This is a genomic window from Serratia sp. PL7 (assembly GCF_945957435.1).
In genome coordinates this window covers 172,639-230,309 of the sequence record NZ_CAMFLB010000010.1, presented here as the reverse complement: position 1 = coordinate 230,309, position 57,671 = coordinate 172,639, and the positions used below count along the sequence as shown (strand labels likewise).

Here is a 57,671-nt window from a genome sequence, read left to right as displayed (position 1 = left end):
AGCGGCGGATGATCGGCAATTGGCAGAGTTTAAATGTGGAAAAGGCCGCGAAAGCGGCCTTTGAGTCTTTCAAGCTGTTGCAAAAAAATGCGGTGCGAATCCCCGTCGTCTTTCAAGCTGCAGCGTTGTTACCTGCACTTGCTCACCCCAGTCACTGACGAAAAGTAAGTTTCTGGGGATAAACAAGCTTGTCGCCTAGCTGCAACTTGAAATCCATAGGGGACAAGTTACGGCTGTTGTTGCTCAGCGGCACCCATTTTGATCTTGGCTTCTTTGCGCAGGTTAGTCAGCAAGGCATCGAAGGTCACGCTAGCGCTTCCTTTCTCCATGTTGCTGACGAAGGTTTTCATTTCGTCTGCTGGCAACGTACCTGGCTTAACGCTATCCAGGGCGATCAACACCACGTTCCCTTGAGCATCCTGTGACATACCGTAAACCACTTTACCGGCTTGCGGGTGCGGCAGTGCGAATACGGCTTCCACCAGTTGGCTGTCTTCCGGGGCGCGTGCCATTTTCTGTACGCTGCCGAAGCTCAGACCTGCGGCTTTCATCGCCTCATCGCCTTTGCCCTGCTTCAACTCAACCAGCAGTTTTTCACCCTGCAGTTTGGCTTCTTGCAGTGCCTTGTTGTGTTTGACCATCGCGGTTACGCGATCTTTCACCTTGTCGAAAGGTTCAATCCCTTCCGGCTGATGGGCCACAACGCGGATCACGAACGCGCGGTCACCGTCAACGGTGATGACGTCAGAGTTGCTGCCTGGTGCGCCGTTCTCGCCAATCAGCGAACCATCGAAGATGGCCTGCACAACCGGCTTGAAGTTCAACTCAGCAGGAACAGAGTCACGGGTAAACCATTCGGTGTTAGCCGCCTTGATACCCGCAGCTTCTTCCGCCGAGGCCAGGGACTCGTTATCGCTGGTCGCCGCTTCGCTGACTTTCTGCTGCAGCGCATAGTAGGCATCTACCGCTTTTTCCTGCTTGATCTGCTTGGCGATAGCATCATGCACTTCGCTCAATGGCTTCACCAGCGCAGGCTTGATATCGTCCAGGCGCACGATCAGATAACCCACTGAAGACTTCACTACGCCAGAAAGTTGGCCTTTCTCGGTCAGGTTAGCCTGTTTCAGTTCGTCTGCCGTGGTATCTGGCTCCATCCAGTCCATTTCGCCACCGGTACGGCGCGAGATGATGTCGGTAGATTTCTCTTTCGCCAACGCAGCGAAATCAGCACCGTTTTTCAGCTCTTCCAATACTGCCTTGGCATCCGCTTCGGTTTTCAGCTGGATCACGCTGAATTTTTTGCGTTCCGGCTGGCCAAAGCTGCTTTGATGCCCATCGTAATAGGCGCTGATATCCGCTTCGGTAACGGTCACTTTATCCTGCAATGCCGCAGCATCCAGCGGGATAAAGCTCACTTTCACCTTCTCGGGTGCGATGAAGCTGTTTTTGTTCTGCTCGAAGAAGGCCTTCAGCTCTTCGTCGGTGACGGTTTGCTTGGCCATCATGGCATTGAGATCGATCGTCGCCAGGCGCACATCGCGCTCTTGCAGAACCAGGGCAACCATAGACTCTGCTTCGCTTGGTGGGACGATGTCGGAACCGCCGAAGCCCTGGATCATCTGCTGGTTGATTAACCGCTGGCGCGTGTATTGCGCATATTGATCTGCGCTAAAGCCCGAACGGGTAATCAGGTCGAGATATTTGGCGTTGTCGAACTTACCGTCCGTCTGGAAATAGGCTTCTTGACGGATAGCCTCTTTCACCTGATCGTCACTGGCGCTCAGGCCCAGCGTCTTCGCGTACTGGTCCAGCAGCGACTTGTCGATCAGTTGAGACAGCACCTGCTGGCGCATCTGCTGCATGTAACCTTCGTTGCCAGCCATGGCAGAGAAACGGTCACCCAGTTCCTGCTGCATACGGCTACGTTCACTCTGGAAAGCCTGTTCCAGCTGGGCGCGTTCGATCACCTGGCCATTTACTTTCGCAGCGTAATCGCCGGCACTTCCCTGATAGCTGACTACTCCAGTCAAAAGAAATGACAAGATAATCAGCCCCAGGATGATTTTTAGCACGACGTGGTTAGCAGCCGCGCGTAAATTGTCCATCATAGTGTGACAACACTCCGCTGTGATGTGGATTAACAACCCTTGTGCAGGCGCGTTCCCTGCGACAAAAATAAAAAAAGCGCATCAACCTGATGCGCCTTATATCTTACCTTACCAATACCGCTGCGTCAGGTGATTGTTTACCGGCGACGCGATGCGATGAAACGCCGTAATCAGTTTACTGCGTCTTTCAGGGCTTTCCCTGCACGGAAAGCCGGAACTTTGGCTGCCGCGATTTTGATCTCTTTACCCGTTTGCGGGTTACGGCCGGTACGAGCTGAACGCTCACGCACGGTGAAAGAACCGAAACCAACCAGAGCCACGTCATCCCCTTCTTTCAAGGAATCGGTAACGGAAGCAATAATTGCGTCCAAAGCACGCCCTGCTGCCGCTTTAGAAATATCAGCACCCGCGGCAATTTTGTCGATCAGTTGTGACTTATTCACTCTATCATCCCCTCTAGAATTCAAAACGTCGCACCGAAAAAATCCCTACGGTTACGACAGCGCTGCTGTTATATCAATCCCGTCGTGCCTTGGCAAGCCACCAAACGGCGACGAAACGCGAGCCGACAGGGATCTAACTTAGCGGCACAAAAAAATACTGGCAAGTCCGAATTGGCTTGCCAGCATGAGTTTTATCAATGGTTTTTGCTATACGTCACTATTTTACCGCTACCGGCTGTGCGCCGAAGGCCGGATTGACCAGTGCGATGTTCAAAACTTCATCGATTCGCTGTACCGGGTGGATCTCCAGATCGGCAATGACGTTGTCCGGGATCTCTTCCAAATCGCGCTTGTTCTCGTAAGGGATCAGCACGGTTTTGATACCGCCACGGTGTGCCGCCAGCAGCTTCTCTTTCAGGCCACCAATCGGCAACACATGACCACGCAAGGTGATCTCACCGGTCATTGCCACATCGGCACGCACCGGGTTGCCTGTCAGGCAGGAAACCAGCGCGGTACACATGGCGATACCGGCACTTGGGCCGTCTTTCGGCGTCGCCCCTTCCGGCACATGGACGTGGATATCACGTTTTTCATAGAAGTCGGCGTTGATGCCCAACTTCTCTGCACGTGCACGTACCACGGTCAATGCAGCCTGGATAGACTCCTGCATCACTTCACCCAAAGAACCGGTGTAGGTCAGCTTGCCTTTGCCCGGTACGCAGGCGGTTTCAATGGTCAGCAGATCGCCGCCCACTTCCGTCCACGCCAGCCCGGTTACCTGGCCTACGCGGTTTTCGGTGTCCGCACGGCCGTAGTCAACACGCTGAACGCCCAGATAGTCCTTGAGGTTTTCGCCGTTGATCTCGATGTGCTTGAGCTTCTTGTCCATCAGCAGCGACTTGACCGCTTTACGGCACAGCTTGGAAATTTCACGCTCCAGGCTACGCACCCCGGCTTCACGGGTGTAATAACGGATAATGCCGATAATGGCACTGTCATCCACTGTCAACTCACCTTTCTTCAACGCGTTGCGTTCAAGCTGCTTTGGCAACAGGTGCTGTTTGGCAATGTTCAGCTTTTCGTCTTCGGTATAGCCGGAAAGACGGATCACTTCCATACGGTCCAGCAACGGTGCCGGAATGTTCATCGAGTTCGAGGTCGCCACGAACATCACGTCGGACAGATCGTAATCCACTTCCAGATAGTGATCGTTAAACGCCACGTTCTGTTCCGGATCCAACACTTCCAGCAGGGCTGAAGCCGGATCGCCACGCATGTCGGATGACATCTTGTCGATCTCATCGAGCAGGAACAGCGGGTTTTTCACCCCAACCTTGGCCATTTTCTGGATCAGTTTACCCGGCATGGAGCCGATGTAAGTCCGGCGGTGACCGCGAATCTCCGCTTCGTCACGTACGCCGCCCAGCGCCATACGGACATATTGGCGGCCGGTCGCACGAGCGATCGACTGCCCCAGCGAGGTCTTACCCACGCCAGGAGGCCCTACCAGGCACAGGATTGGGCCCTTGATTTTGCTGACGCGGCTCTGCACTGCAAGATACTCAAGGATGCGGTCTTTGACGCGTTCCAGGCCGTAGTGATCGGTATCGAGCACTTCCTGCGCCTTGAGCAGGTCTTTTTTCACCTTGCTGCGCGCATTCCACGGCACCTGGATCATCCAATCGATATAGCCACGCACTACGGTCGCTTCCGCAGACATCGGCGACATCATTTTCAGCTTTTGCAGTTCCGCTTCGGTTTTCTCACGCGCTTCTTTCGGCATTTTGGCTGCTTCAATCTTGCGCTTCAACGCCTCGTGTTCATCCGGCGTGTCGTCCATCTCGCCCAGTTCTTTCTGAATCGCCTTCATCTGCTCATTCAGATAGTACTCGCGCTGGCTCTTTTCCATCTGTTTCTTGACGCGGTTACGGATGCGCTTCTCAACCTGCAGCAGGTCGATTTCCGACTCCATCATCGCCATCAGGTACTCAAGACGCTCGGTGATATCGAACATCTCCAGCACCGACTGCTTGTCGCTGAGTTTCAGCGGCATATGCGCGGCGATGGTATCCGCCAGGCGTGCAGCGTCGTCGATGCTGTTCAATGAAGTCAGCACCTCCGGTGGAATTTTTTTGTTCAGTTTGATGTAACCTTCAAACTGATTGATCGCCGTGCGCACCAGGACTTCCTGCTCACGCTCGTCGATAGCCGGTGATTCAAGATATTCAGCCTGGGCAGCGAAGTGTTCACCGCTGTCGGAAAGCGTGGTAATACGCGCACGCTGTAAACCTTCGACCAGCACCTTGACCGTGCCGTCCGGCAGTTTCAGCATCTGTAAAATCGATGCAACGGTACCTACCGAGAACAGATCGTTAATGCCAGGTTCATCCGTCGAGGCCTCTTTCTGCGCCACCAGCATGATCTTTTTATCGTGATCCATTGCGGCTTCGAGGCACCGAATCGATTTTTCCCGGCCAACAAACAACGGGATCACCATGTGCGGATAAACCACCACGTCGCGCAATGGCAACACGGGGATTTCAATGCGTTCGGAACGCTCAGGGTTCATAGAGCTCTCTCTTAGTTTAATTTCCGCCAGGATTAGGGGGATCTCATGAGACGCAAGCATCAAACGTTTCACAAAATCTGGATTATGAGTATATGGGGATGAATCTCTGACATTCAACGGTAACAATGTCGAGAAAAAGAAAAGGGGGATAAAATCCCCCTTTTACGATTAACTTTCTGGTTTGACTGGCTAATTATTCGCCAGAAGCCTGCGCTTCCGGTTTGCCGTAAATCAATAACGGCTTGGATTGGCCAGCGATCACCGATTCGTCGATCACCACTTTATCTACGCTTTCAAGCGACGGCAGATCGTACATGGTGTCCAGCAGCGCGCCTTCTACAATCGAACGCAGGCCACGGGCACCGGTCTTACGCGTCATGGCCTTCTTGGCGATGGCGTTCAGCGCTTCCTCACGGAATTCCAGATCTACCCCTTCCAGATTGAACAACGCCTGATACTGCTTGGTCAGGGCGTTTTTCGGCTCTTTCAGGATCTGGATCAGTGCTTCTTCACTCAGTTCGCTGAGGGTGGCAACCACCGGCAGACGACCGATGAACTCCGGGATCAGACCAAATTTGATCAAGTCTTCCGGCTCTGCCTGCAACAGCAGTTCGCCTTCGGTGGCTTTTTCAGATTCACCCTTCACCGTGGCACCAAAACCGATACCGGAACCGGTGTTAACGCGCTGGCCAATCACCTTATCCAGGCCGGCAAACGCACCGCCACAGATAAACAGGATCTTGGAGGTGTCCACCTGCAGGAATTCCTGCTGCGGATGTTTACGCCCACCCTGTGGTGGAACCGCCGCAATCGTGCCTTCGATCAGCTTCAGCAACGCCTGCTGCACGCCTTCGCCCGAAACGTCACGGGTGATGGACGGGTTGTCTGACTTACGTGAAATTTTATCAATTTCATCGATATAGACGATGCCGCGCTGGGCTTTTTGCACATCGTAGTCGCATTTCTGCAACAGTTTCTGGATGATGTTTTCCACGTCCTCACCCACGTAACCGGCTTCGGTCAACGTTGTGGCATCGGCCATGGTGAAAGGCACATCCAGGAAACGTGCCAGCGTTTCTGCCAGCAAGGTCTTGCCGCTACCGGTTGGGCCGATCAGCAAAATATTGCTTTTACCCAGTTCGATGCCATTGCTGGTATCGCCATTACGCAGGCGTTTGTAGTGGTTATAGACCGCCACCGCCAGCACTTTTTTCGCCTGTTCCTGACCGATAACATAATCGTCCAGGTGGTGACGAATTTCGTGCGGTGTCGGCAATGAATTACGCTCGCGATGCGGCGCAACTTCTTTAATCTCTTCGCGAATAATGTCGTTACACAGATCAACACATTCATCGCAGATATACACTGACGGACCGGCAATCAGCTTACGCACTTCATGCTGGCTTTTGCCGCAGAAAGAGCAGTACAGCAGCTTTCCTGAACCGTCTTTGCGCTTATCTGTCATGAGTCAAACCTCTTCTTTTGTCTTTGTCCCGCACCATTACGCGGCGACAATGCGCCCAAACTTTATACCGGGAACGCCGATAACGCTTTTTAAAGCGAGCCAGGCCCGCTCTGAATACTATAGCCTATCGGCCCGCAAGCCGCGCGCTACCCATAACCTTTCAGGCAACAGGTATGCACTACAGCTTGCGACCCTTCGGGTATAGTTTTAGCTGCGGTGCGTCAGAATGCTGTCGACCAGACCGTATTCTACCGATTCTTCCGCCGTCATGAAGCGGTCACGTTCGGTATCACGTTCGATCTGTTCCAGCGATTGGCCGGTATGTTGTGCCATCAACTCATTCATGCGAGCCTTCACCTTCAGGATCTCACGCGCATGGATTTCAATATCCGTTGCCTGGCCCTGGTAGCCGCCCAGCGGCTGGTGGATCATCACTCTGGAGTTTGGCAGGCAGAAACGCTTGCCCTTGGTGCCTGCCGTCAGCAGGAACGACCCCATGGAACACGCCTGCCCCATACAGATGGTGCTGACGTCCGGCTTGATAAACTGCATGGTGTCATAGATTGACATACCAGCCGTGATCACGCCGCCCGGAGAGTTGATATACAGGAAAATGTCTTTTTCTGGGCTTTCTGCCTCGAGGAACAACATCTGTGCCACGATCAGATTAGCCATATGATCTTCAACCTGGCCGGTCAGGAAGATAATGCGCTCTTTCAGCAGGCGGGAATAAATATCGTAAGAACGCTCCCCGCGCGAAGTCTGCTCTACCACCATCGGCACCAGTGCCATGTTAGGTGCAAATTGGTCTCGTTCGCCACTGTATGACATTACCGTCTCCTAATAGAAATTGCCTTGGCGCCATTGTCTGTCGATTCTACTTGAGAACGGCCATCATGACTACGTTCAAGCCATCGACAGGCTCCACACTGATTTGACGGCGCTATCATTCCGCCAGGCGGATAAAGCGGCCCATACTGTTGTAGGAATTGGGGGGTCACAGAGCGCATTTCAAGCCCGGTGAACAATTTCACCAACATCCCTGTGTGGCAGGCAAGGTCACAACCACTGGCCTTCCACCGCCGCCATTCGTCCTCGACCCAATAAATATAGTGCATATTGCCACAGTTAAGCCGAGATTAATCAGTCACGTGGCAAAAGAAAAGCCCGTAACCAAAGTTACGGGCCTTGTAAGGAACTCCCAGCTACGGCAAAGGACCTGCCATCAGGTCGCTCCTGGCATCAACCAGCATTACGCTTGTTGAGTCTGGTTCATCAGCTCGCTGAAGGTAGTGGCTTTTTCAGTCACTTTCGCTTTAGCCAGCAGGGCTTCTACCGCTTGTTCTTCCAGAGCAACGTTACGCATGTTGTTCATCAGCTCTTTGTTTTTGCTGTAGAACTCAACAACTTCGCTCGGATCTTCGTAGGCGGAAGCCATTTCTTCGATCAGGGTCTTAACGCGATCTTCATCGGCTTTCAGATCGTTGGTGCTGATCACTTCGCCCAACAGCAGACCGACTACAACGCGACGTTTGGCTTGCTCTTCGAACAGTTCGCGTGGCAGTTCCAACGCTTGCTTCTCGTTGCCACCAAAACGCTGTGCAGCCTGACGACGCAGAACGTCGACTTCGCCGTCGATCAGTGCCGCTGGCACGTCGATTTCGTTAGCGTTGACCAGACCGTCGATAGCCTGAGTCTTGATGCGGTTACGCACGGCGCCTTTCAGTTCGCGCTCCATGTTTTTACGCACTTCGGTACGCAGACCGGCGAGAGAACCATCAGCCACGCCGAAACGCTTGATGAACTCTTCGGTCAGTTCTGGCAGCTCGCGCTGTTCAACTTTCTTCAGCACGATAGCGAACTTGGCCGCTTTCCCTTTCAGGTTTTCTGCGTGGTAATCTTCTGGGAAGTTGACGTCGATGGTGAACTCTTCACCGGCTTTATGACCCACCAGACCTTCTTCGAAGCCTGGGATCATGCGGCCCTGGCCCATAGCCAGAACGAAATCAGCGGCTTTACCGCCTTCAAACTCTTCACCGTCGATAGAGCCGGTGAAGTCAACGGTCACGCGGTCTTCAGCAGTGGCTGCGCCGTCGGTGTCTTTCCAGGTCGCCTGCTGCTTACGCAGGGTTTCCAGCATGGTATCAACATCGGCGTCGTTAACTTCAACCACAGGTTTTTCAACCTCGATGCTTTCCAGGCCTTTCAGCTCAACTTCTGGATAGACTTCGAATTCCACGGTGAAAGCGAAATCTTCGCCTTCTTTATACTCGCCCGGTACGTAGTTTGGTGCACCGGCCGGGTTGATTTTCTCTTTGATGATCGCGTCAACAAAGTTGCGCTGCATCAAATCGCCCAGCACGTCCTGACGGACGGAGGCGCCATAACGCTGTTCGACGATGTTCATCGGCACTTTGCCTTTACGGAAACCGTCGATACGTACGCTTTTAGCTGCGTTGATCAGCTCTTTCTTTACTGCCTGATTGATAACATCAGCGGGTACAGTAATAGAGAGACGGCGCCCAAGGCCTTGAGTGGTTTCTACTGAAACTTGCATCTTGTTACCTCAAAAAAATCACAGTGCTCGGTCAACTCCGTTCCAAGAACCAGGACGGCTACATTAAAAACCGAGTTCCCTGATGTCGAGAGCGTTCCGAAACCATTCCGGAAAAAATAGACGCGACATTATAGCGGCGCAAGCGTAGCTAGTCGAGGATGGCAAGGCAGCACTGGCGCGTTAAAAATCACACTTTTGCCGATTTTTCGCCCAAATACCTTGATGCCATGGCCATCAGAGCTGCAAACACCTTCGGCTTTGTCGTCGTCAAAAACAGCAACGGCCCGCAGGCCGTTGCAAAATTCGTCAGTAGTAATACCTTAAATACGGGTAAAAGTTCCACTGATACCGTAAATTTTAGGTATTAAGCTAATGTGCCCGCCCCACGGCAAGGTGGCGAAGCCGGCACCGTATCCTGCAGCCCTTCCCACTCTTTCAGGGTATAGGTATGCAGTGCCAGCGCGTGTACGCCGTTTTCCAGTTCTTCCGCCAACACGCCATAAATGGAGCGATGCCGGGTCAGGAACCGTTCGCCGACAAAGCGGTCGCTCACCAACACCACCTTGAAATGACTTTCGGATCCAGCAGGAACGTTATGCCGATAGCTCTCATCAGTCACTTCCAGATACGCGGGTTCAAACGCCGCCCTTAACTTTGCTTCTATTTGCTCGCGGATCATAGGATCTCCTTACAACACCGGCAGGCTACCAGGTTCTACTTTAATATTAGTCGGTTTTGCCCTCGCCAGAACATGGCTATCGTAAATCCCACGACACAATGCCGAAAAATTCATCAATAAAAGTGGCTCAGTTGAGGTTTATCCGATTGAGCCACTCGAAAAAGCCTGTTTTTATCCTGGTTGAGGAAAAATTTACGCTACGGCCACCTTCAACACTTCCACCCGTTGTTGGCAATGCTATGATGGCGGCAATTTATCGTTGACTCTAGCGCTTTGATTATCAAGCACCCACAACCCTGCCCGCGGGCTTGAACAGCACCGGGTATAAAACCACGATTGATGAGACAGTCATAATGTTAAAAAAACTTTGTCTTCCTCTGCTGGCTGCACTGCTGTTAGCTGGCTGTGCGACCAGCACCAATACGCTGAACGTAACCCCGAAGATCGTGTTGCCACAGCAGGACCCAACCCTGCAAGGGATCACTATCAGCATTAACGGTGCAGACCAACGCCCCGATCAGGCGCTAGCCAAAGTGAACCGTGACGGCCAACTGATCACCCTGACCCCATCGCGCGATCTGCGCTTCCTGCTACAAGAAGTGCTGGAAAAGCAAATGGGCGCGCGTGGTTATATGATTGGGCCATCAGGTGCGGTTGATTTGCAGATCGTAGTGAATACGCTGTTTGCCGACGTTTCCCAAGGCAACCTGCGCTACAACATCACCACCAAAGCGGATATTTCAATCATCGCGCAGGCCAAAAACGGCAACAAGCAGGTGAAGAACTACCGTTCTACCTATAACGTGCAGGGTGCCTTCACCGCCAGCAATGAAAAAATCACCGATGCGGTCAACACCGTGCTGGGTGACGTCATCGCCGATATGGCTCAAGACACCAGCGTCAACGACTTTATCAAGCAAAACGCACGTTAATCAGGCAATGCCTCGCGCTGCTCGGTTTACAGGGCAGCGCAGATCGGGATCTCATGTCGAAACAGTATCTGAATATTTTTACCCAGCGTAATTCCGTCATCCTGTTGGTGTTGGGCTTTGCCTCGGGGCTGCCGTTGGCATTAACCTCCGGCACGCTGCAAGCCTGGATGACCGTCGAAGGCCTCGATCTGAAAACCATTGGTATCTTTTCGCTGGTAGGTCAGGCCTACGTGTTCAAGTTCCTCTGGTCTCCGTTTATGGATCGCTACACTCCCCCGTTCCTCGGGCGGCGGCGTGGCTGGCTGTTGATCAGCCAGTTGCTGCTGGTAGTGGCCATCGTGGCGATGGGGTTTATGAATCCGTCACAGCATCTATGGTGGCTGGCCACGCTGGCGGTGGTGGTGGCATTCTGTTCTGCCTCACAGGATATTGTTTTTGACGCCTACAAAACCGATCTGCTGGCGGCCGAAGAACGCGGGGCCGGGGCCGCAGTGTCGGTACTGGGTTATCGCCTGGCAATGCTGGTCTCCGGCGGGCTGGCCCTGTGGCTGGCCGATCGCTATTTCGGTTGGCAGGCGACTTACTGGCTAATGGCCGGGCTGATGCTAATTGGCGTAGCCGCTACGCTGATGGCACCGGAACCGGACGACAGCATTCCTGCGCCGCGCACCCTCGAGATGGCGGTAGTCGCTCCACTGCGTGACTTCTTCGCCCGTAACAATGCCTGGCTGATCCTGTTGCTGATCGTGATGTATAAGATGGGTGACGCTTTTGCCGGGAGTTTAAGCACCACCTTTCTGATCCGCGGCGTCGGCTTCGATGCCGGCGAGGTCGGCCTGGTGAATAAAACCCTCGGTCTGTTTGCCACCATCGTCGGGGCCCTGTTCGGCGGCGTCTTGATGCAGCGCCTCAGCCTGTTCCGGGCGCTGATGCTGTTCGGTATTTTGCAGGCAGTATCCAACATCGGTTACTGGCTGTTGGCAATCACCGCTAAAAACATCCTGACGATGGGCAGCGCCATTTTCCTGGAAAACCTGTGTGGCGGCATGGGCACCGCAGCCTTTGTCGCCCTGCTGATGACCCTGTGCAACAAATCCTTCTCCGCCACCCAGTTTGCCCTCCTCTCGGCGCTCTCCGCCGTTGGCCGTGTTTACGTCGGGCCGATTGCCGGTTGGTTCGTGACCGCCCATGGCTGGCCACTGTTTTACCTGTTCTCCATCGCGGCGGCGGTTCCAGGCCTGCTGCTGCTGTTAATCTGCCGCCAGACGTTGGAGTACACGCAACGTACCGACAACTTTATGCCACGCACTGAGTTTCGTGCCGCCTATCGCTGGGCACTACGCCTGCTGGGCGCCGGTTGCTCACTGCTAGGCGTATGGTTGCTGCTGCTGATCGCCAACGCGCTGGATTGGACCGATTGGCCCAACCTCGCCGTGCAACTGCTGCAAACCGGTGCCATGCTGAGCCTGGTGGGGATTATCATGGGTAGCCTGTTGGACTACCTGGCGTTGCGCCGAACGCAATTAGCGTGATTTTTTTGTTGGCCGATAAAATTCGGCCAACAAAAAAGCATCAGAAAAACGAATTTATTTCGTTAAAAATTTAATATTTTTACCAAAGCTATTTTTTTACCCGAGTAAAACGCTCGGAAATAGATTTTAATTCACCTCAACAAAACAAAAATTTTACATTAAATAAACCTTTTTGCGCCTATTCAAACATCGCCACCGCTGACGCGATATCCTGACATACCCTTGGTTTTCCATGACATAGCATCCCCCCGGAACGATTCAGCTCGCCAACACATTGTTGCCATTAGTAAATTGTCACCTAACGTTACATGTGTGACCCCCTTAACAGAAAGTGTCAACAAGCCGCTGACACTCTCTTAAGTATGTTTACAGTACTGCAACCTTCCCGTAAAATGCCCGCACACATGAAACGACAATATAGAGCCTTGGTAATTGGGGTCGTTAGATGAGACTTAAGAAATACAATAAAAGTATTGGGATGTTATCCTTAATTGTCGCCACCGTTATGCTAAGCGGTTGCGATATGGTGTTGATGGATCCCAAAGGAGCAATAGGTGTTGAGCAACGAAGACTGATCCTCACGGCAATCGGCTTGATGCTGATCGTTGTGGTGCCAGTGATCTTCATGGCATTTGCCTTTGCCTGGAAGTATCGTGCTTCCAACAAGAGCGCCAAGTACAGTCCGAATTGGTCACACTCCAACAAGATTGAAGCGGTCGTCTGGACCATTCCAATCATTATCATCGCCATCCTTGGCACCATAACCTGGAAAACAACCCACGCGCTGGATCCATTCAAGCCGATTGTCGCCGACAAAAAGCCAATGACCATCGAAGTGGTGTCGTTAGACTGGAAATGGCTGTTCATCTACCCAGAGCAGGGTATCGCGACCGTTAATGAGTTGGCTTTCCCGAAAGATGTTCCAGTCGAATTCAAAGTCACCTCTAACTCGGTAATGAACTCGTTCTTTATTCCTCAGTTAGGTGGGCAGATTTATGCGATGGCCGGGATGCAGACCAAACTGCACCTGATCGGCAACGAAGCGGGCAAATACGATGGTATTTCCAGCAGCTTCAGTGGCCGCGGGTTCTCCGGCATGAAATTCACCGCCATTGTCACCCCGACCGAAGGCGACTTCGATCAGTGGGTAGCCAAGGTGAAAGAATCGTCTAATACCCTTAACGCCACCAGCGATTTTAACAAACTGGCAGAGCCGAGTGAAAACAACCCGGTTGAGTACTTCTCCAGTGTCAAACCGAATTTGTTCAAAGAGACTATTGGCAAATTCATGGGTGATATGCACATGCACAAAGGCGCAGAAGCTTCCGCGCACCAGGGCATGGACATGAGCCAGGGTATGGACATGAGTGAACATGCTCACGCCGGAGCCGAGGAATAATCTGATGTTGGGAAAATTAACACTTGATGCGGTTCCGTTGCATGAACCGATCATCATGGTCACCGTTGCTGCAATCATCGTTGGCGGGCTGGCCCTGCTGGCGCTGATCACGTATTTCGGCAAATGGAAGTGGCTGTGGAGCGAATGGCTGACCTCGGTCGACCATAAAAAAATCGGTATCATGTACATCATCGTGGCCATGGTCATGCTGCTGCGTGGTTTTGCTGATGCCATCATGATGCGTAGCCAGCAGGCGCTCGCGTCTGCCGGTGAGGCCGGATTCCTGCCGCCGCACCACTACGACCAGATCTTTACCGCGCACGGCGTCATCATGATCTTCTTCATGGCAATGCCTTTCGTGGTGGGCCTGATGAACGTGGTGGTTCCGTTGCAAATCGGTGCGCGCGACGTTGCCTTCCCGTTCCTGAACTCCCTGAGCTTCTGGTTCTTCGTGGTCGGCGTGGTCTTGATCAACATCTCGCTGGGTGTCGGTGAATTCGCACAGACCGGCTGGTTGGCCTATCCACCGTTGTCGGGTAAGGAATACAGCCCTGGCGTCGGGGTCGATTACTGGATCTGGAGTCTGCAGATTTCCGGTCTGGGTACCCTGTTGACCGGTGTGAACTTCTTCGCCACCATCCTGAAGATGCGTGCCCCTGGCATGCCGATGATGAAGATGCCGGTATTCACCTGGGCAGCACTGTGTACCAACGTGCTGATCATCGTCTCCTTCCCAATTCTGACCGTCACCGTCGCGTTGCTGACCCTGGATCGCTATCTGGGCACCCATTTCTTTACCAATGATATGGGCGGCAACATGATGATGTACATCAACCTGATTTGGGCCTGGGGTCACCCAGAGGTGTATATCCTGGTTCTGCCAGTGTTCGGTGTCTTCTCTGAAGTTACCGCCACCTTCTCGAAGAAACGTCTTTTCGGCTATACCTCACTGGTATGGGCAACCATCGCGATCACCGTCCTGTCGTTTATCGTTTGGCTGCACCACTTCTTTACCATGGGGTCAGGCGCCAACGTTAACGCCTTCTTCGGGATTGCCACGATGATCATTTCCATCCCGACCGGGGTGAAAATCTTCAACTGGCTGTTCACCATGTACCAAGGCCGTATTCAGCTTAACTCCGCGATGCTGTGGACCGTGGGCTTCATCATCACCTTCTCCATCGGTGGGATGACCGGCGTGCTGCTGGCGGTACCGGGTGCCAACTTCGTGCTGCACAACAGCCTGTTCCTGATTGCCCACTTCCATAACGTGATTATCGGTGGTGTGGTGTTCGGTTGCTTCGCTGGCCTGACCTACTGGTTCCCTAAATCCTTCGGCTTCCGTCTGAATGAGACCTGGGGTATCCGCGCATTCTGGTTCTGGATCATCGGTTTCTTCGTTGCCTTTATGCCGCTGTACGCACTGGGCTTCATGGGGATGACCCGCCGTATCAGCCAGAATATCAATCCTGAGTTCCACCCTCTGCTGATGGTTGCGGCTGGCGGTGCAGCGCTGATTGCCTGCGGTATCCTGTGCCAAGTGATCCAGGTTTACGTCAGTATCCGTGACCGCGAGCAGAACCGCGATCTGACCGGTGACCCGTGGGGTGCACGTACGCTGGAGTGGTCAACATCTTCACCACCTCCGTTCTATAACTTCGCCGTAGTGCCAGAAATTCACGATCGTGATGCGTTCTGGGACATGAAAGAAAAAGGCGAAGCCTATAAGAAACCCGCGAAGTACGAGCCGATTCATATGCCGAAGAATACCGGCGCCGGTGTGATTATTGCTGGCTTCAGCCTGGTATTTGGTTTCGCGATGATCTGGGATATCTGGTGGATGGCGATTGCTGGCTTCGTCGGCATGATCGTGACCTGGATCGTCAAGAGCTTCGATGAAGATGTTGATTACTATGTGCCGGTTGATGAGATCGAGCGCATTGAGAACCAACACTATGAACAAATCAGCAAAGCAGGCGTGAAACATGTCAACTGATACTCTGACCAACCATAGCGCAGCCCATGCCGAGCATGGGCACCACGACGCAGGAGAAACCAAGGTCTTCGGATTCTGGATCTACCTGATGAGCGACTGTATTTTGTTTGCGAGCTTGTTCGCAACCTATGCAGTACTGGTGAACGGGACCGCGGGCGGTCCCACTGGGAAAGATATCTTCGACCTGAATTTTGTACTGGTTGAAACTTTCCTCCTGCTGTTCAGCTCCATCACCTACGGTATGGCGATGATCGGCATGAACAAGGGCAAGGTAAGCAGCGTTAACACCTGGCTGTTCTTGACCTTCCTGTTTGGCGTCGGCTTCGTGGCGATGGAGATCTATGAATTCCATCACCTGATCGCCGAAGGTTACGGCCCAGATCGCAGTGCGTTCCTCTCCAGCTTCTTTGCGCTGGTGGGTACTCACGGTCTGCACGTGACCACCGGCCTGATCTGGATCATCATCATGATGATTCAGGTGAGCAAGCGTGGCCTGAACCCAACCAATAAAACCCGTCTGATGTGCCTGAGCCTGTTCTGGCACTTCCTGGACGTGGTCTGGATCTGCGTATTTACCGTTGTCTACCTGCTGGGGGTAATGTAAATGAGCCATTCATCCCATGATACCTCTCACGGCGGCGCAAGCCACGGTAGCGTGAAGTCATATCTGACCGGCTTTATACTGTCGGTCATTCTGACGGTAATTCCATTTGCGATGGTGATGAGCGGCAGCGCCTCTCACTCCACCATCCTGGCGGTTGTGGTCGGCATGGCGGTTATCCAGGTGATCGTTCACCTGGTTTACTTCCTGCATATGAACACCTCATCGGAAGAGCGCTGGAACCTGGTGGCATTGCTGTTCACCGCTATGATCATCGGTATCGTTGTTGTGGGTTCACTCTGGATTATGTACAACCTCAACATCAACATGATGGTCGATTAAGAGCAGAGCTGGACGTGATGATTAAGCAATACCTGCAAGTAACTAAACCAGGAATTATTTTCGGTAATTTAATTTCTGTCGTCGGGGGATTCCTGCTCGCTTCCAAAGGGAGCATCGACTATCCCCTGTTTCTCGCCACCCTGTTAGGGGTCTCGTTGGTGGTTGCCTCGGGCTGTGTATTTAACAACTACATTGACCGCGACATCGACAAGAAAATGGAGAGAACGAAGAACCGGGTGCTGGTAAAAGGCCTGATCACGCCGAGTGTGAGCCTGGTTTACGCTACCTTGCTGGGTATTGCTGGTTTTGCACTGCTGTATATCGCAGCCAACCCGTTGGCCATGTGGCTGGCGGTGATGGGCTTTGTGGTTTATGTCGGCGTTTACAGCCTGTACATGAAACGCCACTCGGTATACGGCACGCTGATCGGCAGCCTGTCTGGAGCCGCGCCGCCGGTGATTGGCTACTGCGCGGTCACCAACGAGTTTGACGCTGGTGCATTGATCCTGCTGGCCATCTTCAGCCTGTGGCAGATGCCGCATTCCTATGCGATTGCCATCTTCCGCTTTAAAGATTACCAGGCAGCCAACATCCCGGTACTGCCGGTGGTGAAAGGCATCTCCGTTGCCAAAAACCACATCACGCTCTACATCCTGGCGTTTATGATCGCCACGCTGATGCTGACCCTTGGCGGTTATGCTGGCTACAAATACCTGATCGTCGCAGCGGCGGTGAGCGTATGGTGGCTAGGCATGGCGTTACGCGGCTACAAAGCGGAAAATGACAGCGTCTGGGCGCGCAAACTGTTTGTGTTCTCAATCGTGGCCATTACCTCACTCAGCGTAATGATGTCGATCGATTTCAGTGCCAGTGCGACACCGGAAACCCTGTTGACCTACGCTTGGTAAAACAGCGGTTATCTGCGAATGGGCCGCTTAGCGGCCCATTTTATTTGTTTCGGAGAAAAGCACACCAACTGTAATATCTGTTAAACAACATTCGATTTACCCCCCCTGCCCTACGCACTAGAATGACGCAACTTTGCCGAGGCTATTCCAACTGGCTAAGTCCCCCGCTTAACCTGTTGGAATAGGTTCGATACCCTATGAATTTCAAGTTGCAGCTAGGCGACAAGCTTGCTCATCCCCAGGAGCTTACTTTTGTAAGTGACTGGGGTGAGCAAGTGCAGGTAACAACGCTGCAACTTGAAAGGCGATGGGTTAACTGAGGTTTACATGAACGACAATATTATGACGCCCCAAGAACGCCGCGCAACCTGGGGCTTGGGTACCGTATTTTCCCTACGCATGCTCGGCATGTTTATGGTGTTACCGGTCCTGACCACCTATGGGATGGCGCTGCACGGTGCCAGCGAGGCACTGATCGGCCTGGCTATCGGTATTTATGGCCTGGCGCAGGCGGTATTTCAGATCCCCTTCGGCCTGATTTCCGACCGCGTTGGCCGTAAGCCGCTGATCGTCGGCGGGCTGTTGATCTTCGCCCTTGGCAGCGTGATCGCAGCCTTAAGCGACTCTATCTGGGGGATCATTCTTGGCCGTGCATTGCAGGGTTCCGGGGCAATAGCTGCTGCGGTGATGGCGCTGCTGTCGGATTTAACCCGCGAACAGAATCGTACCAAGGCGATGGCGTTTATCGGCATCAGCTTCGGTATCACCTTTGCTATCGCCATGGTGGTGGGCCCGATAGTGACCCATGCTTTCGGTTTGCATGCGCTGTTCTGGATGATAGCCGTGCTGTCATTAGCCGGTATCGCGATTACCTTGCTGGTCGTCCCTTCTGCCGATGAACACGTGCTGAACCGGGAATCGAGCATCGTACGGGGCAGTTTCAGTAAGGTGCTGAACAATTCGCGGCTGTTGAAACTCAATTTTGGCATCCTGTGCCTGCATATCCTGCTGATGTCCAGCTTCGTCGCCCTGCCGCTGGCAATGGAAAAAGCCGGGCTGGCCGCGGCGGACCACTGGAAAGTCTATCTGGTCACCATGTTGGTTTCTTTCATTGCCGTAGTGCCATTTATCATCTATGCAGAAAAATATCGCCGCATGAAGCAGGTCTTTATGGGGTGCGTAGCGGTTCTGTTTTGCGCCGAGGTGGTGCTGTGGTTTTCTGGCCAGCATCTATGGGGCATCATTGCTGGAGTGCAGTTATTCTTTATGGCGTTTAACGTCATGGAAGCCATCCTGCCTTCGTTGATTAGCAAAGAGTCCCCTGCGGGTTATAAAGGCACGGCGATGGGCGTTTACTCCACCAGCCAGTTTATTGGCGTGGCCATCGGCGGCAGCGTGGGCGGCTGGTTATATGGTTTTCAGGGAGCAGGATTGGTCTTTATCGCCGGTGCGGTACTTGCCGCCGTCTGGTTTGTGGTCAGCAGCACCATGAAAGAGCCACCTTACGTCAGCAGCCTGCGTATCACGTTGTCTGAACTGGCGGTAAAAGATTCGGCGTTACAAAGCCGCTTGCTGGCTCAGCCGGGCGTAGCGGAAGCAGTTGTGGTTCCCGAGGAGCGCAGCGCTTACGTGAAGGTAGATACCAAACAGACCAATCGCGGCCAGTTGGAAGCCCTGATCGCAGCGCTTTAAGGATACCCATCTACTTTGGCTTGATCGTCTGTTGTTCCCCCTCACCCCAACCCTCTCCCCAAAAAGGAGAGGGAGCGGGTACGGCATTATAGTCAGGCACAACACTCTGTCTGTGACATGTTCAGTTGAATATTTGACGTGGGGTTGCAGACTGGAACAGACGTAACGTTGTGGCACGATCGGTCCCTTCCCCAAAAAGGATAAGGGGCTGGTACAGCATTATAGTCAGGCACAACACTCTGTCTGTGGCATGTCCAGTTGAATATTTAACGCGGGGTTACAGACTGGAACAGACGTAAAGTTGTGGCACGATCGGTCCCCTCTCCCTGTGGGAGAGGGTTAGGGTGAGGGGCTACCCCCAGATCGGCACTACTTAATCGCGGAAGTTTTTAAACTGGAACGGCTGCCCCAGATCGGCACCACGGATCAGCGCCATCACGCTTTGCAGATCGTCACGCGCCTTACCGGTAACGCGGATTTCATCACCCTGGATCTGCGCCTGTACCTTCAGCTTGCTGTCTTTGATCAGCTTGACGATCTTCTTCGCCATTGAGCTTTCGATCCCCTGCTTGAGCTTGGCATCCACGCTGTAGGTTTTGCCACTGTGGGTCAACTCTTCCGGGATCTCCAGCGCGCCGCCTTCAATGCTGCGTTTCATCAGTTTTTCGCGCAGGATATCCAGCAGTTGCTGCACCTGGAAGTCAGACTCGCTGGCGACCTTAATGCTTTCGTCTTTCTCGTTCAGCTCAAAGCTGGCCGGTACGTTACGGAAATCCCAACGGGTGCTGAGATCGCGGGTAGCGTTATCAACGGCGTTGCGAACTTCCTGCATATCAATTTCGGAAACGATGTCGAAAGATGGCATACTTCTCTTCCTCCTGAATGGGTGCTCTATGATTTCGTTGCCGTGCATGATACCCGCTTTGCGGTTTCAGGCAAAATTCGGATATGCGCTTGAACAAGACGTTCAATAACAGATAAGCCTATAATCAAAAGGATCCACCAGTGGTCTTACCGGACACCAAGGAGATTTAATGAAAATAACCATTCTTGGTTGCGGTGCACTCGGACAACTGTGGCTTGCCAAGCTATATCAGCAGGGCCACGATGTACAGGGATGGTTACGGGTGCCCCAGCCATTTTGTGCGGTCAACGTCATTGACCCCGACGGCACATCGTTTAACCGTAATTTGCCCACCAACGATCCCGAACACCTGCGGCAAAGTGAGTTACTGCTGGTTACACTGAAAGCCTGGCAGGTTTCCAGCGCGGTGACGGCATTGCTGCCCAAACTAAACCCTCGCTGTGCCATTTTGCTACTGCATAACGGCATAGGAACTCAAGAGGAGTTGCCACCGCACAGCCAGCCGGTGTTACAGGGCATCACCACGCATGCCGCACGCCATGATGGTAACACTATTGTGCACGTCGCCAACGGCACCACCCATATCGGCCCAACGACACGGCAAGCCACCCATCTCAGCCATCTGGCAGAGATACTGCATCAAGCCCTGCCAGACGTTGCCTGGCATAACAATATTACTTCGGCCAGTTGGCGCAAGCTGGCGGTCAACTGCGTCATCAACCCGCTAACCGTACTGTATGACTGCCGTAATGGCGATCTGCAACGCTATCCTGAGCAGATAGAGCTTATCTGCCGTGAAGTGGCTAGCGTGATGGAGATGGAAGGCCACCACACCTCGTGCGAAAGCCTGGTGTTCTATGTGATGCAGGTGATCCAGTCAACGGCGGACAACATCTCCTCGATGCTGCAGGATATCCGTTCTCAGCGGCACACAGAGATCGACTACATTACCGGTTATTTGCTGCGTCGCGGACGCAGCCACGGCATTCCCCTGCCAGAAAATACCCGCCTGTTTGAAATCATTAAACGCAAGGAAAATAGCTATGAGCGCATCGGTATTGGTCTGCCTGGCACCTGGTAGTGAAGAAACCGAAGCCGTAACCACCATCGACCTGCTGGTTCGTGCCGGAGTCAAAGTAACGACCGCCAGCGTTGCCAGTGACGGTGGCCTGACCATCGTCTGCTCACGCGGCGTGAAGCTGCTGGCAGACGCTCCCTTGGTGGCGATTGTTGATGACCACTTTGACGCCATCGTCTTACCTGGCGGCATCAAGGGTGCGGAATGTTTTCGCGATAGCCCGTTGCTGGTGGAAAAAGTCCGCCAGATGCATCTGCAAGGCAATATTGTCGCCGCCATCTGTGCGGCACCGGCCTTGGTATTGCAGCATCACCAACTGTTCCCGATCGGCAATATGACCGGCTTCCCCGGCCTGAAAGAGCAGATCCCAGAAGGGCAGTGGATGGAAAGACGCGTTGTGTTCGACCCGCGCGTCAACCTGCTCACCAGTCAAGGGCCAGGCACCTCGATGGAGTTTGCCCTGAAACTGATCGATTTGCTGTTGGGTAAGGCCAAAGCGGCAGAGATAGCGGCACAGCTGGTACTGATCCCTGGCATGTACGACTTCCGCGATTGAATCAATATCGGCAGGCCGGGTGGCCTGCCAAGCCAATGACTTATTCGCTGATGGTAAAGGTCAGCGTTGAAAGCAACACGGATTCATCACATTTCGCCTTATCCACATAAGGCAGTTTATGTTCGGTTTCGACTACCCAATATCCTGCCTTCAGCGGGTAAACATTGACTTTGCCCTTGCCGTCGGTCTGATTCAAAAAGGCTTTGGCATGACTATGAGTATGCCCGTGGTGCTCATGTTGGTCGCCAAAACCGGCAAACGTCGCCGTCACATCGGCATTCTTTAGCGGTTTCCCGTCATACAATACCTGTATTGGCAACGGCTGCCCTGGCTTGATAGTAGCCGGGTTGGCTAACGGGATAATTTCCAACTGCAATCCCTGCGGCTGGCTGATGACGGCGGTCTCTGTCGCACCATCGATGTTCACAATGGTCTTACCGAACATGGAGGCCCGCTCGCAGTACAGCGCATCCGGCATTTCCGTCCTGCTCTGCTGTTGCCATCCCGCTTTATTTTTCGACCAATAGGTGGGTTTATAGAGAGCGATAGCGGCATAGCTGCCCTTGGCTAACGGTTTTTCCGTCACGAACTGGTAATTCTCTTTACCAGGCTTCAGCATCAGATCCCCATTTTTTCCGATCAGCTGTGCCGGTGCGAAAATGTGCAGGCGATCTTCAGGGATCGCTTCTGCGGTAGGGAACTCATCTCCATAACCGAGCTCTATCGTGCTCTGCCCACCCGCAGCGGGTAGCGCATTAACCCATAAAGAATGGGCCTGAGAATGGCTGACAAACCAAAAAGGCAGTATCACCACCAACTGTTTTAACTGCATTAACCTGCTCCTTTCCCAATCAATAAAAAGATATGTTATAACGTAACAATAAATAAACCAAAGTAAGCCACTCTGTCAAAGTTATTCGAGGGGAAAGAGAAAAAAGGAGGATCAAACAGGGGAAGTGGTTATGGGTAGCAACACCAAAGAAACGGCATTGCTACCCTGCAACGCAGATTACGGGCGGTAGACTTTAACGTTAGCGTAGCCCTGCTCCAGCAGGTACAGCGCTTGCAAACGGCTCATCACGCCGCGCTCACAGTACAGCAGATAGGTTTTGCTCTGATCGAGATCGGCAAACTGCGTGCCTAACTTGTAGAACGGCAGCAGTTTGACTTCCACCTGCGCCAGTTGCAGCGGTTTCTCTTCCTGCTCGTCCGCCGAGCGGATATCCAGGATCACTTCGTCAGCGCTGAATTCAGCCACGGTTTCTACTTCGGCGACCTGCTGACTGGTTTCTTCTGCGATAGTGCGGATATCGACGTTACGCGCTTCGCGCACCACGCGATCGAGGATCTCGAAGTCAAAGTGCCCTTCTTCCTCTTCAATCCTGGTTTTGATTGCCTTGACCGTCGGGCTTTTTGAGATCACACCACAATACTCCGGCATGGTCTTGGCGAAGTCTTCAGTGCCGATTTCACGCGCCACGTTGATGATGTGCTCTTTATCATGCGAGATCAGCGGGCGCAGGATCAGGGTATCGGAGGCGTTATCGATCAGGCGCAGGTTGGTCAGGGTCTGGCTGGAAACCTGGCCCAGCGCTTCGCCGGTCACCAAAGCCTGCACGCCATAACGTTCAGCAACCTGGGAAGCGGCACGCACCATCATACGCTTGAGCACCACGCCCATCTGGCCGTCATCGACCTTTTCCAGGATCTCACCGACCACCGGTTCGAAATCGATCGCCACAAAGCGCACCTTGTGTGAGCTGCCGAAGCGGTTCCACAGATAGTAGGCAACCTGCTTGACGCCAATTTCATGCGCCGCGCCACCCAGATTAAAGAAGCAATAATGTACGCGACAGCCACGGCGCATCAGCATATAGCTGGAAACACCGGAGTCAAAACCGCCGGAAATCAGTGACAGCACATCTTCCTGGGTGCCGATCGGGTAGCCGCCAATGCCTTCGCGGCGCGCCTTGACCAACATCAGCTTGTCGTCATCGATCTCCAGGTTCACCGTGACCTGAGGGCGAGAAAGTTTGACGCGTGCGCTTTCAATATGTTGGTTCAAACCGCCACCGACGTAACGCTCAACATCCTGCGAGCTGAACTCATGCTTGCCACGGCGTTTCACCCGTACGCAGAAGGTCTTGCCTTCCAGTTGCTCGCGGTAGGTTTCCAGCGTCTGCTCAAAGATGTGGTGGACATCGGTATAGGCGCGATCTTCCACCTCCAGGATATGGTGAATGCCGGGAATACGCGTCAGGGCATCGGCAATCACCGGGCGCTGATCTTCATCTTTGGCACGCACCTCGATAAAATCCCAGTGACGGACAACCGCCAGAGTTTCATCATACTGCTTCAGGACGTTACGGATGTTGGTAGTCAGGATCTTAATAAAGCGCAAGCGCACAGATTGACTCTTGATGGTGATTTCCGGGAACAATTTAATGATAAACTTCATGGCGGTCTTTATAGTCTGATGAAAATTAGGCAATACCTCTGCCCTACGGGGTTCAGCGGCGGCGGTTAGCTGCCACTGCAAGGCTATTAGGTATACAATGGCGATAAGATTGATAAAATCGCGGGCTGGCCGAGCTTTTATCAATCTTATCTGGGCGCGAAGTATATCACTATCTGCACGCGCGCCGTGCACAAAACCACATAGACGTGCCATGATTTGCTAATCAAGATCCGCTAGGATAGGCTCGGGCCCCACTGTTCACATGATGATGTAAAAAGAAAACTATGGCGAAAAAACCTGCACAATCAGACAGTAAAGAGCAAGGCATCAGCTTTGAGAATTCTCTGAGCGAACTTGAGAGTATCGTAACCCGTTTGGAATCCGGCGAGCTGCCGCTGGAAGATGCGCTCAATGAGTTTGAACGTGGCGTCCAATTGGCTCGCCAAGGCCAACAAAAGCTGCAACAGGCTGAGCAGCGCGTACAGATCCTGCTCAACGACCATAACGACGATGCTGCACTGACCCCTTTTACCCCGGACGCTGAGTAATTACGATGTCTGAGTTCCACGATCAGTTACAGGCCTTCCATCAGCGCAGCGATCGCGCACTGCTTGGTTATATCGCTCCGCTGCCGTTCAATGAGGGCAAAATGGTTGAGGCGATGCGTCACGGCGCCTTGCTGGGCGGTAAACGGCTACGGCCTTTCCTGGTTTACGCCACCGGGCAAATGTTTGGCCTGAGCCTGGAGAATCTGGATGCCCCAGCGGCAGCGGTGGAGTGCATCCATGCCTATTCGCTGATCCATGACGACCTGCCAGCGATGGATGACGACGATCTGCGCCGTGGCCAGCCAACCTGCCATATCAAATTTGGCGAAGCTAACGCGATTCTGGCGGGCGATGCCCTGCAAACGCTGGCTTTCTCGATCCTGGCTGACGCCGACATGCCCGATGTGGCACTGCGCGATCGGCTGGCGATGATTTCCGAACTGGCCAAAGCCAGCGGCGTTGCCGGTATGTGCGGTGGCCAGTCGCTGGATCTGGAAGCCGAAGGCAAGCAGATCGATCTACAGGCACTAGAACAAATCCATCGCCATAAAACCGGCGCGCTGATCCGTGCTGCGGTTCGCTTGGGGGCATTGGCCGCCGGTGAACCGGGCCGTGCTGCACTCCCTGAACTTGACCGTTACGCGGCCGCCATTGGCCTGGCGTTTCAGGTGCAGGACGATATTCTTGACGTCGTGGGCGAAACCGAAAAAATCGGTAAACGCCAAGGCTCCGACCAACAGCTTGGCAAGAGTACCTACCCGGCCCTACTTGGGCTTGACAGCGCCAAGTTAAAAGCGTGGGATCTCTATCAGGAAGCCTTGGCCGCATTAGACTCGTTGGCCACACAATCTTATAACACCGCACCATTACGTGCATTGGCCAACTTCATTATTGAACGCGACAATTAACTCCTCTGATATGAGTACTGAATGAGTCTTGATATAGCCAAATACCCGACCTTGGCCTTAGCGGAAAATCCTGAAGAACTCCGCTCGTTGCCAAAAGAAAGCCTGCCGAAGTTGTGTGATGAACTGCGGCAATACCTGCTGGACAGCGTCAGCCGTTCCAGTGGCCACTTTGCGTCTGGGCTGGGTACCGTCGAGCTGACGGTGGCACTGCATTACGTCTACAACACCCCTTTCGATCACCTGGTTTGGGACGTTGGCCATCAGGCTTACCCACACAAAATCCTGACCGGTCGGCGTGACCGCATCTCGACCATTCGCCAGAAAAACGGCCTGCACCCATTCCCGTGGCGCGCCGAAAGTGAATATGACGTGTTGTCCGTTGGCCACTCTTCAACCTCGATCAGCGCGGGTCTTGGTATGGCCGTGGCCGCCGCGCGTGAGGGCAAAAACCGCCGCACCGTCTGTGTGATTGGCGACGGTGCCATCACCGCAGGCATGGCGTTCGAAGCCATGAACCATGCGGGCGACATCACCCCGGATATGCTGGTGGTGCTGAACGACAATGAAATGTCGATCTCAGAAAACGTCGGGGCGTTGAATAATCATCTGGCGCAACTGCTGTCTGGCAAGCTCTACTCCACGCTGCGCGAAGGCGGCAAGAAGGTGCTTTCCGGTCTGCCGCCGATCAAAGAACTGCTCAAGCGTACCGAAGAACACCTCAAAGGTATGGTAGTCCCAGGCACGCTGTTTGAAGAGCTGGGCTTTAACTATATTGGCCCGGTAGACGGGCACGACGTGCAGGGATTGGCCGCTACGCTAAAAAACATGCGTGACCTGAAAGGCCCACAGTTACTGCATATCATGACCAAAAAAGGCCGTGGCTATGCTCCGGCAGAAAAGGATCCGATCAGCTTCCATGCGGTACCGAAATTCGATCCGGCGAGCGGCACCCTGCCAAAAAGTGCTGGCGGCCTGCCAACCTATTCCAAGATCTTTGGCGAATGGCTGTGTGAAACGGCGGCCAAAGACAGCCAACTGATGGCGATCACGCCAGCCATGCGCGAAGGTTCCGGCATGGTGCAGTTCTCTCGCGACTATCCGCAGCAGTATTTCGACGTGGCGATCGCCGAGCAGCATGCGGTGACTTTCGCCGCCGGGTTGGCGATCGGCGGTTACAAGCCGGTGGTGGCGATCTACTCCACCTTCCTGCAACGCGCCTACGATCAGGTGATCCACGACGTGGCGATCCAGGAGCTGCCGGTGATGTTTGCCATCGATCGCGGCGGCATTGTCGGTGCCGACGGCCAGACCCACCAGGGCGCCTTTGATATTTCGTTCCTGCGCTGCATCCCGAATATGGTGATCATGACGCCGAGCGACGAAAACGAATGTCGCCAGATGCTGTACACCGGTTATCACCATAACGCTGGCCCAAGTGCGGTACGCTACCCACGGGGCAACGGTACGGGGGCAACGCTGGAACCTCTGGCCGCACTGCCGCTCGGTAAGGGCATCGTGCGCCGCGAAGGGGAAAAGATTGCCATCCTCAACTTTGGTACCCTGTTGGCGGAAGCCGCTCAGGTCGCCGAAGCGATGAACGCTACGCTGGTGGACATGCGCTTCGTCAAACCACTGGACGAACAGTTGGTGCTGGAAATGGCCGCCAGCCACGAAGTGTTGGTGACGCTGGAAGAAAACGCCATTATGGGCGGCGCTGGCAGTGGGGTTAACGAATTGCTGATGGCCAAACGCCGTGTAGTGCCCGTACTGAACATTGGCCTGCCGGATTACTTTATCCCACAGGGCGGCCAGGAAGAGATCCGCAGCGATCTGGGCCTGGATGCGGCCGGTATTCAGCGCCAGATCGAAACCTGGTTGGCATAAACTAGCTAGGGGCGCCGCACTGGGCGCCCTTATCAATCCCACCCTTCAGCGCCACGCCCATCATTTCTGCATCATTTTCCGCTACAGTTATTTTTTGAACGGTACACAGGAGAGAGGCATGAAATATCTACAGCTAGGTAACACCGATCTCAACATTTCCCGCATCTGTTTGGGTTGCATGACCTATGGCGAGCCCTCACGTGGCAACCATGCCTGGACGCTGCCGGAGGAAAGCAGCCGCCCGTTGATCAAGCAGGCGCTGGATGCGGGCATCAACTTCTTTGATACCTCCAACAACTATTCCGATGGCAGCAGCGAGGAGATCGTTGGCCGGGCACTGCGAGACTATGCTCGCCGCGACGAGGTAGTGATCGCCACCAAAGTCTATAACGCCATGAGCAACTTGGAACGTGGCCTGTCACGGCCCAAGATCATGCAGTCGATCGACGACAGCCTGCGGCGTTTGGGTACCGACTACGTCGATTTACTGCAAATCCACCGTTGGGACTATGAAACCCCGATCGAAGAGACGCTGGAAGCCCTGCATGACGTAGTAAAATCGGGTAAGGCACGCTATATCGGAGCTTCTTCGATGTACGCCTGGCAGTTTGCCAAGGCGCTGTACACCGCCGATCTGCACGGCTGGACACGCTTTGCCAGCATGCAGGATCAGTACAACCTGATCCAACGGGAAGAAGAGCGCGAAATGCACCCGCTCTGCGCCGCCGAAGGGATTGCGGTACTTCCCTGGAGCCCGCTGGCACGTGGCAGGCTGACACGCCCCTGGGGCGAAACCACAGCGCGTCTGGTCAGCGACCAATATGGCAAAACCTTGTATGACGCTACCGAAGGGGTTGATGCTCTGATTGCCGAGCGCGTAGCCACTATTGCTGAAGAGCGCGGCGTTGCGCGAGCGCAAATCGCCCTCGCATGGCTGCTGAGTAAACCGGTGGTTACCGCGCCGATTATTGGTGCTTCACGCAGCGAACATTTGATCGATGCCGTAGCCGCCATTGATCTGGAGCTTACATCACAGGAAATTGCAGAATTAGAAACGGCCTATGTGCCGCATCATGTGGTCGGCTTTGAATAGCAGCCAAGCGTAGTCAAAAATGCAAAAACCCGACTGCTGAGGTCGGGTTTTTAGGTTTCTGCCAATAGCTCAGGCCGGAATAAAGTCATCTCTTACTAACAGGATCAGTCTGAGCCCAAAGAGACTCATAACGCCATAATGATGGCTATTGAGCGCTCCCGAAGTGATCGTAACCACTCCAAGGCAGTTCAACTTCTTGCTGATCGCGGTAGAACTTCATCCCTTCAGACTGCGGGCCAATCTGGCCAATACAGGTGTAATCCGCTCCTAAATGGCTTAATGCCACTTCCAGCGCACCCCGATTGATCTCTGGCACGGTGAAGCACAGTTCATAATCTTCGCCGCCGGTCAGCGCCCAACGCAGCGCCTGATCTGCCTCGGTATTGCTGGTCAGCGTCTGCGACAGCGGCAACTCATCCAGTTCAATACGGGCACCGCACTCAGAGGCGTTCAGCACATGTCTCAGATCGGAAATCAGACCGTCGGAGATATCGATCGCCGAGCTGGCCAAATCACGCAGCGCTTGGCCTTGCAGCACACGCGGATGCGGACGCAGATGGCGCGCCAATAGATATTCTTGAGCTGCTCGATCGCTCACTTGCAAACGATCCTGCAGGATTGCCAGCCCGGCGGCGCTGTCCCCCAGCGTACCGGTCACGTAAATCCAGTCGCCAATGCGTGCACCGCTGCGGGTTAACGCCCGCCCGACCGGGATATGGCCGTGGATCGTCAACGTCATGCTCAGCGGGCCACGGGTGGTGTCGCCGCCAATCAGCTGCATGCCGTAGTAATTCATCTGTTCGAACAGGCTATCGCTGAACGCCTTGAGCCACTCTTCGTTCACTTCCGGCAACGTCAACGCCAGCGAAAGCCACGCGGGATCGGCGCCCATTGCTGCCAGGTCGCTCAGGTTAACCGCCAGGGCTTTATAACCGAGATCGGCGGGATCGATATCCGCCAGGAAGTGAATACCCGAAACCAGGGTATCGGTACTGATGGCTAAAAGCTGTTTTTCCGGCACTGTAAGCAGTGCGCAGTCATCGCCAATGCCGAGCTGTACGTCGCGGCGCACACTTTTGAACCGGTCAAAATAGCGGGCAATGAGATCAAATTCGCCACATGCCATAATTCGTCTTCCAAAGAAGTAAGGCCGGTTTCCCGGCCTTATATTTTATTTTTTCCTACGGATGCTGGGGGCTGCTTTATCCAGCACGCCATTTACAAACTTGTGGCTATCTTCTGCGCCGAAGGTTTTCGCCAGTTCGATCGCTTCGTTGATGGCCACTTTGTAAGGGACGTCTTCACGCATTTTCAGCTCGAACAGCGCAATGCGCAGCACGGCTCTTTCCACCTGGCCCAATTCTTCGAGCTGGCGCGACAGGAAGGGGGCCATCAGGCCATCCAGCATACCTGCGTTGACTGCCACACCGGACAGCAGCTCACGAAAATAGGCGACGTCAACATCTTTGACATCCTGCTCCGTCAGGAACTGGTGTTCAACATCGGCAATGTCATTTTTAGACAACTGCCAAGAGTAAATCGCTTGAACAGCGCACTCACGAGCGCGACGACGAGCAGCAGGTTTCACGGAATTCCCCTTAAACTAAATTCAGGCTTTAATAGCTTTGATTACATTAATCATTTCAAGTGCGGTCAGGGCGGCTTCTGCGCCTTTGTTGCCCGCTTTGGTGCCAGCACGCTCGATCGCTTGTTCGATGCTTTCGGTGGTCAGCACGCCAAAGGCAACCGGGATCTCGGTATTCATAGAGACCTGGCCCAGACCGGAGCTGGCTTCGCCCGCCACATATTCGAAGTGCGCGGTGCCCCCACGGATCACCGTACCCAGAGCAATCACCGCATCGTATTTACCGGTGTTAGCCAGCACGCGTGCGGTTAATGGCAGCTCGTAAGCGCCTGGGACCCAAACAACGGTGATGTTGTCATCAGCAACCTGGCCGATACGCTTCAGTGCATCAATGGCACCTTGCAGCAGGCTGTCGTTGATGAAATTGTTAAAACGTGCAATTGCGATCGCCACACGGGCATTTGGAGTAGCAACAACACCTTCGATAACTTTCATGGGCTTTCCTTAAAAATGGGTTCAATACCCCGCAGGGGGGCGGATTCTATCATATTCTTTGCCCGGCTGCGCGGCGCTTTTGTAAAACGCGGCTGCACCGTCAGGCAAAGGTTACATTCTCTATTTGGCGGTTAACCGCAGGCGCAGATCGGGGCCAATCTGGCGTACCTCGCTAAAGACAAACTCAGGCGCATCGGCCAAGTGCGTCAGCCCCGGCAGTTGGCACAGCCCACGGGCATTATCCCCCAATAGTTTGGGCGCGATGTACAAGACGAGCTCATCCACCAGCCCAGCCTGCAGCAGCGCACCGGCAAGCTGTGCGCCAGCCTCGACCCAGATGCTGTTCACCTGGCGCTTGGCCAGTTGCATCATCATTACCACCAGATCGATACCGCCGCCGTGCAGTGGGAAAGATAATTGCTCCACCCCTGCTGGCCAAACCCGATCGTCTGGCTGCTGGCGTGCCAACCAAGTCATACCCGGTTGCTGCACGACCCGGTGCTGAGGCGTGACCCGGTTCTGGCTGTCCAGAATAATCCGTAGCGGCTGGCGGAGGGTGTCACGCGGGTAAATCTGCTGGGTTTCACTGCTCAGTTCATCCCAGCGCACCGTTAGCGAAGGATCGTCGGCCAACACGGTTGCGCTGGTGCTGAGGATCGCCGAACTGGCCGCCCGCAACTCCTGTACATCCCGCCGGGCCTGCGGTGAGGTGATCCACTGGCTTTCCCCCGAGGCCATCGCCGTACGGCCATCCAGTGAAGCGCCCAGCTTGAGCTGCACATAGGGAAACCCGGTGCGCATACGCTTGAGGAACCCCAGATTGACCGCTTCTGCCTCTGCCAGCATTACGCCGTGGCGCACTTCGATGCCCGCCTGTTGCAGCTTGTATAGTCCACGCCCGGCAACCTGCGGATTAGGATCTTGCATGGCTGCCACCACGCGGCTGACTCCCGCTGCAATCAAAGCATCTGCACAAGGTGGCGTACGGCCATGGTGGCTACAAGGTTCCAGCGTGACATAGGCCGTAGCCCCTCGCGCCTTTTCCCCTGCCATGCGCAAAGCGTGTACTTCCGCATGAGGCTCACCGGCCCGCAAATGAAAGCCTTCACCCACGATACTACCATCGCGCACGATCACGCAGCCCACGTTCGGGTTCGGTGTGGTGGTAAAACGCCCCAGACGTGCCAGCTCAAAGGCACGTGCCATATAGAATTCGTCGTTTTGCATGCGGATCCCGTTAATCCTGCAGTTTGGCGATCTCTTCGCCGAATTCGCGAATGTCTTCAAAACTGCGATACACCGAAGCGAAGCGGATATACGCGACCTTATCCAGCTTCTTTAACGCATCCATCACCAGATTACCGACCATTTTGGTGGGCACTTCACGCTCACCGGTAGCGCGCAACTGGGACTTGATGTGGTTGATGGCGTTTTCTACATCGTCGGAGCTGACCGGGCGTTTTTCCAACGCTTTCAGCATGCCACGGCGAAGTTTATCTTCGTTGAACGGTTCGCGAACCTCATCACTTTTGATCACCCGTGGCATCACCAGCTCGGCCACTTCAAAAGTGGTAAAACGTTCATTACAGACCAGACATTGGCGACGACGGCGCACCTGCGATCCATCACCCACCAGGCGGGAATCAATCACTTTGGTATCAACGGCAGCGCAGAAAGGGCAATGCATAACTCGTCCTGATAAGCGTTTACATAGTTGGGCACAGTTTACCCCGAACTAACGCCACAACAAAGACCGCCGGGCATTTGTTGCGAATTGCCTCCATGATTGAGTGATAAAGCAGCCATAAAAGGCACTGGACATGACTTTGGCCAGCGATCGGGCTAAGCTGGTAGCCAGTGTGATTGAAAAGGAAATTGCCGTTATGACAATCCGTTATCGTCAGGTTTGTCTGCTCACCGCCATGATCCTATTGGCCGGTTGCGCACAGAACCGCGAAGTGCCGAAACTCACCAACCAGGTGGTTGAGCTGAAACAGGTGCTGGGGGAGTTGACCGAGCAGGCTACCGCCCTGGAGCGCCAAAATCGGCTTAACCAAAGCTCTACCAGCGGTGTCTACCTGCTGCCAGCCGCCAATAACGCCGCCAAATTACACAGCAGCGTGGGTGAGCTGAGCCTATCGCTCAACTATGTGAAGAGCGAGGCCAACGGCAGCCAGGCAATACTGTATGTGCGCACGCTCTCAGGCCAATATCTGCCAGGCTTTACCGCTACGTTGGAGTGGGGCCAGTTGGATGCCGCGACCGGTATGCCTCTGACCGCGCAGGCGCAGTCGCAACAAATTCAGAGCGCCAGCTCGCTGCTGCCAAAAACCGAGCAAATCTTTGAACTGCGACTGAGTGGCGTAACGCCATCGCAACTGGGCTATGTCCGTGTGCATAGCGTCGAGCCCATCGCTCAACGTTGATACGCTGAATGCTCCCCCCCGGTGTCAGGATTGGGGAATCTGATTGCTGACAAACCAGCCACTTGAGATCGCACATATTCTACCGTAGGGCGCCGCATGCTGCGCCCGTTTTAAAGTATCTCAGCTATCCCAAACGCTGCAGCTTCGCCGGTAATCCCTGCCTTACCGCCGCCCCGCTAACCCAGTCCAACCAGCTATTGCCGACTTCACGAGTCGGATCGGCCAGCCCCAGATCGTTGAGGTTGATCCCTGCGGCAATGCGTGGATCCGCCGCCAAAGCCTGCCCATCCAGCGAATGAACCCGAGCCCCCATTTCACGATGCCCATAGCCGTGTTCAATGGCAATTACGCCCGGCATGACCCCGTCGAGCAAGCTGATTTGCGCTTCCACGCTACCGCCTGGCGTCTGCAACCTGACCCGGTCGCCATGTTGTAGCCCATAGCGCTCGGCATCTATCGGGTTGAGCGCGACCAGATTAACCGCCTTCACGGCCCGCAAACGCTCGATAGGGGCAGTAGAGCTGCTCATCAGGTGCGACTTGAACGACATCAGCCGGAACGGCCACGCTTCGCTCGGATAGTGCTGCGCCACGTCGGAACCGTCGGCAAAACGCGGTGGATAATAGGTTGGGCAACCGCTATAACGCTCCCCGGTCATAGCATGGCGGTGGCGTGCTACCTCCTCGTTCCAGATATTCAGCCCCTGCTTCCACTGCGGACCGGTCGCCTCCCCTTGCCAAGCCTGCTCATGGGGTGCGAAACGACCACCACGCGCCAGCATATAGCCCACTCGCAGCCGCTCATCCGGTTTTAATACCTGATTCAGCGCCGGTTGCAGACGATCGACACCGGTCAGGCGCAACTCACTCTCCGTCGCCTCAGGCACTGGCTCACCGGCAAATGCCACGTTGGCTGCTGCGCGCAGGTAGTAATCTTCGGCACAATGCAGCCCGCAAGGGTTACCTTGCGCATCCTGCAACGCCCCGTCGCCGAAGCCCGGCAACCCCATGGCCTTCGAGAGCGCAATAACAAAGCTCTCCAGCGCGATCGGCTGCCCATCCGCCGTCTTGGCTGTGCGCGCTGGCACCACTGGCCAACGAGCGGTACTTGCCTTGACCATTACGCCAGACCAGGGGGAGGTAAATCCCCAGCTTTCAAAATTGTGGGTATCCGGCACGATATAGTCCGCCAACGCGCTGGTTTCGTTAATAAAGGCGTCAACGGAAATAAACAGCGGCAGATGCTGCGGATCCTTCAGCCTGCTCTCCACCACGTCACGCAACCCCGCTACACCGTAGAGCGGATTGCCCATGTGATTGATCCAGGCTTTCAGCGGATAAGGGTATCCCATCAGCGCCGGAGCCAGCTGCTCGGTAAACTGACCTGCCACAAAGGGATACCACGGCCCCAGCGCCGGATAAGGGTTGACGCCTTGTTCCACCTTACGACGATACTCATCCGATTTTTCGTACGCCTGCTTACTACGCGACAGCACTAATCCTTTCGGCTTCACCATGTCAGGGAAAGTGGCGAGATTGTAGCGTGGCCCTTCGGCAAACTCCTTGAACTTGCCGCCGCCAACCGAGACGCCACCCTTGAGATTAAGGTTACCGATCAGCGCATTGAGCATCATCACCGCCCAGCTACTGTAGAAACCGTTGCCACTCATCATGCCGCCATGGGAGATCACTGCCGCCTGCCGCTGGTAGGACGTAAACTCCTTGGCCAACGCCGCAATGGTTTCAGCACTAACGCCACACTGGGCGCTGTATTCCGCCAGCGTAAAGCGTTGCGCCGCCAGTTGCAGACAACGGAAGCTTGAGCGCACCTGCACCGATGAGCCATCCGCCAGTTGAACCTGCTGCTCAACCAGCAGTTGCCCACGCATGGCCTCGGTGGCGGGCAGTGGTTCGCCTCGCTGTGCGTCCCATACCAAAGCAGGGCTTTCCTCATCACCGCCAGCCCCACCTAACAGATGTGACTTACGCAGGAACTGCCCGCACAGAGGATGATCGTCATCAATCACCACCAGATGGGTGGCATTCGACCAGCTTTTTTCACCAGCCGCCTGCATGGCCGCCTCGCCAGGTAATGCCAGATAATCGGCGTTATAACGCTCCTGGTCGATAATCCAGCGGATCATGCCCATCGCCAGCGCGGAGTCCGTCCCCGGCAGCACCGGCACCCAGCGGTTGTGATCGTTGGCCAACGTAGTGGTTAACGGCAATGCCGGGGCCACCACCACGTAGCGGAACTCATCGCGCAGGCGGGCATTGGCTAACTGACGCCCCTGCCGTTTGAACGGATTACCGGACTGTGCGGGTGACGTCCCCAGAAACAGTGCAAAACGCAGATGATCCCAGTCGGGTTTCACATGGGCGTTTTTGTCCAGATCGCCCATCAGCGCCCCGGAACCTGCCCGGTAGGCTAGACCACAGTAAGCGCCATGATGGCCGAAGTTGCGCGTGCCGAAGGCGTTTTGCGCAAAACGTTTGATAAAGGTATCCCGCCCCTCATCACCTGCGTTGGTGACCAGCAGCTGGTTAGCCTTCGGCCCGAGCGTTGGCTGTGCCGGATCGAGTGGCGTTTGCAAATCGCGGATGGCCCGTAATCCCTCCACCGGCCCTTCACCAAACAGATCGCCACCTTCAACTACTTCCTTGATCAACTGTTCAAAACTGATGCGCTGCCACTGCCCGCCACCGCGCGGCCCTACCCGCTTCATCGGTTCAAGCACCCGGTACGGGCTGGTCAGCCCTTCCAGCAGAGTAGCACCGCGAGCACAGGCGGTTGAGCGCTGTTCCAAACCGGCATCACCACCTAGCCGGTTGAGTGCATCACTCACTGGTAAACGATAAGGAAAATGGTGATCGTGCGACAGCGGATGATAAGGGTTACCCGCCACGCGCAGTATCTGATTGCTGTCGCGATCGACCCGCACCCGCAGGCCGCACAGCGTCCAGCAGCCAAAACATTGCGTCATGGAAACGGCCTGCTGCGGATTGGCCTGCCAGCCTTCGGGATGTTGGCGGCCTTCTGGCGGTAGCGCATTGGCACTGATCCGATCCAGCGTCAGTTTTCCACTGCTGCCGGCACGCAGGCCGGTAAACACCTTCTGCACCATTTCGCTGTAGCTGGCACCAAACACGGCCAGCCCACCCAAAGCGAGCCCGCCTTTCAACCACTGACGACGCGTTGACTTAGCCATAGTTTTTTTTCTCCATCAACCCATGCTGTAATTCACGAACCCCGATGATTAATGCCAGCCACAGCCCAAAAGTGCCGAGAATGGCCAATAGCCCCTCGCTGCCGAGCGGTAACACATAGGGGTTGAGCAATATAGTGAACTTGGGCAGCGTCTGGGTTTGCATCAGCAGCATCCAGCGCACGCCCCAACAGAGCAGCAACGCAGCCAAGCATTGTGCTAACAGACCTGTCGCCCCTAGCGCCCTACGACGCGATCGCCAAGCCGAAACTATCAACAGCAGGATCAAAACGGCAAATGCGCTGCCAACCAGAGACCAGGCGCTCCCCTGAACAGGCAACTGACGCAGCGCAGCGGCGGAGTCACTACCGTCCAACCACCAGCCCAGGCTGGAGAGGCAGAGCAACAATAGGGAAAGCCCTTGATAGCGCGCCAAACGAGGCTGCCAGTGAGGTTCATGGCGTAACCAATAGGCCAGCATTGGCGGAACGGCCTGCATAGCAGTAAGCAGCAATAGCCAAGGTAACCACAGGCTGTACCACAGCGGTTGTGAACGCAGCACGGACACTTCGCGGCCGGTATAGAGCAAGATGCTGACGGCTGAAAGCAGCGTGGCCAATGCCACCCAACGTAACCATTTCTGCTCTTGCCATGCAGGCCAGATTTGTAACCAGCGCGCCCAGAACGGCAGGGCTTTTGCCCTCAGTTGGCAACGCAGCAGCAAAATGAAATAGGCCACTACCAGCAGGGTAAACAGCGGTAAAAACACCGAGCCAAGAGACATCCACGACCAAGGTGCGAAATGGGCATAGAAGTGCCAGATTCGAGCGGGCTGATGTAAATCCGCACTCAGGGCCAACGGGGCCACGGTGCCGCTCACCACCGCCAGCGAAACGGCAGCCATCTCCAGCCTAGTTGCCTCAGACGCTGAACGCCAGCGTAGCCAAGCCGCAATAGCAACACTGCTACATGCCAGACCGATGAAAAAGAAATACTGTACCGCCCAGGGCAACCAGGCGATCTCCTGCGGGCGAGCCATCACTTCGCGGATCATGAGTGTACCTCCTGCCACAGCGCCGGTTGTCCCCGGACATGGCTGACAAATGCCTCATCCAGCCCCAGATAAAACACCTGTGGGTGCGTCCCCTGCTCGGGTTTCAACACCTTTAGCTCCCCACGATGCTGCTCCAGCGTGCGCCTCAAGGTGCCTTGTTCATCGTTAAGATCGCCGATCATGCGCGCACCGCCGACACAGGATTCAACGCAGGCAGGCAACAGCCCGGCATCCAGGCGGTGGACGCAGAAGGTGCATTTATCCGCGGTTTGGGTTTCATGGTTAATAAAGCGCGCCTCATAGGGGCAGGCTTGCACACAGTAGGCGCAGCCGACGCAGCGGGTGTTATCAATCACCACAATACCGTCCTGACGCTGGAAGGTCGCCTGAACCGGGCAGACCGGCACGCAAGGCGGGTTATCGCAGTGATTGCATAGGCGCGGTAGCAGCACGTTGGTGGGGATGCGCTGGCTATCCGTGACGACCTGATACTGCAGTACAGTGGTGCGAAACTGCCCTTGTGGCAGCTGATTCTCTACCGCACAGCTAACCGTGCAGGCCTGGCAGCCAATACAGCGGCGCAGATCGATCAACATCGCCATACGTTTTTTGCCGTCGCCTTCACGCCGCTCGGGTTGCAGTTGCCAGCCGGAGTGCGCCAGCGGTACCAACGCGGCACCCGCAGTCAGGACACCGAGACGTTGTAAAAATTGCCGTTTTCCACTATCCATTGATTTCTCCCAAAAAGTATCAACCGGGGAGCTGATACAAAGGAGTGTAAAAGTGGCGTACGACCGCCCATATTGTGGTTTACCACATTCCCTACTGCGGCTTGATCCAGGACAATTCTGGCGGGCGATCGAGATCATAAAAATGGAGATGATGTGAAAAAAGCAGTACTGATGATCTTGTTATGCAGCTGGTTGAGCCCGGCCTGGGCAGGGCAATGGACCATCGCCGTGCTGGCATTACGCGGCGATACACATGCCCTGGCCCAATGGCAGCCGTTAATTAACCATCTCAATCGTCAGTTCCCAGACGAAAGCTTTCAACTGTTGCCGCTGAACCTGGCCGATATGGGGGAAGCCGTCAGCAACGGCCAGGTCGATTTTCTGCTCACCAACCCGGCGCAGTATATTCAGTTGGACAATAGTTACCCGTTACGCTGGTTGGTGTCCTTACGCTCCAGCAAAAATCAGCAGAATGCCTCAAACAACGTGATAGGCAGCGTGATATTGGTACGCCGCGATAGCACCGTAACCAAGGCTACTCAGCTCACCGGTAAAAAAGTGGGCGCGGTCTCCCCTGACGCTTTTGGCGGCTATCTGCTGGGCTATAAGGAGCTACTGGCCGCTGGCGTACATCCGGAAAAAGATCTGCAACTGCACTTCAGCGGTTATCCCGTGGACGCCCTGCTTTATCTGCTGCGCGATAAGGCGCTGGACGCGGCCATAGTGCCGGTTTGCCTGCTGGAAGAGATGGAGAAAGAGGGATTACTAAAGGCCAGTGATTACCGTGCCCTGCTGGCCAAACCCAGCACGCAGCCCTGCCTGACCAGCAGCGTGCTTTATCCCAACTGGTCATTTGCCGCCTTGAACCATGTGCCCGATCCCCTGGTCGATGAGCTGACCCGCCAACTGTTGCAAATGAATACCCCAGATCTCCCAGCCTGGGGCGCACCCGCCTCATCGCGCCAGGTGGACCTTCTGCTGCGCGATCTGGATCGCCATCCGGCACAGCGTTCACTCTGGCAAGAGATACACAGTTGGGCATTGCAACATCTGCTCCTGCTTGGCGCGCTCGCCGGGGGCATGCTACTGCTTGGCGCTAATCATCTGTGGATCGGCCACCTGGTACGCCAGCGTGGGCGCGAGCTAGAACAAATGCATACGACGCTGCGGGCCAGAGAAGCAGCGCTAGCCCGTGCGCAACGCCTCAGCACCCTGGGTGAGATGGCTTCCGGTTTCGCTCACGAACTTAACCAGCCTCTGGCGGCAATACGCCACTATGCCGAAGGCTGCCGTATTCGCCTTGAGCGCAGCGATCCGCAGCACGAGCTGTTACCGATCCTCGAACAGATTGGCCAACAGGCGCAGCGAGGGGCAGAAACCATCGTCAATCTGCGCCAATGGGTCAGCAAAACGCCACACCATGAAAGCGCACAATGGCTAACGCTGCGCCCTCTGGTGGAAAACGTTATCAAGCTGATGCGCATCGAACAGCATTACCCTCAGTGCCGTTTGGTCGTCATCATCGCCCCGAAAAGCCAGTTGTATAGCCAGGCTACACTGTTGGAGCAGGTGCTCACCAACTTGTTAAGCAACAGCCTGCAGGCCGGTTCCCAGCAGATCACCCTGCGGCTGGAAACCGATGGCAATCGGCAGACGCTGATACTGGAAGACGATGGCGGCGGCCTCAGCGCCGAACAGTTAGCACAGCCGTTCGTGCCTTTTCGCAGCACTAAATCGGAAGGACTTGGCCTGGGGCTGGTGATCTGCCAGCGGCTGCTAAGGAGCCAACAGGGTGAGCTGACGCTGGAAAATTATTCGATATCGCCACAACGGCAGGGGCTACGCGTTACCCTGCACTTCCCTGGGATCAAGAAGGAAACATGCCATGGCGCTGATACATCTGGTCGATGACGATCTGGCGGTCACCGATGCCAGCCGCTTTTTACTCGAAGGGCTGGACTATCGGGTGAAGATCTGGAACGACAGCCAAACCTTTATCGACCAAGTCGCCCCTTACCAATGCGGCGTCGTAATGCTGGATATTCGCATGCCGGGGATCGATGGGCAGCAAATCCATCAGCGGCTACGTGAGCGTGAAAGTACGCTGGCGGTGGTGATCGTTACCGGCCATGGCGATATCGCCATGGCCGTAGCGGAGATGAAATTGGGTGCGTTGGATTTCCTGCAAAAGCCGATTGCTACCGCACCGCTGATCGACGCACTGGAACGGGGGATCGCCCATTCTCAACGTCAGGTGGAGCGCTACCAGTTACAACAGCGTTTCAGTACGCTGACCTCACGCGAGCGTGATATCGCCAGCGCCGTTGCCGCCGGTATGACCAACAAGGCCATCGCCGATCGTTACTTCGTCGCCGTACGCACCGTAGAGGTACACCGCTCTAAAGTGATGGAGAAGATGCAGGCTACCAGCCTGGCGGAATTGGTAAGCTCGTTGAACCTGTTGGCGACTCAGGAGCAAAAAAAATGCCGGGCAGAGTAAACTGACCGGCATCTGGTTCAGACGGTGCGTGGCTTATTCAGCCACACACCGGGCAATCACGGCAGGATCGAAGGCTGATCGGCGCCCTCTTTCTCCACTTTCTGCTGCAGCATGTGTTCGCGTTTCATACCTAGTTTCAACGCCAGCGCAGAGGCGACGTAGATAGAGGATATGGTACCGATAGACACACCGATCAGCATGGTCAGGGAGAAGCCCTGCAGCATCGCGCCGCCGAAGATGTACAGCATCAGAACCACCATCAGCGTAGTGGCGGAGGTCATGATGGTACGGCTCAGCGTCTGCGTCAGCGAGACGTTCATGATTTCATAAGGCGTACCGCGACGGATCTTGCGGAAGTTCTCACGAATACGGTCAGAAACCACGATACTGTCGTTCAGCGAGTAACCGATCACCGACATCAAGGATGCCACGATGGTCAGGTCAATCTCGATATGGAACAGCGACAGCACGCCCATGGTGATGACCACGTCGTGCGCCAGGGCGATAACGGCCCCCGCGGCCAAGCGCCATTCAAAACGGAAGCCCACGTAAATCAGGATACAGATCAACGCCACCAGCAGCGCCATGCCGCCGGTTTGTGCCAGTTCTGCCCCTACGCTCGGGCCAACGAATTCAATACGCTTGACGGACGCATTCTTATCGACGGATTCGTTGATCACGCCAATAACTTTGTTACCCAGTTCCTGGCCTGCGGTACCGACCGCCGGTGGCATACGCACCATCACGTCACGGCTGCTGCCAAAGTTCTGGATAATCGGGTCCTGGAACCCGGCTTTTTCCAACGTATCGCGCATCAGGTCCAGATTCGCGGGTTGCTCCAGGGTAATTTCAATCACCGTACCACCGGTGAAATCCAGACCCCAGTTAAACCCACGCACGGACATGGTGGCGATCGACGCTACCAACAGCACCAAAGAGATGCCGAAGGCCAGGTAATCCCAGCGCATAAAGTCATAGACTTTACGGCCGTAGTTGAGTTGTTCAACAGTATAATCCTGTGCCACAACGCACTCCTCAGATAGACAGCTTGTTAATGCGCTTGCCGCCGTAAAGCAGGTTGACGATGGCACGGGTACCGACAATCGCGGTGAACATGGACGTCGCCACACCGATTGCGGTGGTAATTGCAAAGCCCTTGATCGAACCGGTACCGACTGCGTACAGAATGATCGCGGTGATCAACGTCGTGACGTTGGCATCAACGATACTGGAGAACGCGCCTTTATAGCCCTCATGGATGGCCTGCTGAATGGATCGTCCATTCTTCAGTTCCTCCTTGATACGTTCGTTTATCAGTACGTTGGCATCAACCGCCACCGCCAGCGTCAGCACGATCCCGGCAATCCCCGGCATGGTCAGCGTCGCCCCTGGTAGCAGAGACATCACGCCAACGATCAGCACCAGGTTAGCCATCAGCGCGGTAGAGGCGATCAGGCCAAACTTGCGGTACCAGACCACCATAAAGACGATCGAAGCCACCAGGCCCCATAGGCAAGCTTCCAGGCCCTGGGTGATGTTCTGTTGCCCCAAGGTTGGACCAATGGTCCGCTCTTCCACGATCTGGATAGGCGCAATCAACGCACCGGCACGCAGCAGCAGCGACAGCTGACGTGCTTCGTTCGGGTTGCTGATACCGGTGATACGGAAGCTGTTACCCAGACGTGACTGAATGTTCGCCACGTTGATCACTTCTTCCTGCTTCACCAGCACGGAACGGCCGTTGGCATCCTTCTTGCCGCTGTCTTTATACTCCACGAACAGCGTTGCCATTGGTTTACCAATGCTGTCTTTGGTGAAGTTGGACATGGCAGTACCGCCAGCGCTGTCCAGCGAGATATTTACCTGCGGCTGGTTGTACTCATCGGTGCTGGAGGTGGAGTCTGTAATGTGGTCACCGGTCAGGATGACGCGCTTGTACAGCACAACCGGTTGGCCTTCACGGGTGTATTTCACCTCGGAGTCACCCGGTACACGGCCATTGGCCGCAGCGGTCGCATCCGCGTTGGTATTTACCAGACGGAATTCCAGCGTAGCGGTCGCACCCAAAATTTCTTTGGCGCGTGCCGTATCCTGGATACCCGGCAACTCAACAACGATACGATCGGCACCCTGGCGCTGTACCAACGGTTCGGCAACGCCGAGCTGGTTAACACGATTACGCAGGATGGTAATGTTCTGCTGCACCGCATACTCACGCGCTTCGCTCAGGCGAGCGTCGGTCATCGTTGCTTTCAGGGTGTTGCTGCCATTGGCAGAAAGCACCAGATCGCGCTGACGTGGCGTCATGTAGCTGATGGCCTGGTCGCGAGCGGCGTCGTCACGGAAGCGGACTTCCACGCCGTTGTTGTCCAACTTGCGGATCGCAGCGTAAGGAATGCCCTTTTCACGCAATTCGCTGCGCAGGGTATCCATAGTTTGTTCTTGCAACTTGCTCAGCGCGGTGTCCATGTCGACTTCCATCAGGAAGTGCACGCCACCACGTAAATCCAGACCCAGCTTCATCGGCTCGGCGTTGAGCATCGCCAGCCAGGCAGGCGTTGCCGGGGCGAGGTTCAATGCGACGACATATTTGTCACCCAGTTCCGCCATCAAGGCTTCACGGGCGCGCAGCTGAACGTCAGGATCTTTAAAGCGAGCCAGGATGGCACCGTTTTCCAGCGCAATCGACTTGCTCGCAATATTGTCTTTTTCTAATACAGTACGGACTTGGTCCAGCGTAGTTTCACTGGCGGCGACTCCGCGCGCGCCAGTGATCTGTACGGCCGGATCCTCTCCGTAAATGTTGGGAAGCGCATATAGCAGTCCGACGAGGATCACCACGATCAACATCAGATACTTCCACAGAGGATAACGGTTTAGCACGGCAGTTCCCTTAGGGAAAACAAAATTACAGGGCCTTCATAGTACCTTTCGGCAGAACGGCCGCCACGAAGTCACGCTTGATCATCACTTCCGTGGTGTCATTCAGCGCGATGGCAATAATACCGGTATCTGCCACTTTAGTGACACGGCCAATCAGACCACCGGTGGTCAACACTTCATCACCCTTGCCGATGGAGTCCATCAGTTTTTTGTGCTCTTTAGCACGTTTCTGCTGTGGGCGCAGGATCATGAAATAGAAAATCAGACCAAACACCACCAGCATAATGATCAGAGAGTACGGGCTACCCTGAGATGGAGCCCCTGCTGCTGCCACTGCATCGGAAATGAAAAAGCTCATTAAAATTCCCTCATTAATTTATCAATTATCAATTCAAGCGTTTAAAGGTGGTATCGGTTTGCCGATCCGACCATAGAAATCCGCCACAAACAGCTCTAATTTACCCTCTTCAATGGCCTGGCGTAAACCCGCCATCAAACGTTGGTAATAGCGCAAGTTATGGATGGTGTTCAATCGCGCACCGAGAATTTCGTTGCAGCGATCGAGATGATGCAAATAGGCACGACTATAATGGCGACAAGTATAGCAATCGCACTCACTGTCCAGCGTGGAAGTATCATCCTTATGCTTGGCATTACGGATTTTTACCACACCGTCCGTCACGAACAAATGGCCGTTACGGGCATTACGCGTTGGCATCACGCAGTCAAACATGTCGATGCCGCGACGCACGCCTTCAACCAGATCTTCCGGCTTGCCAACCCCCATCAGATAGCGTGGCTTATCTTCTGGAATTTGTGGGCAAACGTGTTCAAGAATGCGATGCATATCCTCTTTTGGCTCACCTACCGCCAAACCGCCCACAGCGTAACCATCAAAGCCGATCTCCACCAGCCCTTTTACCGATACATCACGTAAATCTTCGTAAACACCGCCTTGGATAATGCCGAATAACGCATTGTTGTTATTCAGTTCATCAAAACGCTGGCGGCTGCGCTGTGCCCAACGCAGAGACATTTCCATCGAACGCTTGGCATAGTCCCAATCCGCCGGGTAAGGCGTGCATTCGTCGAAAATCATCACGATGTCTGATCCCAGATCGTACTGGATCTCCATCGATTTTTCCGGGCTGAGGAACACCTTATCGCCGTTGATCGGATTACGGAAATAAACGCCTTCCTCTTTAATCTTGCGCATTGCCCCCAGGCTGAACACCTGGAAACCACCGGAGTCGGTCAGGATCGGCCCGTGCCACTGCATAAAGTCATGCAGATCGCCGTGCAGCTTCATGATCTCCTGCCCTGGGCGCAGCCACAGGTGGAAGGTGTTACCCAACAGGATCTGCGCACCGGTGTCTTTCACTTCTTCCGGCGTCATGCCTTTGACCGTGCCATAGGTCCCCACTGGCATAAAGGCCGGGGTTTCCACTACGCCACGCTCAAAGACCAGGCGGCCGCGACGAGCACGGCCATCGGTTGTCTGTAATTCGTACTTCACAAAACCTCCAGCGTCAGAGATACAGTCTGACGTCATTAAAACAGGACCACGCAGTGTGCGTAGCCCGGGAATTTATTTCCCGACGGATTCGCTTTCCGCCAGTGGATTACGGCTGATAAACATGGCATCGCCGTAGCTGAAGAACCGGTAGTTCTCAGCCACCGCCTGATGATAGGCGTTCATGGTGTTTTTATAGCCGGCAAACGCCGAGACCAGCATGATCAGGGTGGATTCTGGCAGGTGGAAGTTGGTTACCAGCGCATCGATCACCTGATAGTGATATCCCGGATAGATAAAGATGCTGGTATCGCCGAAGAAGGGCGCGATCAGCGCATCCTGGCAAGCATTGGCCGCGCTTTCCAGCGAACGCACCGAAGTGGTGCCCACGGCAACCACCCTTTTGCCGCGCGCCTTACAGGCTAATACCGCATCCACCACATCCTGCGGCACTTCTGCATACTCCGCATGCATCACATGCTCTTCAATGGTTTCCACCCGCACTGGCTGGAAGGTGCCAGCGCCAACGTGCAAGGTGACAAACGCCATCTCAATGCCCTTGGCGCGCAACGCGGCCAACAGCGGCTCATCAAAATGCAGGCCCGCCGTCGGGGCCGCTACGGCACCCGGCTTTTCGCTGTAGACGGTCTGATACAGTTCGCGGTCGGCGTCTTCATCCGGGCGATCGATATACGGTGGCAGTGGCATATGGCCCACCGCGTTAAGGATAGTGAACACGTCACGATCGTCGTTAAAGCGCAGTTCGAACAGCGTGTCATGGCGCGCGACCATGGTGGCGGCAATGCTTTCGTCATCGCCCAGCAGCAGTTCGGTGCCCGGCTTGGGTGATTTGGAGGCACGTACATGGGCCAGTACCCGATGATCGTCCAACACCCGCTCGACCAGCACTTCTATCTTGCCGCCGCTGACCTTACGGCCAAACAGGCGCGCAGGGATCACGCGGGTATTGTTGAACACCAGCAGATCGCCCGCTTCCAGGTTATCCAGCAGATCGGTGAACACGCCGTGCGTCAGGCCTCCGCTTGGCCCGTCCAACTGCAGCAAACGGCAACCGCTACGCTCAGGCTGTGGATAGCGGGCAATCAAAGACTCGGGGAGCTCAAAAGAAAAATCGGCGACGCGCATGGGTATTCACTTCTTCAGCTAGCTAATTGGGAAAAAACAGGCGGTACAGTCTAAAGCCGCGGGCGACAAGCAGCAAGGAATAAGGAGGAATTGCATGACTTGGGTTATAGTTGGCAGATGAATTTTCTCGCTCATCTCCATTTGGCCCAGCTTGCGGAAAGCTCGCTGCTTGGCAACCTGCTCGCCGATTTCGTGCGCGGCAACCCCGCAGGTGATTACGACCCGGCGGTAGTGGCTGGCATCATGATGCATCGGCGCGTCGATGTTTTGACCGATATCCAACCGGAAGTCAAAGCCTGCCGCGACTATTTCAGCCCGCAATTCCGCCGCGTCGCCCCCATTACGCTCGACGTGGTTTGGGATCACTTTCTGGCCCGCCACTGGCAACAGCTTGAGCCGACGTGCAGTTTGCAGAGCTTCACCCAGCAAGCTCGTAACCTGATTGTGCCGCATCTGCCGCAAACGCCACAGCGCTTCCAGAACCTGAACAGCTATCTTTGGCCCGAACGCTGGTTGGAGCGTTACGCCGAGCTACCGTTTATCGGCGATGTATTAGAGGGTATGGCTAGCCGCCGTCCACGACTGGCCGCACTGGCTGGCTCCTTTGCCGACGTGGAGCACCAGTATCATCAGCTTGAAACACAGTTCTGGCAGTTTTATCCCCGAATGATGGAACAGGCCAGAAACAAGTCATTGTGATCGCTGGATAAAAAGCCCTATTACTCATTCAGTTAACGGAATGTGGCTTTTTGTCCTTGCCCTTTTGTACGAAAAGGTTATTTTGAAAGACTGCTAAATTTATTCTCTCGGTTTGATAGGTGGAAGCTATCTCATTGATTGGTCTTTCACCCTTCCCTCACCGAGTGGTGGCCCTTATACTGGCCCCTGCTTTTACATCAACCCATTGAACTACTATTACAGGAGTAATTATGGTCCTGGTAACTCGTCAAGCCCCTGACTTCACCGCTGCAGCCGTTTTAGGCAATGGCGAAATCGTAGAAAACTTCAACCTGAAGAAGCACCTGAACGGCAAACCAGCCGTACTGTTCTTCTGGCCGATGGACTTCACCTTCGTATGTCCTTCTGAGCTGATCGCTTTCGATCACCGCTATGAAGAGTTCCAGAAGCGCGGCGTTGAAGTTGTAGGCGTTTCCTTCGACTCAGAATTCGTCCATAACGCATGGCGTAAAACCCCTGTCGACAAAGGCGGCATCGGTGAAGTGAAATACGCAATGGTTGCTGACGTTAAGCGCGAAATTCAGAAAGCTTACGGCATCGAACACCCAGAAGCGGGCGTTGCCCTGCGTGGTTCTTTCCTGATCGACAAGAACGGCATTGTTCGTTCCCAGATCGTCAACGACCTGCCAATCGGCCGTAACATCGACGAAATGATCCGTACCGTTGACGCGCTGCAATTCCACGAAGAGCACGGCGAAGTGTGCCCAGCTCAGTGGGAAAAAGGCAAAGCAGGTATGGGCGCATCTCCAGACGGCGTAGCTAAATACCTGTCTGAGAACGCTTCCAAGCTGTAATTTCAGCCTGTAAGTGTCAGAACCGGTCAGCCCTGCTGGCCGGTTTTTTTTATGCCCAAAATCGGTGCAACCGCTCCCCTCCAGTGCAATACTCCCCTGTTTCGCTTCACATTTTTCACTTCTCCTACCGTCGTATTCCCTATCCATAGCTACTCTTCATAGGTTGGCCTGCGCTTTGCAACACCGGCGGGACAAATAAAAACACAGGGATCAACACAGGAGTCGTTATGTTTTTGCAAAAATGGAGTCAACCGCTGACCTTGGCAGCCTTGCTGGTCAGCAGCCAGCTATATGCCGCCTCAAACCCGGCGGTGGAAGCGCAAAATGGCATGGTGGTCACCTCGCAGCATCTGGCCTCACAGGTCGGCGTAGATATTCTCAAGATGGGGGGCAACGCGGTGGATGCTGCGGTCGCGGTTGGCTATGCCCAGGCGGTAGTTAACCCTTGCTGCGGCAATATCGGCGGCGGCGGTTTCATGACTCTGCATCTGGCCGATGGCACCGATACCTTTATCAACTTCCGTGAAACCGCTCCGGCGGCGGCCAGTGCCGACATGTATCTTGATGCGCAAGGCAAGGTGAAAAAAGACGCCAGCCTGTACGGTTATCTGGCCGCTGGCGTACCGGGAACGGTGCTGGGGATGGAGACCGCACGTAAAAAGTACGGCAAGCTGAGCCGCGAACAGGTGATGGAACCGGCCATCAGGCTGGCCCGTGAGGGCTTTATCCTGACGCGGGCCGATACCGATATTCTCGACACCACCGTCGCACGCTTCAAGCAAGACCCGGAGTCAGCCAAAATCTTCCTGCGTAAAGACGGTTCTGCGCTGCAACCGGGCGATCGCCTGGTGCAAACTGACCTGGCTAACACGCTGGAAGCCATCGCCAAAGAAGGCCCCTCCGCGTTCTATCAGGGAAAAATCCCGCAGGCGGTTGAAGCTGCTGCCAAACAGGGGGGAGGCATTCTCACCGCCGCCGACTTCGCCAACTACAAAGTGACCGAGGCTACTCCGATAACCTGTAGCTATCGCGGTTATAAATTCGTCTCTGCGCCACCGCCTAGCTCCGGCGGCGTCACACTGTGCGAGATCCTCAATATCGTTGAGGGTTACGATCTGAAAAGCATGGGCTTTAACTCAGCGGCGGCGATCCACACCATGACCGAGGCGATGCGCCATGCTTATATGGACCGCAATACCTATCTCGGCGACCCCGAGTTTATCAAGAATCCGATCGATCGGCTGGTGAGCAAAAGCTACGCCGATGAGATCCGTAAGAAAATCGTCGCCAATCAGGCTACGCCTTCCGTCAATGTACAACCGGGGATGGAGCCGCACGAAAAGCCGGAAACCACCCACTATTCGATTGTCGATCATGAAGGGAATGCTGTATCAACCACCTATACCGTCAACGGCCGTTTTGGTGCCGTGGTGATCGCACCGGGCACCGGCTTCTTCCTCAACGATGAGATGGATGATTTTACCGTCAAGGTCGGTGAGAAGAATCTCTATGGCCTGGTGCAGGGAACGGCCAACGCCATCGCCCCCGGTAAGCGCCCACTATCCTCCATGAGCCCTACGCTGGTGACCAAAGACAACAAAATCTTTATGGTGCTCGGCTCGCCGGGCGGTTCACGTATCATTACCATCACGCTACAAACTGCGCTGAACGTGATCGATCATGGCATGGCCCCGCAGGAAGCAGTGGATGCCCCGAGGATCCATCATCAATGGTTGCCGGATGAGGTCTATTACGAGCAACGCGGTGTCTCTGCTGATACGCTGAAAATCCTCAAGGAGATGGGCTACAAGATGGTTGAGCAAACCCCTTGGGGCGCCGCAGAGCTGATTTTGGTGGGATTACCAGGCGCGGCGGGTGTCAGCCCGGCCAACTCGGGTAATGATTCTGCCGTTTCTGGACGCGTCCGTGAAGGCTACCTGTACGGAGCCAATGACGTACGCCGTCCGGCTGGATCTGCAGTGGGATACTGACGAATCAGGTTTACCCGCCGATTGGCGGGTAAACCTTTAGCAAACGTCAGCTACGTAGCCGCCACACGCTGGCCGACTCGGCTGCCAACTGCAACCGCAAGCCACCTTCCTGCGCAACCCGTTCGCCTTCCCCTTCCACTAGCTGCCATTTACCCTCTCGCAACAGCGGGCTATAAGGCAGTTCAACTTCGCCACTATCGCTGCGCTGCAACGCCACCAGTACCTGCTCCCGCTGGTAAGTACGCACAAACACCAGCGTCTCTCCTTGCGCATACAGCACCTGGCAGCCGCCACGGCGTAACGCCTTACTCTGCTTACGCAGTGCCGTCAGGCGGCTGAACAAGGCCAACAGTGGCCGATCCCATTGGCTTTCGTCCCAAGGGAACGTCTTGCGGCAGAAGGGATCGTTGCCGCCATCCAGACCAATTTCATCACCGTAATACAGGCAAGGCACGCCAATCCACGCCAGCAGCCATACCGCCGCCATCTGCATACGGCGCGGATTGTTATCCAGCAAGGTCAAGAAACGCGCCGTGTCGTGGCTATCTAACTGATTGAACTGGATCAGTTGGCGGTTATGGGACAATCCGGCCCGGTAACCGTCCATCCACTGCGCACAGTCTGCCGCATCCAGCAGCACCGGATGATAAGCCACGTCGACACCGGCCAGAAACGCCCTAACCGGCAAGGCAAAGCCCATATAGTTCATGGCGGCGTCTTCAACCCCGGCATGCAGCCAGCGGCGCGCGTCGCCAAAATGTTCGCCCAGCACATAGGCATCTGGGTTCTCTTGCTTGATTGCCTGATACATTCCGGCCAGGTGATGTAGGTTCCCCGCTGCACCGCCGTTTTCCCCCAGCATATGCACCACGTCCAACCGCCAGCCATCGATGCTGTACGGCGGGCGTAACCAATGACGTACTACGCTATTGTCCGCCCGATAAATAGTATCGACCACCTGCGGTTCGGCAAAGTTGAGCTTGGGCAGATTGGTATTGCCCTTCCAACTCAGCACGTTACCGTCCGGGTAGAAGTTGAACCAGCCACGATACGGGGAATCGGGATGGTGGCATGCGCCCCCCTCAGCCTGTTGATAGCGATCGAACCAAGGATGGGAGTCGCCGGTATGGTTAAATACGCCGTCCAGCACCAGTTTCATTCCCACCTTGTGAGTGCTTACTCGCAAACGCAGCAAGGCGTCATTACCGCCGAAGTAGGGATCGACCTGATAGTAATCTTCGGTATCGTACTTATGGACGCTGGGTGAGGTGAAAATCGGGTTCAGATACAGGGCGGTGACACCAAGCCTCTGCAAGTAGGGCAGCTTCTCGCTGATGCCGTCCAGATCGCCACCGTAAAAGGTCGAAGCAGCATGCTCATCTTCCAACGGGTGTTGCCAGTCAAGACGTATCACATCACTTCCGGCGGCATAATGGTGATAACTGCCACTCTGGATGCCATGCTCCCCGCCGCTGCTGGCAAAGCGATCGGGGAAAATCTGATAAAACACCTGATCGGCCACCCAACCTGGGCTGCTATCTGGTTCATCTACGGCAAACTGTGCCAGCTGCCCCGGAGGGGTCAGCGACCAGCCCTGCGGGCCAAACCACTGCTGACGATCGGCCCACAGCAGTTTAAAACAGTAGCGCCGTACCGGTTCCCCTTCGTGCAGCGTCAGGCTGGCCTGGTAGCGCCAGAGCCCCTCTACCGCCTTAGGCTTCATGATCAGCAACCACTCTTCATTGTCTGGCTCGACGCGTAAAAAAACCTGTTCAGGCAACTCATCACTTTGTAACCACAAAGCGATCTCCAGACGCTGCCCCTTATTCACCACAAAGGGTGGAACCGGCTGATGCCAGGCATTTAGCATGAATTTTCTCCTGTTGTAGCAAACCCAATCGACGACGAATGCAATGCCACGCACCATGCCACGTTGAGCACCTTTCTCCCTCCTCTTTCAGTCATAAACTCGGGGATGAGCCGAGGGGTGGAGATGCTGATTTACAATGTAAAAGTGGGTAAACAGACACATATCATGCCCGATAAGCTTTAGGCTAACGGGTTTTAGCTTTATTGGATGTTTTTTACGTAGTTTGGAGGGAGCGGGTATGCAACAACAAATAAGACAATGGCTGGAAAGCATTGGGCTGGAATTCACCGACATGGTGTCGCTGGCGATGGTGCTTGGGCTGATCGCACTGATTTCCGTGGTGATCCATCTGGTGCTGCACCGCGTGGTGCTGACCGCTATCCAGCGCCGTGGCCAACATTCACAACATCTCTGGCAGCAGGCCATCACCCAACATAAACTCTTCCAGCGTGCCGCCCTACTGCTGCAAGGGGTGATCATCAATGTGCAGGCGGTGCTGTGGCTGCATAATGGCAGCCAGACTCAGGCAATTATCGTCACTGCGGCGCAGGTGTGGATCCTGTTATTCTCCCTGCTGACGTTGTTCTCACTGCTCGACACGCTGTTGACTCTGATGCGCCAAAGCCCGCTTGCCAACCAACTCCCGCTGCGTGGCATCTTTCAGGGGGTGAAACTGGTCGCCGCCATCTTTATTGGCATCATGATCATCTCACTGCTGATGGGGCGCTCACCGCTACTGTTACTCAGCGGTTTAGGGGCCATGACGGCCGTCTTGATGTTGGTGTTTAAAGATCCCATTCTTGGCCTGGTCGCCGGGATCCAGCTTTCGGCCAACGATATGCTGAAAATTGGCGATTGGCTGGAGATGCCCAAATACGGTGCCGACGGCGCGGTCACCGATATCGGCCTGACCACGGTCAAGGTCAGAAACTGGGACAACACCGTCACCACCATTCCCACCTACGCACTGATCTCTGATTCGTTCAAGAACTGGCGTTCGATGTCTGAATCCGGTGGCCGCCGCATCAAGCGCAGCATCAATATCGACACCACCAGCGTGCACTTCCTGACGTCAGAGGAGCGGGAACGCCTCAACCGCAACCCCCTGTTGCAACGCTATCTGAACGATAAAACCCAGGAACTGGGTAAGTACAATCAGCAGAGCGAGGTGGACCTCAGTTCGCCGCTTAACGGCCGCCGCCTGACCAACGTCGGTACCCTGCGCGCCTATCTGGTGGCTTATTTACGTTCGCACCCGGGTATCCACCAGAATATGACGCTGATGGTGCGCCAACTGGCGCCAACGCCGGAAGGGTTACCGCTGGAGATTTACGCCTTTACCAACACGACGGTGTGGGCAGAATACGAAGGGATTCAATCGGATATCTTCGATCATCTGCTGGCGGTGATCGGCGAATTCGATTTGCGCATTCACCAGACGCCAAGCGGCAACGACATGCGCAGCATGCTGGCAAACCTGCAGCCCGCGCCCAATACCCCCTGACGTAACCTGACGAAATTATTTCTGTTGGTAATTATCTTCAACCGATTGCCAACAGATATCTCCTCTGACTTTCTTTCTGCCGCCGAATGGCTATTAATACCCACACGCCATTTTACTGTTCGGAGCAGGCATCTTGTTAACATCGTCAAAACACCGTCTGATCACCTTATTGGCCACGCTGATGTTTGCTGGCTACCTGCACAGCGCCACCCTGGACGAAAGCCAGATGAGCCGCACATTGCAACCAGCGCTCAGCGCCTTGAGCAGCAGTATGATGGATATTCGCGAAGTACTGGCACGCTGCTCTGGAGAAGGGAGGGAAGAACGGTTATGCGAAAGCAGTTTGGTGATGGAGGCCAGAGCGGCCGGTGATGGCGATACGGAAGAGGAAAACATATTAATACAGTAGTGAGGAGCGTTGTCTTCAGTCTACTCCTCTCACCCTCTCCCAATGGAACCGATAGAGCTAGTTGATTGCTTTGCGTAATATCTTGCCTTTCTTGTTCTTACCCTCTGCTTTCCGAAACCGCACGGGCTAACTACGCGCTCAGGACAGCTCCCTCTCCCTGTGGGAGAGGGTTGGGGTGAGGGACAATCTTACTGCGTCAATACGGCTCGCTTTTTCTGGCGGTTCACCTTGATGTAGTAGCCCAGTAACAGCACTGCGACCCACACCAGCCCGGCATACAGGGAAATACGCGTCGTTGGGAAGTAACCGATCAGGCCGATGATAAACACCAGGAAGATGATGGCAACCACTGAAGTGAATACCCCACCGCGCAGTGGAAACGCCAGCTTGCTGACCTGATCCTTGCTCAAGCTGCGGCGGAAAGCGATCTGAGAGAACAGGATCATGATCCACACCCACACGGTGGCAAAGGTCGCCAGTGAAGCAATCACCAGGAACACGCTTTCCGGCATGATGTAGTTGAGATACACGGCGATCAGCATGGCCGCCATCATCACCACTACAGTCACCCACGGAATACCACGTTTGGAGATTTTGCTGAACACCTGCGGGGCATGCCCCTGCTCCGCCAAGCCATGCATCATACGGCCAACGCCGAACACGTCGCTGTTAATCGCCGACAGTGAGGCGGTGATCACCACGAAGTTAAGGATACCTGCCGCAATGGTGATCCCCATATGCTGGAAGGTCAGCACAAACGGGCTACCGTTGGTCCCCACCTGGTTCCACGGATAGATAGACATGATGACGAACAGCGTCCCGACGTAGAACACCAGGATACGCCAAGGTACCGAGTTGATGGCTTTGGGGATCGACACTTTAGGATCTTTGGCTTCACCGGCGGTAATGCCAATGATTTCAATCCCACCGTAGGCAAACATCACCAGTTGCAGCGACAGGATCATGCCAATAAAGCCGTTACTGAAGAAGCCGCCGTTAACCCACAGGTTGTGTATCCCGGTCGGTTGCCCCCCGTTGCCGATGCCCCAGACGATGATGCCGATACCGGCGACGATCATGATGATAATGGTCGCCACCTTGAAGAACGAGAACCAGAACTCCAGTTCACCGAACACCTTCACGCTCATCAGGTTGATGGCACCGATAATCAGCACCACGCTCAACACCCAGATCCAATGCGGCACTTCCGGGAACCAGACGCCCATGTAGATGCCGAAGGCCGTCACGTCGGCAATGGCAACAATCAGGATTTCAAAGCAATAGGTCCAACCGGTAATGTAACCAGCCATCGGCCCGAGATAATCCTGGGCATAGCGCGAGAACGAGCTGGCCTGCGGGTTATTCACCGACATTTCGCCCAGCGCGCGCATGATGATAAAGGCAATGATACCGCCGATCAGATAAGCCAGCAGGACGCTGGGGCCTGCCATTCTGATGGCCTCTGCAGAGCCGTAAAACAGACCGGTACCAATGGCCGAGCCCAAGGCCATAAAACGAATGTGGCGCGTGCTGAGGCCACGTTTGAGCTTATTGGCTGGAGCAGCGGTGGGTGACTGTTGTTGCATGAAAATGACCCGTCTTTATTTAAACGTAAAAAAGCCACGGACAAGTCCGTGGCCTAAAATTCAGACCGTAGGTTTAAGGGTGAGCAGTCACTTGGCTGCGTGCAAAAACCCGATCATAAATCGCGACCAGTACCAGCATCAGCAGCGAAGGTGGCAACCATGCCAGCCCCTGCGCCGCCAGCGGCAGGTGATTGGTCCATTCTGGCATCAAATGCTGGAAGTTGGACGCTTTCACCGCATCAAGGATACCAAACAACAGGCTGACTAACATCACCGGCGCAACAATACGTGATGCACTGCTCCACCAACGCAGGGTGAAACTCAGCAGCACCAGCACGATGCAAGGCGGATAGATCGCAGTCAGCACCGGGATCGAAATCTGGATCAGGTGGCTCAGGCCGAGGTTGGACACCACCATCGAGAACAGGCCGAGAATGAATACCAGCGTTTTGTAAGAGAACGGCAGGTATTGCTCGAAGAACTCCGCACAGGCACAGGTCAGGCCCACCGCGGTCACCATACAGGCGATGAAGATCAGCGCCGCCAGGAAGAAGCTGCCCAGGCCGCCGAAGGTATTTTGCACGTAGGCATGCAGCACTACCGCGCCATTAGTCGCATCCGGCGTCAACACGCCACTGCCGGAGCCCAGCTTGAACAGGCTCAGATAGACCAGCGTCAGGCCCACACCGGCGATCAAACCAGCCAGGATGGTATAACGGGTCAGCAGACCAGCGTCCTTCACCCCACGAGAACGTGCGGCGTTAACGATCACGATACCGAACACCATGGCGCCCAGCGTATCCATCGTCAGATAGCCGTTAACAAAGCCGGAAGAGAACGGCACGGTTTGGTAGGCATCTACCGCCGGGATCGGCGTCCCAGCAGGCCACATCACTGCGGCAATACCCAGCACGGCCAACGCCACGATCTTCAACGGTGCCAGAATATGGCCAACGGTATCAAGTAGGCGGCCCGGATAGAGCGAGATGCCAATCACCAGCGCAAAATAGACCAGGCTATAGATGAACAACGGCATGGCACCGTCACCGGTCAACGGCGCAATACCAACTTCAAAGGAAACGGTCGCGGTGCGCGGGGTGGCAAACAGCGGGCCAACGGCCAGGTAACACACCGTTGCCAGCAGCAGACCGGCGCTACGGCCAATCGGTGAGCTTAGTGCATCAACGCCGCCGCCAACGCGAGCCAGGGCAATCACGGTCAGCACCGGTAGACCTACAGCGGTGATCAGGAAACCAATCGCCGCAGTCCAGACGTGTTCGCCAGACTGCAAACCCACCATCGGCGGGAAGATGATGTTCCCGGCTCCGACGAATAAGGCAAAGGTCATAAAACCCAAAGCCAGAATATCTTTTGACGCTAAACGATGACTCATAATCTGTTGTGCTGCCTGTTGAAATAAAAAATTGCCGATAAGCATGGTGGCAAAAGTGCCCCACTTCGGTTCGGTTGCCGGCCTGCTCTCTCATCGTGATACCCATAGGCAACAGACAGCGCGCAATAGCAGCGTCTGACCTTGATAAAGGCGAATACTCATGATGACGAGCAGATTTTTAGACGTTTTTTCCCCTGCTGAATTCCAGGTCGCAATCAACGCAGAATGCTGAGGAAAATGGAGGTTTAGTCCGGCAATGGGGGTCAAGTTAAACGTTTATAGTGCCAAAAGGCAATACGCAGGACGGAAAGCAGAGTGATCGTCCAGATAATATCTCTCATCCAGTCGAACATAGGGGTTATCAATAAATATGCACTACATGATTTGTATTATTTTTGAGCACATCACTCACGAAATGTGAAACAAATGGTTACATTGTGCGTGAAAACACCAATAACCAGACACCATACGCGTGTCATGTGCTCATTTTACTGGCGCTTACCAGACCGACGCTGCGATATTGACCACGCTACGTAGCTTATCCCACTGCTGCTGCTCACTCAGACTGTTGCCCTCTTCGGTAGAGGCAAAGCCACACTGCGTGCTCAGGCAGAGCTGTTTAATATCGACGAACTGCGTTGCTTCCTTGATGCGTTGTTGCACCACCGCCGGATCTTCCAGATCACCAGTCTTGGTGGTGATCAACCCTAGCACCACCTGCTGCTTGCCCGGCCTGATAAAACGCAGTGGCTCAAAACCGCCAGATCGTTCGTTATCATATTCCAGGAAGAAGGCATCAATATTGACCTGGCCAAACAGGATTTCCGCCACTGGCTCATAGCCACCTTCCGAGATCCAGGTGGAACGGAAGTTACCACGGCAAACGTGCAGACCAATGGTCAAGTCTTCCGGTTTACCGGCGATGGCTTTATTCAGAACCTCTGCGTAGGTACGGGCCAATTGCTCAGGATCTTCACCCCGCTCGCGGATCTGGCGCTTCTGATCGTCGGAGCACAGATAGGCCCAGACGGTATCGTCGAGCTGCAGGTAGCGGCAGCCTGCGTCGTAAAAGGCTTTGATCGCATCGCGGTAGGTTTGTGCCAGATCGTCAAAGTAGCTATCCAGATCCGGGTACACCAGCGGGTCGATCGCCTTACGGCCACCGCGGAAATGCAGCACGCTCGGGCTCGGGATGGTCATCTTCGGTACCGCATCACCGGCTACGCTTTTCA

At 54.9% G+C, this 57,671-nt stretch carries 49 protein-coding genes (1 of these 49 running past the window's edge); 22 read left to right on the top strand and 27 right to left on the bottom strand.

Annotation, left to right across the window (positions count from 1 at the left end):
- Window positions 1–227 precede the first annotated feature (227 nt).
- From ppiD to bolA, 7 genes are all read right to left on the bottom strand, one after another.
- Window positions 228–2,108, bottom strand: a complete 1,881-nt coding sequence (gene ppiD / locus N6G83_RS31585) for a peptidylprolyl isomerase (RefSeq protein WP_211134863.1) — start codon at window positions 2,106–2,108, stop codon at window positions 228–230.
- A 170-nt stretch (window positions 2,109–2,278) separates the two neighbouring features.
- Complete coding sequence (hupB, locus tag N6G83_RS31580; RefSeq protein WP_004954599.1) at window positions 2,279–2,551, bottom strand: nucleoid-associated protein HU-beta; 273 nt, start codon at window positions 2,549–2,551, stop codon at window positions 2,279–2,281.
- A gap of 217 nt (window positions 2,552–2,768) precedes the next feature.
- Complete coding sequence (gene lon, locus N6G83_RS31575) at window positions 2,769–5,123, bottom strand: endopeptidase La (protein ID WP_021805482.1); 2,355 nt, start codon at window positions 5,121–5,123, stop codon at window positions 2,769–2,771.
- A gap of 193 nt (window positions 5,124–5,316) precedes the next feature.
- Window positions 5,317–6,588, bottom strand: coding sequence for an ATP-dependent protease ATP-binding subunit ClpX (gene clpX, locus N6G83_RS31570; RefSeq protein WP_021180166.1), 1,272 nt, complete (start codon window positions 6,586–6,588; stop codon window positions 5,317–5,319).
- A gap of 207 nt (window positions 6,589–6,795) precedes the next feature.
- Window positions 6,796–7,419, bottom strand: coding sequence for an ATP-dependent Clp endopeptidase proteolytic subunit ClpP (gene clpP, locus N6G83_RS31565; protein WP_021180167.1), 624 nt, complete (start codon window positions 7,417–7,419; stop codon window positions 6,796–6,798).
- A 421-nt stretch (window positions 7,420–7,840) separates the two neighbouring features.
- Window positions 7,841–9,145: a trigger factor gene (gene tig / locus N6G83_RS31560; protein ID WP_024528379.1), complete on the bottom strand. Its 1,305-nt coding sequence runs from the start codon at window positions 9,143–9,145 to the stop codon at window positions 7,841–7,843.
- 364 nt (window positions 9,146–9,509) lie between these two features.
- Window positions 9,510–9,824 carry a transcriptional regulator BolA gene (gene bolA / locus N6G83_RS31555; protein ID WP_021805484.1) on the bottom strand — a complete coding sequence of 105 codons (315 nt, stop codon included), beginning with the start codon at window positions 9,822–9,824 and terminating at the stop codon, window positions 9,510–9,512.
- A 353-nt stretch (window positions 9,825–10,177) separates the two neighbouring features.
- Between bolA and N6G83_RS31550 the strand changes: the two genes are divergently transcribed.
- From N6G83_RS31550 to N6G83_RS31515, 8 genes are all read left to right on the top strand, one after another.
- Complete coding sequence (locus N6G83_RS31550; RefSeq protein ID WP_021180171.1) at window positions 10,178–10,756, top strand: lipoprotein; 579 nt, start codon at window positions 10,178–10,180, stop codon at window positions 10,754–10,756.
- Between the two features lie 53 nt (window positions 10,757–10,809).
- Window positions 10,810–12,288 carry a muropeptide MFS transporter AmpG gene (gene ampG / locus N6G83_RS31545; protein ID WP_024483942.1) on the top strand — a complete coding sequence of 493 codons (1,479 nt, stop codon included), beginning with the start codon at window positions 10,810–10,812 and terminating at the stop codon, window positions 12,286–12,288.
- A gap of 445 nt (window positions 12,289–12,733) precedes the next feature.
- Window positions 12,734–13,687 (top strand): cytochrome o ubiquinol oxidase subunit II, encoded by a 954-nt coding sequence (cyoA, locus tag N6G83_RS31540; protein ID WP_024483941.1) that lies wholly within the window; start codon window positions 12,734–12,736, stop codon window positions 13,685–13,687.
- A 4-nt stretch (window positions 13,688–13,691) separates the two neighbouring features.
- Window positions 13,692–15,683: a cytochrome o ubiquinol oxidase subunit I gene (gene cyoB / locus N6G83_RS31535; RefSeq protein WP_211135995.1), complete on the top strand. Its 1,992-nt coding sequence runs from the start codon at window positions 13,692–13,694 to the stop codon at window positions 15,681–15,683.
- Complete coding sequence (locus tag N6G83_RS31530; RefSeq protein WP_024528376.1) at window positions 15,673–16,287, top strand: cytochrome o ubiquinol oxidase subunit III; 615 nt, start codon at window positions 15,673–15,675, stop codon at window positions 16,285–16,287. The genes cyoB and N6G83_RS31530 overlap by 11 nt, the downstream gene beginning before the upstream one ends.
- Window positions 16,288–16,626 (top strand): cytochrome o ubiquinol oxidase subunit IV, encoded by a 339-nt coding sequence (locus tag N6G83_RS31525; protein WP_024483939.1) that lies wholly within the window; start codon window positions 16,288–16,290, stop codon window positions 16,624–16,626.
- 17 nt (window positions 16,627–16,643) lie between these two features.
- A complete protein-coding gene (gene cyoE / locus N6G83_RS31520) occupies window positions 16,644–17,534 on the top strand; it encodes a heme o synthase (RefSeq protein WP_074030765.1) in 891 nt (296 codons plus the stop codon).
- A 327-nt stretch (window positions 17,535–17,861) separates the two neighbouring features.
- The gene (locus N6G83_RS31515; RefSeq protein WP_024483938.1) at window positions 17,862–19,226 is read left to right on the top strand and encodes an MFS transporter; all 1,365 of its coding nucleotides are present in this window, start codon (window positions 17,862–17,864) and stop codon (window positions 19,224–19,226) included.
- A gap of 373 nt (window positions 19,227–19,599) precedes the next feature.
- Here N6G83_RS31515 and N6G83_RS31510 read toward each other — a convergent pair whose 3' ends face one another.
- Window positions 19,600–20,091, bottom strand: a complete 492-nt coding sequence (locus N6G83_RS31510) for a YajQ family cyclic di-GMP-binding protein (RefSeq protein ID WP_024483937.1) — start codon at window positions 20,089–20,091, stop codon at window positions 19,600–19,602.
- Window positions 20,092–20,260: 169 nt separating this feature from the next.
- Between N6G83_RS31510 and panE the strand changes: the two genes are divergently transcribed.
- Both panE and yajL read left to right on the top strand, forming a co-directional pair.
- Window positions 20,261–21,172 (top strand): 2-dehydropantoate 2-reductase, encoded by a 912-nt coding sequence (panE, locus tag N6G83_RS31505; protein ID WP_024528640.1) that lies wholly within the window; start codon window positions 20,261–20,263, stop codon window positions 21,170–21,172.
- The gene (yajL, locus tag N6G83_RS31500; protein ID WP_024483935.1) at window positions 21,135–21,725 is read left to right on the top strand and encodes a protein deglycase YajL; all 591 of its coding nucleotides are present in this window, start codon (window positions 21,135–21,137) and stop codon (window positions 21,723–21,725) included. The genes panE and yajL overlap by 38 nt, the downstream gene beginning before the upstream one ends.
- Window positions 21,726–21,765: 40 nt before the next feature.
- Here the strand turns inward: yajL and N6G83_RS31495 are convergent, their stop codons facing one another.
- Window positions 21,766–22,557, bottom strand: coding sequence for a DUF4198 domain-containing protein (locus N6G83_RS31495; RefSeq protein WP_211135996.1), 792 nt, complete (start codon window positions 22,555–22,557; stop codon window positions 21,766–21,768).
- 177 nt (window positions 22,558–22,734) lie between these two features.
- Window positions 22,735–24,183: a tRNA uracil 4-sulfurtransferase ThiI gene (thiI, locus tag N6G83_RS31490; RefSeq protein ID WP_024528642.1), complete on the bottom strand. Its 1,449-nt coding sequence runs from the start codon at window positions 24,181–24,183 to the stop codon at window positions 22,735–22,737.
- Between the two features lie 284 nt (window positions 24,184–24,467).
- Between thiI and xseB the strand changes: the two genes are divergently transcribed.
- The 4 genes from xseB (at window position 24,468) to N6G83_RS31470 (ending at window position 28,616) form a co-directional block, all read left to right on the top strand.
- Window positions 24,468–24,731, top strand: coding sequence for an exodeoxyribonuclease VII small subunit (gene xseB, locus N6G83_RS31485; protein ID WP_024528643.1), 264 nt, complete (start codon window positions 24,468–24,470; stop codon window positions 24,729–24,731).
- A 5-nt stretch (window positions 24,732–24,736) separates the two neighbouring features.
- Window positions 24,737–25,639, top strand: a complete 903-nt coding sequence (ispA, locus tag N6G83_RS31480) for a (2E,6E)-farnesyl diphosphate synthase (RefSeq protein WP_024528644.1) — start codon at window positions 24,737–24,739, stop codon at window positions 25,637–25,639.
- A 21-nt stretch (window positions 25,640–25,660) separates the two neighbouring features.
- Window positions 25,661–27,523: a 1-deoxy-D-xylulose-5-phosphate synthase gene (gene dxs / locus N6G83_RS31475; protein WP_024528645.1), complete on the top strand. Its 1,863-nt coding sequence runs from the start codon at window positions 25,661–25,663 to the stop codon at window positions 27,521–27,523.
- A gap of 118 nt (window positions 27,524–27,641) precedes the next feature.
- The gene (locus N6G83_RS31470; RefSeq protein WP_211135997.1) at window positions 27,642–28,616 is read left to right on the top strand and encodes an aldo/keto reductase; all 975 of its coding nucleotides are present in this window, start codon (window positions 27,642–27,644) and stop codon (window positions 28,614–28,616) included.
- A 145-nt stretch (window positions 28,617–28,761) separates the two neighbouring features.
- Here the strand turns inward: N6G83_RS31470 and thiL are convergent, their stop codons facing one another.
- From thiL to nrdR, 5 genes are all read right to left on the bottom strand, one after another.
- Window positions 28,762–29,742: a thiamine-phosphate kinase gene (gene thiL / locus N6G83_RS31465; protein WP_024528647.1), complete on the bottom strand. Its 981-nt coding sequence runs from the start codon at window positions 29,740–29,742 to the stop codon at window positions 28,762–28,764.
- A 45-nt stretch (window positions 29,743–29,787) separates the two neighbouring features.
- Window positions 29,788–30,204 (bottom strand): transcription antitermination factor NusB, encoded by a 417-nt coding sequence (nusB, locus tag N6G83_RS31460; RefSeq protein WP_021180188.1) that lies wholly within the window; start codon window positions 30,202–30,204, stop codon window positions 29,788–29,790.
- Window positions 30,205–30,225: 21 nt separating this feature from the next.
- Window positions 30,226–30,696, bottom strand: a complete 471-nt coding sequence (gene ribE / locus N6G83_RS31455) for a 6,7-dimethyl-8-ribityllumazine synthase (RefSeq protein WP_021805495.1) — start codon at window positions 30,694–30,696, stop codon at window positions 30,226–30,228.
- A 120-nt stretch (window positions 30,697–30,816) separates the two neighbouring features.
- Window positions 30,817–31,923 (bottom strand): bifunctional diaminohydroxyphosphoribosylaminopyrimidine deaminase/5-amino-6-(5-phosphoribosylamino)uracil reductase RibD, encoded by a 1,107-nt coding sequence (ribD, locus tag N6G83_RS31450; protein ID WP_211135998.1) that lies wholly within the window; start codon window positions 31,921–31,923, stop codon window positions 30,817–30,819.
- A gap of 10 nt (window positions 31,924–31,933) precedes the next feature.
- Window positions 31,934–32,383, bottom strand: coding sequence for a transcriptional regulator NrdR (gene nrdR / locus N6G83_RS31445; protein ID WP_021180191.1), 450 nt, complete (start codon window positions 32,381–32,383; stop codon window positions 31,934–31,936).
- A 196-nt stretch (window positions 32,384–32,579) separates the two neighbouring features.
- On the opposite strand from nrdR, the gene N6G83_RS31440 reads away from it, so the two are divergent.
- The gene (locus N6G83_RS31440; RefSeq protein WP_024528649.1) at window positions 32,580–33,122 is read left to right on the top strand and encodes a DUF3251 domain-containing protein; all 543 of its coding nucleotides are present in this window, start codon (window positions 32,580–32,582) and stop codon (window positions 33,120–33,122) included.
- Between the two features lie 124 nt (window positions 33,123–33,246).
- Here N6G83_RS31440 and ttrA read toward each other — a convergent pair whose 3' ends face one another.
- The 3 genes from ttrA to ttrB are packed head-to-tail and all read right to left on the bottom strand — an operon-like array spanning window position 33,247 to window position 38,112.
- Window positions 33,247–36,330 carry a tetrathionate reductase subunit TtrA gene (ttrA, locus tag N6G83_RS31435; RefSeq protein WP_211135999.1) on the bottom strand — a complete coding sequence of 1,028 codons (3,084 nt, stop codon included), beginning with the start codon at window positions 36,328–36,330 and terminating at the stop codon, window positions 33,247–33,249.
- Window positions 36,323–37,381, bottom strand: coding sequence for a tetrathionate reductase subunit TtrC (ttrC, locus tag N6G83_RS31430; RefSeq protein WP_211136000.1), 1,059 nt, complete (start codon window positions 37,379–37,381; stop codon window positions 36,323–36,325). Before ttrC ends, ttrA begins: the two co-directional genes overlap by 8 nt.
- Entirely contained in the window at window positions 37,378–38,112 is a 735-nt protein-coding gene (ttrB, locus tag N6G83_RS31425; RefSeq protein WP_024528652.1) for a tetrathionate reductase subunit TtrB, read from the bottom strand. The genes ttrC and ttrB overlap by 4 nt, the downstream gene beginning before the upstream one ends.
- A 171-nt stretch (window positions 38,113–38,283) precedes the next feature.
- On the opposite strand from ttrB, the gene ttrS reads away from it, so the two are divergent.
- Both ttrS and ttrR read left to right on the top strand, forming a co-directional pair.
- Window positions 38,284–40,023 (top strand): tetrathionate respiration histidine kinase TtrS, encoded by a 1,740-nt coding sequence (gene ttrS / locus N6G83_RS31420; protein WP_409529732.1) that lies wholly within the window; start codon window positions 38,284–38,286, stop codon window positions 40,021–40,023.
- Entirely contained in the window at window positions 39,998–40,612 is a 615-nt protein-coding gene (gene ttrR, locus N6G83_RS31415) for a tetrathionate respiration response regulator TtrR (RefSeq protein ID WP_074030761.1), read from the top strand. Before ttrS ends, ttrR begins: the two co-directional genes overlap by 26 nt.
- 56 nt (window positions 40,613–40,668) lie before the next feature.
- Here ttrR and secF read toward each other — a convergent pair whose 3' ends face one another.
- The 5 genes from secF to queA all read right to left on the bottom strand — a co-directional run bounded on the left by secF (window position 40,669) and on the right by queA (window position 46,154).
- Complete coding sequence (secF, locus tag N6G83_RS31410; protein ID WP_024528655.1) at window positions 40,669–41,637, bottom strand: protein translocase subunit SecF; 969 nt, start codon at window positions 41,635–41,637, stop codon at window positions 40,669–40,671.
- 10 nt (window positions 41,638–41,647) lie between these two features.
- A complete protein-coding gene (gene secD, locus N6G83_RS31405; RefSeq protein WP_024528656.1) occupies window positions 41,648–43,495 on the bottom strand; it encodes a protein translocase subunit SecD in 1,848 nt (615 codons plus the stop codon).
- 25 nt (window positions 43,496–43,520) lie between these two features.
- The gene (yajC, locus tag N6G83_RS31400) at window positions 43,521–43,853 is read right to left on the bottom strand and encodes a preprotein translocase subunit YajC (protein WP_021180200.1); all 333 of its coding nucleotides are present in this window, start codon (window positions 43,851–43,853) and stop codon (window positions 43,521–43,523) included.
- A 33-nt stretch (window positions 43,854–43,886) separates the two neighbouring features.
- On the bottom strand, window positions 43,887–45,011 hold the full coding sequence (gene tgt, locus N6G83_RS31395; RefSeq protein WP_021805505.1) for a tRNA guanosine(34) transglycosylase Tgt: 1,125 nt from the start codon (window positions 45,009–45,011) through the stop codon (window positions 43,887–43,889).
- 72 nt (window positions 45,012–45,083) lie between these two features.
- A complete protein-coding gene (gene queA, locus N6G83_RS31390; RefSeq protein WP_211136002.1) occupies window positions 45,084–46,154 on the bottom strand; it encodes a tRNA preQ1(34) S-adenosylmethionine ribosyltransferase-isomerase QueA in 1,071 nt (356 codons plus the stop codon).
- Window positions 46,155–46,271: 117 nt separating this feature from the next.
- On the opposite strand from queA, the gene N6G83_RS31385 reads away from it, so the two are divergent.
- The 3 genes from N6G83_RS31385 (at window position 46,272) to ggt (ending at window position 49,677) form a co-directional block, all read left to right on the top strand.
- Window positions 46,272–46,853: an ACP phosphodiesterase gene (locus N6G83_RS31385; protein ID WP_024528658.1), complete on the top strand. Its 582-nt coding sequence runs from the start codon at window positions 46,272–46,274 to the stop codon at window positions 46,851–46,853.
- A 230-nt stretch (window positions 46,854–47,083) separates the two neighbouring features.
- The gene (locus N6G83_RS31380) at window positions 47,084–47,686 is read left to right on the top strand and encodes a peroxiredoxin C (protein WP_024483916.1); all 603 of its coding nucleotides are present in this window, start codon (window positions 47,084–47,086) and stop codon (window positions 47,684–47,686) included.
- A 227-nt stretch (window positions 47,687–47,913) separates the two neighbouring features.
- On the top strand, window positions 47,914–49,677 hold the full coding sequence (gene ggt, locus N6G83_RS31375; RefSeq protein WP_211136003.1) for a gamma-glutamyltransferase: 1,764 nt from the start codon (window positions 47,914–47,916) through the stop codon (window positions 49,675–49,677).
- Window positions 49,678–49,723: 46 nt separating this feature from the next.
- On the opposite strand, the gene malZ is transcribed toward ggt, so the two are convergent.
- Window positions 49,724–51,547, bottom strand: coding sequence for a maltodextrin glucosidase (gene malZ, locus N6G83_RS31370; protein ID WP_211136004.1), 1,824 nt, complete (start codon window positions 51,545–51,547; stop codon window positions 49,724–49,726).
- 238 nt (window positions 51,548–51,785) lie between these two features.
- Here malZ and N6G83_RS31365 point away from each other — a divergent pair, with 238 nt between their 5' ends.
- The gene (locus N6G83_RS31365) at window positions 51,786–53,051 is read left to right on the top strand and encodes a mechanosensitive ion channel family protein (protein ID WP_211136005.1); all 1,266 of its coding nucleotides are present in this window, start codon (window positions 51,786–51,788) and stop codon (window positions 53,049–53,051) included.
- 133 nt (window positions 53,052–53,184) lie between these two features.
- Window positions 53,185–53,460 (top strand): hypothetical protein, encoded by a 276-nt coding sequence (locus N6G83_RS31360; RefSeq protein WP_211136006.1) that lies wholly within the window; start codon window positions 53,185–53,187, stop codon window positions 53,458–53,460.
- A gap of 188 nt (window positions 53,461–53,648) precedes the next feature.
- On the opposite strand, the gene proY is transcribed toward N6G83_RS31360, so the two are convergent.
- The 3 genes from proY to N6G83_RS31345 all read right to left on the bottom strand — a co-directional run.
- Window positions 53,649–55,046 (bottom strand): proline-specific permease ProY, encoded by a 1,398-nt coding sequence (proY, locus tag N6G83_RS31355; protein WP_024528662.1) that lies wholly within the window; start codon window positions 55,044–55,046, stop codon window positions 53,649–53,651.
- Window positions 55,047–55,119: 73 nt separating this feature from the next.
- The gene (gene brnQ, locus N6G83_RS31350) at window positions 55,120–56,439 is read right to left on the bottom strand and encodes a branched-chain amino acid transport system II carrier protein (RefSeq protein ID WP_161713468.1); all 1,320 of its coding nucleotides are present in this window, start codon (window positions 56,437–56,439) and stop codon (window positions 55,120–55,122) included.
- A gap of 498 nt (window positions 56,440–56,937) precedes the next feature.
- Window positions 56,938–57,671, bottom strand: the 3' portion of a protein-coding gene (locus N6G83_RS31345) for a cobalamin-independent methionine synthase II family protein (RefSeq protein WP_211136007.1). The gene runs 370 nt beyond the window's last position; the window shows 734 of its 1,104 coding nt (coding positions 371–1,104); the start codon falls outside the window, past its right edge; the stop codon is at window positions 56,938–56,940.

What these genes read in the sequence shown, in the direction of transcription:
- ppiD (WP_211134863.1), bottom strand. Translation starts at nt 2,108, where the DNA reads ATGATGGACAATTTACGCGCGGCTGCTAACCACGTCGTGCTAAAAATC.
- lon (WP_021805482.1), bottom strand. Translation starts at nt 5,123, where the DNA reads ATGAACCCTGAGCGTTCCGAACGCATTGAAATCCCCGTGTTGCCATTG.
- clpX (WP_021180166.1), bottom strand. Translation starts at nt 6,588, where the DNA reads ATGACAGATAAGCGCAAAGACGGTTCAGGAAAGCTGCTGTACTGCTCT.
- clpP (WP_021180167.1), bottom strand. Translation starts at nt 7,419, where the DNA reads ATGTCATACAGTGGCGAACGAGACCAATTTGCACCTAACATGGCACTG.
- tig (WP_024528379.1), bottom strand. Translation starts at nt 9,145, where the DNA reads ATGCAAGTTTCAGTAGAAACCACTCAAGGCCTTGGGCGCCGTCTCTCT.
- bolA (WP_021805484.1), bottom strand. Translation starts at nt 9,824, where the DNA reads ATGATCCGCGAGCAAATAGAAGCAAAGTTAAGGGCGGCGTTTGAACCC.
- N6G83_RS31550 (WP_021180171.1), top strand. Translation starts at nt 10,178, where the DNA reads ATGTTAAAAAAACTTTGTCTTCCTCTGCTGGCTGCACTGCTGTTAGCT.
- ampG (WP_024483942.1), top strand. Translation starts at nt 10,810, where the DNA reads ATGTCGAAACAGTATCTGAATATTTTTACCCAGCGTAATTCCGTCATC.
- cyoA (WP_024483941.1), top strand. Translation starts at nt 12,734, where the DNA reads ATGAGACTTAAGAAATACAATAAAAGTATTGGGATGTTATCCTTAATT.
- cyoB (WP_211135995.1), top strand. Translation starts at nt 13,692, where the DNA reads ATGTTGGGAAAATTAACACTTGATGCGGTTCCGTTGCATGAACCGATC.
- N6G83_RS31530 (WP_024528376.1), top strand. Translation starts at nt 15,673, where the DNA reads ATGTCAACTGATACTCTGACCAACCATAGCGCAGCCCATGCCGAGCAT.
- N6G83_RS31525 (WP_024483939.1), top strand. Translation starts at nt 16,288, where the DNA reads ATGAGCCATTCATCCCATGATACCTCTCACGGCGGCGCAAGCCACGGT.
- cyoE (WP_074030765.1), top strand. Translation starts at nt 16,644, where the DNA reads ATGATTAAGCAATACCTGCAAGTAACTAAACCAGGAATTATTTTCGGT.
- N6G83_RS31515 (WP_024483938.1), top strand. Translation starts at nt 17,862, where the DNA reads ATGAACGACAATATTATGACGCCCCAAGAACGCCGCGCAACCTGGGGC.
- N6G83_RS31510 (WP_024483937.1), bottom strand. Translation starts at nt 20,091, where the DNA reads ATGCCATCTTTCGACATCGTTTCCGAAATTGATATGCAGGAAGTTCGC.
- panE (WP_024528640.1), top strand. Translation starts at nt 20,261, where the DNA reads ATGAAAATAACCATTCTTGGTTGCGGTGCACTCGGACAACTGTGGCTT.
- yajL (WP_024483935.1), top strand. Translation starts at nt 21,135, where the DNA reads ATGAGCGCATCGGTATTGGTCTGCCTGGCACCTGGTAGTGAAGAAACC.
- N6G83_RS31495 (WP_211135996.1), bottom strand. Translation starts at nt 22,557, where the DNA reads ATGCAGTTAAAACAGTTGGTGGTGATACTGCCTTTTTGGTTTGTCAGC.
- thiI (WP_024528642.1), bottom strand. Translation starts at nt 24,183, where the DNA reads ATGAAGTTTATCATTAAATTGTTCCCGGAAATCACCATCAAGAGTCAA.
- xseB (WP_024528643.1), top strand. Translation starts at nt 24,468, where the DNA reads ATGGCGAAAAAACCTGCACAATCAGACAGTAAAGAGCAAGGCATCAGC.
- ispA (WP_024528644.1), top strand. Translation starts at nt 24,737, where the DNA reads ATGTCTGAGTTCCACGATCAGTTACAGGCCTTCCATCAGCGCAGCGAT.
- dxs (WP_024528645.1), top strand. Translation starts at nt 25,661, where the DNA reads ATGAGTCTTGATATAGCCAAATACCCGACCTTGGCCTTAGCGGAAAAT.
- N6G83_RS31470 (WP_211135997.1), top strand. Translation starts at nt 27,642, where the DNA reads ATGAAATATCTACAGCTAGGTAACACCGATCTCAACATTTCCCGCATC.
- thiL (WP_024528647.1), bottom strand. Translation starts at nt 29,742, where the DNA reads ATGGCATGTGGCGAATTTGATCTCATTGCCCGCTATTTTGACCGGTTC.
- ribE (WP_021805495.1), bottom strand. Translation starts at nt 30,696, where the DNA reads ATGAAAGTTATCGAAGGTGTTGTTGCTACTCCAAATGCCCGTGTGGCG.
- ribD (WP_211135998.1), bottom strand. Translation starts at nt 31,923, where the DNA reads ATGCAAAACGACGAATTCTATATGGCACGTGCCTTTGAGCTGGCACGT.
- nrdR (WP_021180191.1), bottom strand. Translation starts at nt 32,383, where the DNA reads ATGCATTGCCCTTTCTGCGCTGCCGTTGATACCAAAGTGATTGATTCC.
- N6G83_RS31440 (WP_024528649.1), top strand. Translation starts at nt 32,580, where the DNA reads ATGACAATCCGTTATCGTCAGGTTTGTCTGCTCACCGCCATGATCCTA.
- ttrA (WP_211135999.1), bottom strand. Translation starts at nt 36,330, where the DNA reads ATGGCTAAGTCAACGCGTCGTCAGTGGTTGAAAGGCGGGCTCGCTTTG.
- ttrC (WP_211136000.1), bottom strand. Translation starts at nt 37,381, where the DNA reads ATGATCCGCGAAGTGATGGCTCGCCCGCAGGAGATCGCCTGGTTGCCC.
- ttrB (WP_024528652.1), bottom strand. Translation starts at nt 38,112, where the DNA reads ATGGATAGTGGAAAACGGCAATTTTTACAACGTCTCGGTGTCCTGACT.
- ttrS (WP_409529732.1), top strand. Translation starts at nt 38,284, where the DNA reads ATGATCTTGTTATGCAGCTGGTTGAGCCCGGCCTGGGCAGGGCAATGG.
- ttrR (WP_074030761.1), top strand. Translation starts at nt 39,998, where the DNA reads ATGGCGCTGATACATCTGGTCGATGACGATCTGGCGGTCACCGATGCC.
- yajC (WP_021180200.1), bottom strand. Translation starts at nt 43,853, where the DNA reads ATGAGCTTTTTCATTTCCGATGCAGTGGCAGCAGCAGGGGCTCCATCT.
- queA (WP_211136002.1), bottom strand. Translation starts at nt 46,154, where the DNA reads ATGCGCGTCGCCGATTTTTCTTTTGAGCTCCCCGAGTCTTTGATTGCC.
- N6G83_RS31385 (WP_024528658.1), top strand. Translation starts at nt 46,272, where the DNA reads ATGAATTTTCTCGCTCATCTCCATTTGGCCCAGCTTGCGGAAAGCTCG.
- N6G83_RS31380 (WP_024483916.1), top strand. Translation starts at nt 47,084, where the DNA reads ATGGTCCTGGTAACTCGTCAAGCCCCTGACTTCACCGCTGCAGCCGTT.
- ggt (WP_211136003.1), top strand. Translation starts at nt 47,914, where the DNA reads ATGTTTTTGCAAAAATGGAGTCAACCGCTGACCTTGGCAGCCTTGCTG.
- malZ (WP_211136004.1), bottom strand. Translation starts at nt 51,547, where the DNA reads ATGCTAAATGCCTGGCATCAGCCGGTTCCACCCTTTGTGGTGAATAAG.
- N6G83_RS31365 (WP_211136005.1), top strand. Translation starts at nt 51,786, where the DNA reads ATGCAACAACAAATAAGACAATGGCTGGAAAGCATTGGGCTGGAATTC.
- proY (WP_024528662.1), bottom strand. Translation starts at nt 55,046, where the DNA reads ATGCAACAACAGTCACCCACCGCTGCTCCAGCCAATAAGCTCAAACGT.
- brnQ (WP_161713468.1), bottom strand. Translation starts at nt 56,439, where the DNA reads ATGAGTCATCGTTTAGCGTCAAAAGATATTCTGGCTTTGGGTTTTATG.